Below are 57,671 nucleotides of genomic sequence, written 5' to 3'. Positions count from 1 at the left end.
GCCCGCGCCGCGAGGTGATCTCCCGCATCTACAACCTGATGCTCCGCACGACGCTCGCGGCCCGGTTCTCGGACGCGCAGTGCGGGTTCAAGGCGGGCCGGGCGGAGATCGTACGGGCGCTGCTCCCGGCGGTGGAGGACGAGGAGTGGTTCTTCGACACCGAGCTGCTGCTGCTCGCCGAGCGGAACGGACTGCGGATCCACGAGGTGCCGGTCGACTGGGTCGATGACCCGGACAGCCGCGTCGACGTCGTCCGTACCGCCCTGGACGACCTGCGGGGGATGCTGCGCATGGGACGCCGATGGCTCGCCGGAGCGCTGCGGGTGCAGGTGCCGTCGCGGCGGCTGCCCGCCGGGATGCGGGCGCAGGTGCCGAGCTTCGCCGTCATCGGGCTGGTCAGCACGATCGCCCAGCTCGTCCTGTACGGGCTTTTGCGGCTTCTCATGCCGGTCGTTCTCGCGAATGTGGTCTCCTATTTCCTCGCCGCCATCGCCAACACGGCCGCGAACCGGCGGTTCACCTTCGGCGTGGTCGGCACCCGGCGGATCGTCCGGCACCAGCTCGAAGGCGGGGTCGCGTTCCTCGTGGGACTCGGCGTGAGCACCCTCGGGCTGTTCGCGGTGCACGCCGCGTGGCCGCACGCGTCGCGGTTCGTCGAACTGGCCGCGCTGCTGGCCCTGAACCTGTTCGCCGCGGCGATCCGCTTCGCGCTGCTGCGCGCGTGGGTGTTCCACCCGCGGCGGACGCCGGACCTGGAAGAGGAGACCCGATGAGTGTCCTTTCGCCACACCGCGCCGCCCCCGCGGTGGACGCCGAACCCGCCCCCGCGCGGCGCTCCGGCGACCCGTGGTGGACCCGGGGGGCGCTCGGGGGCGTGCTGCTCCTCGCGGCCCTCCTGTACGGCTGGGGCCTGTCGGGCTACGCCAACGAGTACTACTCCGCCGCGGTGCGCAGCGGCACGGAGAGCTGGAAGGCGTTCTTCTTCGGCTCGCTGGACTCCGCGTCGTTCATCACCGTGGACAAGCCGCCGATGGCACTGTGGGTGCAGGAACTGACCGCACGGGTCATCGGGTTCGGGAGCTGGAGCCTGCTGCTGCCCGAAGTCGTCATGGGCGTCGCCGGGGTCTTCGTGCTGTATGTGACGGTGCGCCGCGTCTTCGGCCCGGTCGCCGGGCTGGTGGCCGCACTCGTGATGGCGCTGACCCCGATCACGGTCGCGATCAACCGGGACAACAACCCCGACACGCTGCTGGTGCTGTTGCTGCTGCTCGCGGCGTGGGCGTGCCAGCGCGCCGTCGAGTCGGGCCGGCTGCGCTGGCTGCTCGCGTCGGCGTTCTTCCTGGGCTGCGGCTTCAACACCAAGATGCTCCAGGCGTACCTGCTGCTGCCGGCGCTGGCCCTCGTCTACCTGCTGTTCGCGCCGGGCGGCCGGCTGCGCCGCGTGTGGCACCTCCTGGCGTCCGGGGTCGTCCTCGCGCTATCCAGTTTCTGGTGGATGGTCGTGGTAGACCTCATTCCGGCCTCCTCCCGCCCGTACATCGGCGGCAGCACGGACGGCACGGTCTGGGACCTGGTGATCGGCTACAACGGCCTCGGCCGGGTCACGGGCAACGAGGGCGGCGGCCCGGGCGGAGGCCGGGGCGGCCCGGGTGGGGGCCAGGGCGCGAGCTTCGCGGGCGCGTCCGGGCTGGGCCGGCTGTTCAACGACACGGTCGGCGGCCAGATCTCGTGGCTGCTGCCATTCGCGGCCCTCGTGCTGGTCGTGGGCGTGGTGACCTTGTGGAAGCGCCCGCGCACGGACCTCGCGCGGGCCGCCGTCGTGCTGTGGGGCGGCTGGCTGGTGGTCCACTTCGTCATCTTCAGCTTCTCCGACGGCACGATGCACCCGTACTACACGACCGCCCTCGCCCCGGCCGTGGGCGCACTGACCGGAATCGGCGGCACCCTGTCACTACGGGCGTACCGATCCTCGAGCCGCCGCCACGACGCGGCGTTCACCGGTGACGCCTCAGACGGGACGCTGGGCGGGAACGTTTCGGACGCGGCGCTGAGCCTCGGTTTCCCGGACCCGGCACCGGCCCGGCACGGCTCGGGCGGGGCACTGCGTGGCGACGCCTCAGACGCGGCACTCACCGGGAGTTCCCCGGACACGACACCGACCGGGCACGGCTCGGGCACAGCGCCGCGTGGCGACGCCTCAGACGCGGCACTCGCCGGGAGTTCCCCGGACACGGCACCGACCGGAGACGGCTCAAGCGGGGCACTGCGCGGCGACGCCTCGACCGCGGCGCTCACCGAGAATTCCCCGGACCCGGCACCGACCGGGCACGGCTCGGGCATGCCGCCGGGTGGGTACGCCTCAGAGGTGGCGCCGGCCGAAGGCGCTTCCGGCGCGGCACTGAGCGTCCACCGTCGGACCTCCGCGAGTGCACCGGACACCGATCCGGCGGTACGGGCCGGGCGCACCGAAGATGGCTGGGCCGACGACGGCCGGACGGTGGACGTCCGGGGTCGGGCCGGTCAGGGTGAGCCGGCTCGCACCGGCGGCGCATTCGGACCGGGCGTCTCTGCCCACGACGGATACGGCCGGTGGAGCTCGGTCGCGTGGAGCTGGTCGCTGCCGCTGGGCGTCGCCGTCACGGGCGGCTGGTCGTTCGCCCTGCTGCGGCGGACGCCGAGCTGGAACCCCTGGCTGTCGTGGACGGTGCTCACACTGACCGTGCTGGCGGTCGCAGGTTTGGTGGTGGCTCTCATCGGCGGCGCCTCCGGGCCGGGCCGGCGCGCTCCCCGCCACTCTCCGGCAGCTGCCCGACCGGGCACGGATCCGGCCGCCGCACGACCGGCGGCCGCCCACGGTCCAGCGGCGACGGTCGAACCCGGTCTGAACGGCCCATCCGCGTCGGCCACAACGCCCGGCTCCGCCCCGAACGGCCGGTCAACGTCGACAGCTGGATCCGCTCCAGACGGCCGGTCGACGCCGGCCACAACAGCTGGATCCGCCCCAGACGGCCCGTCAACGTCGACCACAACAGCTGGATCCGCCCCAGACGGCCGGTCGACGCCGGCCACAACAGCTGGATCCGTCGCGGACGGCTCGTTGGCGTCGGCCCCTGTCTGGCCCTCATCCAGCGAGGCTCCCGCATCCTCATCTGGCGCGGCGGGTCCGACGACCTCGTCGGCGTCGGGCGGGTCCGACCGCACCGGCGGCTCCGTGAAGGCGGGCCTGCGGTCGAGGCTGGGCCGGGTGGCCGCGGTCGCCGCGATCGTCGGCATGGTCGCGGGCCTGGCCGGCCCAGCGGCGTACGCGGTCTCCGCCGCCGCGTCCAGCTCCAACGGCACGAATCCCCTCGCGGGTCCGTCGGGCGGCTTCGGGATGTTCGGCGGCCCGGGGATGCGTGGCGGCAACGGCCGGATTCCGGCGGGCGCGCGGCGGGCGATGGAGGACCTGTTCCCCGGCGGCATGCCGCCGGGCGGAGCCGGTGGTTCTGGCAACTCAGGCGCGCCGGGCATGCCGGGCCAAGCGCCCGGCGGCGGTACGGGCCGGCCCAACGGCGGACAGGGCGGCTTCCCCGGCGGAGGCGGAGGCTTCCCGGGACGGAGCGGCGGCTCCCCCGGCGGAGGCGGCCCGGGCGGCGAGGCGAGCACTCAGCTCATCTCGTACCTGCAGAAGAACCGCGGCGGCGCCACCTGGCTCCTCGCGGTGTCCAGCGCCATGAGCGCGTCGTCGATCATCATCAAGACCGGTGAGCCGGTCATGGCCATGGGCGGCTTCACCGGTAGCGATCCGGCGATGACCGTGTCGAAGCTCCAGCAGTACGTGAAGAGCGGGAAACTGCGCTTCGTGATGGTGGGCGGAGGCGGCCCGCCCGGCGGCAGCTCGGACGTGACCTCCTGGGTCACCAAGAACTGCCAGGCCGTGAAGGCATCGGAGTACGGCGGGACGTCGACCTCGTCGTCGCAGCAGCAGAACTCCCAGGGGCTCTATCGCTGCACCTGAGGGGCTTCTCCACCCCGCCGTCCCGCTGGGCGGCGCCCGGCCGGCACCATGCCGCCTGAGCGCCGCCCAGCCGACGTATTACCGGACCCGGAATCACCTCAGCGTCCCCACGCGCGAGGCCTTCCCCCGACACCGCTCCACCCGAACGACCGCCCTGCCCGACGACCACCGCGTGTACGGCCTGAACACGCTCGATCGGCGCACCGGCTACAGGCGGCTCCAGGACGATCTCGCTGCGCTGTTCAGGCGGAACGGAATTGCGTCGACACGCGCGAACACGGTCCGCGACCGACCGTTTACTATTTTGACACACCGCCTTTGTGACCGGCACGCCGATCGCTTCGTCGCAGGTAAACACGATCGCTTCGTGGCCGCATCCGGTCAACGCCGGGGAAGGTCAAGTAAAGAGCACGTCACACGCTCATGACGACTGGTCACCTACCCCCAGGTTTCTCGTCCATGGGACTTCTCACCATCGGCGACGACCATTAGCATCGCAGCACTGAACACCGTGGGCAGAAGGGTGCCGACGATGGCGGGACTTTTGTTTGACAACCCGTTCTATGGAAAGCTCGCCCAGGCTGTAAATGGCGTCAGGAAGGACGCCATTGATCTTGAACGAATGCTCAACAGATCGTTCGAGACGGCTCAACGAGCACAGCTGAACGCGGGCTACGAGAACAACGTGGACACCCAGCGCAGACAGCTCCGGTGGGCTCTCATCAGCATTGTCCAGGCTGCTGAGGACGCCCTGCAGAACACCCCGACGAAGGTCACGGCCGAGGAAGCCGCCGTCGGAGGCAAGGGCCCGTACGGCGCACCGAGTTTCTGGTGACCGTCCGAGCTCACCCGCCGAGCCCGCCGACCAGCCGAAAGTAACGGTGGCGTCCCTCGGGGGAGCGAGCCGCCGGCGGCCCACCGTCATCCGCCAACGACACGTACGGCCGGCGAAACGCACGCTCGCCTGGACGCCGGTTTCGGCGGCAACCCGCGAAGGCCGGTGCGGAGGTCCGGCGGGGTCGACGCCGAGTCCGACGGCAACCCAAAGGCCAATGCGGGTCCGGCGGGGTCGGTGCCGGTTTCGGCGGGGACCTGCGGAGGTCGGGGCGGGGTTTCAGCGTTTCTGACCGATGGGTCGGTCATCGGCGGAAGCCGACATCCGGCCATGCCGGGGTGGAAAGGCCGAAGGCGCCCCAGTTCACCAGGGACTGGCGCGTCGGGACGATCTGCGGGCGTTGGTACAAGGTCACCGAGTGCACCTCATTCCAGATCAGCCGGTCGGCTTCGTTCGCGTATCGGCGGGCTTTCGCCGGGTTCAGTTCCTCCGTGGCCCGGTCGAGAAGGGTGTCGATCGGCGCGGAGCCGATTCGGGCGACGTTCTGCCGGACATCGTTTCCGTGTGGTCTGCCGTAGATCGGCCCCAGGTTGGAGATGGGGAACGGGCCGCCGATCCAGGAGAACGGTGCGAGGTCGTACGCGCCCGGAATGAGATAGCGGTCGAAGAAGTCGCTGTCGGGCACCGGCCGCAGTTCCACCCGTACACCCACGCGGCCCAGCATGACCTGGATCAGTTCACCGCTCTGGCGGCCGGTCGCCGCGCTCGCCGGGTAGACATAGCGCAGCGTCAGCGGGCGGCCGTTTGTCAGCCGGGTCGGGCCGCGCGTTCGCCGGCCTGCCTGGTCCAGCAGACGTCCGGCAGCCGCCGGATCGTAGGTGCCGAGGTCGCCCGCGTTGTCCTGGTAGCCCTCCTGGGTGTTGACGAAGGCGTGATCGTTCAGGAGGCGTACCGGCCAGTCCAGGCCGGCCAGCGCCGATCGGGCGAGCGCGCGGCGGTCGATGGCCATCGCCACGGCCCGGCGTACGTTCGCGTCGGCCAGGGCGGGGGCCGCGCCGTTGAACGTGAGCTGGCTGAAGTCCGGGCCGGCCGCCCGGCGGACGACCGTGCCGGGGACCTGCCGCGCGCGCCGGTACGCCGCGGCGTCCGCGCCCGCGTCGAACGCGTCGATCTCACCGCTCGCGAACGCCCCCGGCATGGCGTCGCGCGCGAGGTACCGGAAGACGACGCGGTCGAGCCGGGCCCGGGGCCCCCACCAGCGGGTGTCACGGACGATCGTGATGGCCTGGGCGGTGTGGTCGATGCCCTCGGGCCGGAACGGACCGGCGGTGACCGGAAGCCGGTCTGACCACGCACGGTCCCAGGCCGACGGGTCGCCGATCGTCTCGGCCGGGTACAGCGGGCTGAACAGGCTCCGCCACTCCCCGAACGGCCGGTCGAACGTCACCACGACCTGCCGGTCGTTCACCCCGCGGGCGACCTGCCGAATCCGGTCGTACCCGGTGGAAGTGGTGATCTGGTACGCGCCGTCGCGGCCGCGGCAGGCGCGCCACAGCGCACGGAAATCGCGGTAGCCGAGTGGTGTGCCGTCGGACCAGCGGGCCTTCGGGTTGAGATCGTAGGTGACGACCTGTCTCGGCTTCCTGCGGGTGACCTCCGCGCGCACCAGGTAGGACGGGTCGGCGGCGACCCTCCCCCGCTGGTCGGAGCGGAACAGCCAGGGCATCAGCGCGCCGAGGATCCGCGCCGTGTCGAGGTCGGCGCCGCCCAGGTGCCAGTAGTTCCACTGGGTGGGAAACTCCGTAGTCGCCAGCCGCAGCGTGCCCCCGTCCCGTACGCGTTCACGCGGCGTCGGGGCGATGTCGTACGCGCCGATCGGGGACAGCGGCCTCGCGGGCCCATGCACCGGCGCACATGCGGTGGTGAGCAGCAAGAGCAGCACGACCGACGCGGATCTCCGCCTCGGCGACCCGAAGCCACCCACGAGCCGGCCGAGGACCACCAGAAACGGCCGGCGTTCCGACGCGACTCCAAGCCGTCGCCACGGCATGCACACGGACGTGAACAGCAAGAACAGCCCGACCGACACGGACCTCAGCCCCGACGACCCGAAGCCACCCACGAGCCGGCCGAGGACCACCAGAAACGGCCGGCGTTCCGACGCGACTCCAAGCCGTCGCCACGGCATGCACACGGACGTGAACAGCAAGAACAGCCCGACCGACACGGACCTCAGCCCCGACGACCCGAAGCCACCCACGAGCCGGCCGAGGACCACCAGAAACGGCCGCCAATCCGACGAGGCTCCAAGCCGTCGCGACGACGTGCGCAGTAAGGACAGCGCGAGCGGTGGGGGTCTCATCGCGGTTCTCCTTGGCCGGGGAAGTGGCAGGCCACGGCGTGGTCGGGGGCGAGATGGCGGAGGGCGGGATCCTGCTCGGCGCATCGGCGGCGGCCCGGTGCCGCCAGTGCCGGGAACACCGGGCAGTGGGGGCGGAACGGGCAGCCGCCGCGTGGGTCGGGTGGCGGATCCCCTACCGCCCGGCCGGGCCACGGACCCTCTACCGCCCGGCCGGGCCGCGAATCCCCTACCGCCCGGCCGGGCCGCTCACGGGGTGGAGGCGAAGGCGGGACGGCGTCGAGGAGTGTCCGGGTGTACGGGTGGGCGGGTGTGCCGTACACCGCGCCGGCGTCGCCGAGCTCCACGATGCGTCCGCGGCGCATGACGGCGACGCGGTCGGCCAGCAGGCGGAGGACGGCCAGGTCGTGCGCGGCGATCACGTAGGCCAGGCCCAGGCGGGTCTTCAGGCCGCGCAGCAGTGCGACGACGCCGGCCTGGGTGGAGACGTCGAGAGCCGAGAACGGTTCGTCGAGCAGCAGGAGCCGCGGGTCGAGGGCGAGCGCACGGGCGATGCCGACGCGCTGACGCTGCCCGCCGGACAGTTCGTCCGGCCGGCGCGCGGCATGCGCGGGGTCGAGCCCGACGAGGTGCAGGAGGTCGGGGACGCGGGCGGCGATCTCCGACCGGCGGCGGCCGTGCGCGCGGAGTGGTTCGGCGAGGATGGCGCCCGCCGTCATGCGCGGATCGAGGGCGTGGTCCTGGAAGACCAGTTGCAGGTCGCGGCGGAGTTCGCGGCGTTGCGCGGCGGACAGGCTCGCGGCGTCACGGCCGAACACCACGCCGGTACGGAGGGCGGCGATCTCCTTGAGCGTGGTCGTCTTGCCGCACCCGGACTCGCCCACCAGGCCCAGCGCCTCGCCCGCCCGGACGTCGAAGCCGACGCCGTCGACGGCACGCATCCGCCGCCGCGCCACGCCTCGGGCCGGATACTCCTTGACCAAACCGTGAACCGCGAGGACGGTCGGTGCGTTCGCCCTGCCGCCCGTATGGCCGAGGCGGGGAACGGAGCGGAGCAGCGCGGGGGCCGCACGGGGCATGGAAGGGCCGGTCAAGGCCGTCGCGGCCGGGCCGATCCGGGCCGTACGGCCCGCGCGCATCACCATGATCCGGTCGGCTCGCTCGACGGCGAGCCCGAGGTCGTGGGTGATGAGGATGAGGGCCGCGCCCGTACGGCGCTGAACGGTCCGGAGGGTGTCGAGGACACGGGCCCGCACCGGCGGGTCGAGACCGGCGGTCGGCTCGTCGGCGACGATCACGTACGGGTCGGCGGCCATCGCCACGGCGATCATCGCCCGGCGGCTCTGGCCGCCTGAGAGCTGATGCGGGTATGCGCGGGCGACCGCGGCGGCGTCCTGGATGCCGGCGAGGCGCAGCAGCCCGACCGCCCGCGCGGCCGCCGCGCGCCTGGACACGCGGCGGTGGGCACGGACCGCCTCGGCGATCTGCGCGCCGATCCGGTGGACGGGAGTGAAGGCGGGGTCCTGGAAGACCAGCGCGATCTCCTTGCCGCGGACGGCGGCGAGGTCGCGTTCGGGTAGGCCGAGGAGCTCGCGCCCGCGGAGCCGTACCGAGCCCTGGACTCGCGCGGACGCGGGCAGCAGACCGGCGAGGGCCAGGGCGGTCGCGGACTTGCCGGCGCCGGACTCGCCGACGACGGCGAACACCTCTCCCGGCGCCACCCCGAACGCCACGCCCCGCACCGCGCGAACCCCGCCCGCGAACGTGACGCCCAACCCCGACACCTCCAAGACCGCGGTCATGCCGGCCTCCGAAGAACGTCACGCAACCCATCACCGACAAGCGTGACGGCGAAGACGAGAAGAACGAGCACGGTCACCGGAGGCAGGAACAGCCAGGGGAAGGCCCCGGCCGACGGTGCGCCGTCCGCGATGACCGTGCCCAGCGAGACGTCGGGCGGTCGGGCCCCGAAGCCGAGGTAGGACAGGCTGGTCTCGGCGATGACGGCCGTGCTGACGTTGAGGGTCACGTCCACGATCAGCAGCGGGGCCAGGTGGGGGACGATGTGCCGGAGGATGATCGCCACCGGCCGCACGCCGAGGAGGCGGGCGGCGAGAACGTACTCCCGGTCGCGCAGGGAGAGGGTCATTCCCCGGACGACGCGCGCGGTGACCATCCACATGAAGGCGGCCAGCAGCGGCGCGAGGACCGGCAGGCCCGCGCCGTGGAGCGCCGGGGCCAGCGTCGCGACGACGAGGAGCGGCGGCAGGACGAGGAGCAGTTCGGCGATGCCCGTCAGCCCGCGGTCGGCCCAGCCGCCGAAGTATCCGGCGACGGCACCCGTCACCGTCGCCAGCCCGGTCGCGGGGACGGCCACGAACAGGCCGGTGACCAGCGACGCGCGCAGCCCCCGCAGCGTCAGAACGTACATGTCCCGGCCGGTCTGCGTCGTCCCCAGCCAGTGACGGGCGGACGGCGGACGGCGGAACGCGGTGAGGTCCACGGCGTCCCACCTCCACGACGTGAGGTACGGCCCGGCGAACGCGAGGACCAGCAGCACACCGAGCAGACCGAGGCCCAGCCGCACCCGAACAGCGCCGACCCGTCGTCGGCCCGGCACCCTCCGATGGGCCGGGAACCGCCGGTGCCTCCCGCTCCGGCCCGAGACGGTCCGCCCTCCCGGAACCTCGGCCGCGTCGGCAGGCCCGCCGAGACTCCTCGGCCCGCCGGCGGTGGAGGGAGCGACCGCCACGCCTTCGATTTCCCCGCCGTGCCCGGTCACCAGGCGCCCTCTTCCTCGTGGCCACCGCTTCGTCGCTCGCGGCACTGTGGGGCGAGTGCCGGCGGGCCCACGACGGACCCGGCTCCATCGCCGCGCCGGCCGTGCGCACGCTTCTCACCGGAGGATCCGGCCGGGAGTGTCATGGCCGGGCCCGGGGGTCCAGGGCCGGGTGGGCCAGGTCGGCGAGGAGGCCGACGAGGGCGACCGTCATCGCCGTCGCGCAGCCGCAGGCGGCGACCGCGTTCACGTCGTCGGCCGCGATCGAGTCGATCAGCCACTCGCCCAGCCCGTGCCAGGCGAAGATCTTCTCCGTGACGGCCGTGCCGGTCAGCAGGGCGGCGAAGCCGTACGCCGCGAAGGTCGTCATCGGTGCCAGCGTCACGCGCAGGGCGTGGCGGCGTAACACCGTGCGCCGGCGCAGGCCCCGGGCCAGCGCCGCGCGGACCCAGTCCGAACTCAGCGCGTCGAGCATCAGTCCGCGCTGGTAGCGGGCGCACATCGCGGCCTGGCCGAGCGCGAGCACGGTGGCGGGCAGGAGCAGATGACGCAGCCGGTCGGCGGCCGCCCCCGCGGCGCCGGGGGTGTACTCGCCGGTCCACGCGAAGACCGGCGTGCCGGTCCAGGCGTTCACGCCCTGGGCGGCCGTCTGGAGCAGCACCGCCAGGGCGAACGCCGGGACCGCCATCGTCACCAGCGCGCCTGCGGTGATCAGGCGGTCGAGCACGCCCCGCGGACGGGACGCCCCCACGGCGCCCAGCAGCACTCCTCCGGCCCAGCCCACCCCGCCGCCCGCCGCGACGAGACGCAGGCTGGCCCCCGCCCGCCGGAGCAGCTCGCCGCGCACCGGCATGCCGTCGAGCGTCGCGCCGAAGTCGCCGCGCGCCACCCTCGACGCCCAGGCCGCATAGCGCCGGGCCGGCGGCACGCGATCGTCGAGCCCCAGCGACGACAGCCGGGCCGAGACCGCCGCGCGGGGCGGTCTCGGGCTCCGGCTCTCCAGCGAGGCGCGCGGGTCGAGGGCGAGCGTGGCGGCGAAGTAGGCGAGGCTCGCCCCGGCGACGGCGATCACCATCCGGCCCAGGCAACGGCGCAGCACGACCAGAACCTCCCGCAGCGACGGACATCGACTGCGGAAAGTTATCGCAAAGTCACGCTATGACAACAGCCGGCGACAAACCCTGTGGACGACTCAGTCGAGCAGGAACGCCGCGACCTCCGCCCGCTGGGCCCGCTCCGAACCGTCGAACGCCGCCAGCCACTGCGCGCGCTTGTAGTACCGGTGCAGCACGTGTTCCCAGGTGAAGCCGATGCCGCCGTGCCCCTGGATGGCGTTCTCGCAGGCGAACACCGCGGCGGATCCGGCCAGCGCCTTGGCGGCCAGGCACGCCTGCCGGGCCATCTCGTCGTCCTCCGAGACGCACCACGCCGCCCAGTAGGCGAGCGACCGCGCCTCCTGCAACCGCACGTAGACGTTCGAGGCCTTGTGCGACACCGCCTGGTACACGCCGATCGGCTTGCCGAACTGCTCGCGCTCCTTGGCGTAGGCGACGAGCAGGTCCAGCGCCCGCTGCGCCACACCGACGCCCTCCAGTGCCAGCGCCGCGTAGGCGCGGTCGCGGATACGGCCGAGCAGGACGCGCGCCTCCTCGCCGGAGGCCAGAGCCCGCGCCGGCGCGGAGGAGAAGCGCACGTCCGCCACCCGCCGCGTGCCGTCGATGGTCGGATGCGGCGTCACCTCTGCGTCGGCCGCCTCCACCGCGTACAGCCCGTCGGCCGCGACGACGACGAACAGGTCGGCCACCGCACCGTCGGGCACCAGCGTCTTGACGCCGGTCAGGCGCCCGTCGGCGACCGACGTCTCGACCGGGTCCAGCAGCGCCTGTGGACGCCCCGGCTCGGCCCACGCGAGCGTCGCCCTCAACGTGCCCGACGCGATCCGCTTGCCCGTGTCGGCGTCCAACGCGGGCGCGGCGAGAGCGACGGTCGAGAAGTACGGCGCGGGCAGCGGCCGGTGACCGGTCTCCTCGAACAGCACGGCCTGGTCGAGGAAGGTCAGGTCCTGGTCCAGCCAGCCCATCGAGGCGAGCTTCGGCCAGACGTCCTCGTCGACGCCGGTCGAGGAGTCGGCGATCTCGGCCAGGCGCGCGTCGTCGTACCGGGAGGCCAGGAACTCGCGGGCGAAGCCGCGGAGCTGCTCCTGTTCTTCGGAGAACGCGAAGTCCATCGGTCAACGTCCCTTCGGCAGGCCGAGGACGCGCTCGGCGATGATGTTGCGGAGGATCTCCGACGTGCCTGCCTCGATCGTGTTGCCGCGCGAGCGGAGCTGCCAGTACTGCCAGAAGCCGTTCCAGGGCGCCTCGTCGGAGACCAGGCCGGTCAGCCCGAACAGCGACTGGGCGAGCGAGGTCAGCCGCTGGTTCGCCTCGCTCCAGGCCAGCTTGACGCCCGAGCCCTCCGGCCCGGGGATGCCCGTCTCCAACAGCGTGGTCAGCGACCGGTAGTTGGTGAAGCGCAGCGACTGCATCTCGATCCACTCGCGCGCGACGGCGTCACGGATCACCGGGTCGTCGGCGGGACGGCGGCCGTCCGGACCGGGCTCCTTGACCAGCTTGATCAGCTGGTTCACCATCCGCTCCAGCTCGGCGGAGAGCGCGAAGCCGAGCGTGCCGCGCTCGTGCAGCAGCGTGGTCATCGCGACCTTCCACCCGTCACCGGGCGAACCTAGGATCGACGAGCGCGGCACTCGTACGTCGTCGAAGAAGATCTCGTTGAACTCCGGGTCGCCGGTGATCTGCACCAGCGGCCGTACGGTCACGCCCGGAGCGTGCATGTCCACGATGAGGTACGACAGACCGGCGTGCTTGGCCGCCGACGGGTCGGTACGGACGACGAGGATGCAGAAGTCGGCCTTGTGCGCGTAGGAGGACCAGACCTTCTGCCCGTTGACCACCCAGTGGTCGCCGTCGAGGACCGCGCTCGTACGGCCGGAGGCCAGGTCGGAGCCGGAGCCGGGTTCGGAGAAGCCCTGGCACCAGATCTCCGACCCGTCCAGCAGCGGTCGCAGGTACCGCTTCTTCTGTTCCGGAGTGCCCCAGGCGATGATCGTCGGCCCGGCCATGTTGAGGCCGATCACTCCCGGATGGCCGGGGGCGTTGGCCCGCGACATCTCCTCCAGGTAGATCGCCTGGTACGTCGGCGACAGCCCGCGCCCGCCGTACTCCGAGGGCCAGGTCAGCCCGACGTACCCGGCCTTGTAGAGCTCGCCGCCCCAGCGCCGCAGCGCGTCGAAGTCGCCCCGGCCCCCTTCGAGCGGCCGGCCGGCCCAGTGTTCGGAGAGCCAGGCGCGGAGCTCCGCGCGGAACGCGGCCTCCTCCGGCGTGTCGTGAAAGTCCACTCTGGGGCCTCCCTCAGATACCGATCGCCCGGCAGTACAGCCGGGTGAGCTGCTCCACATCGCCGTCGTCGTGCGGCCGCCCGAGCACGAACCAGGTGTACGCGGTGCGCCCGATCATGGTGGCGAGCGCCACCGCGGCCGTACGGGGGTCGACGTCGGCCGGCACCAGACCGGCCTCCTGCCAGCCCCGGATCGCGCGCTCCTGGCGGTCGTAGAACACACCCCAGGCCCGCAGGTACGTCTCGCGCATGGCCGGGGAGAAGGTCGCGACCTGCTCGAACACCGCCATGAGCCGGGCGTTCCTGCGGTACGCGCGCAGGTAGGCGCGGTTGGCGCGGGCGATGCGCGCCTCGGGTCCGTCGCCGTCCAGTGGCTCGGCGCGCATGACCGTGAGCAGGCCGCGCAGCATCTCGTCGATCAGCTCGGCGAAGATCGCGTCCTTGTCGGCGAAGTGGGTGTAGAAGCTGCCGTACGCGACGCCGGCCCGGTCGCAGATCTCGCTGATCCTGGCGTCGAGGAAGCCGCGCTCCTCGAACACCTCGCGGGCGCCGCGGAGGAGCGCGGCCCGGGTCCGCTCCGCTCGTGCCTGCCGCTTGACCTGGGTCACGCGGACATCATAACCGAAACCGATTCGGTAATCGCCCGAGGAAGCCCGTCACCGTTGAGGATCAGACCTCCGGTACGGAGGGCTCGCCGGGGCGTGGAGTGTTCATCAGAACGGCGAGGATCACCGCGGCGACCGCGAGGATCACGGCCGCCGTCAGGAAGCCGCGGGTGAAGCCGTGCGCCAGCCCGGCCCTGAGAAGGCGGGGGTCGTGCCCGTGCGCGCGCAGGTAGCCGGAGGTCGCGCTGGTCGCGATCGTGTTGAGCAGCGCGACGCCGATCGAACCGCCGACCTGCTGGGCGGTGTTCGCGGCGGCCGAGGCGACGCCGGAGTCGCGGGCGGCCACCTCATGGGTGGCGTAGTTCATCGCCGGGGCCATGACCAGGCCCATGCCCAGGCCCACCAGAAGCTGCGCGGGCAGTACCCCGGAGGCGTACGAGGTGGTGACGTCGAGGCGGACCAGCCAGGCGAGACCCGCCGCGGCGAGGAGCAGTCCCGGCGCCATGAGGACGCGGGGCGGCACTCGGGGCAGCAGGCGGGAGGCGACGCCGCCGGCCGAGACCAGCACGGCCGCGGTCAGCGGCAGGAAGGCCACGCCGGTGCGGACCGGCGAGTACCCCCTGACCACCTGCAGGTGGTACGTGAGCAGCAGGAGCGTGCCGAACATCGCGATCATCGCCACGGCCACGCCCAGGTACGCCCCGCCCCGCGTACGGTCCCAGACGACCCGCATCGGCAGCAGCGGGCGCGCCACCCGGCTCTCCACCGCCGCGAACACCGCGAGCAGCGCGACGCCCCCGGCCAGCAGGCCGACGACGGACGCGGAGCCCCAGCCGTCGGACTCCGCCCGGCTGCACCCGTACACGACGGAGACGAGCCCGCCCACGGCGAGGACCGCGCCGGGAACGTCGAGGCGCGCCCGGCCGGAGCCGCGGTCGGCCGGCAGGACGTACCAGCCGAACGCGGACAGCACGGCGATCGGGACGTTCACGTACAGGCACCAGCGCCAGTCCAGGTACTCGGTCAGCAGTCCGCCGAGGATCAGGCCGATCGCACCTCCGCCCGCCGCGATCGCCCCGAAGACGCCGAACGCCCTGGCCCGCTCGCCGGGCCGGGTGAAGGTCACCGCGAGCAGCGAGAGCGCCGTGGGCGCGAGCAGCGCGCCGAACGCGCCCTGACAGGCCCGCGCCGCCAGCAGCACTCCGAAGCCGGGCGCCGCGCCGCCGAGGGCCGAGGCACCGGCGAAGCCGAACAGGCCGACGAGGAAGACGCGGCGGCGCCCGGCGTAGTCGGCGATCCGGCCGCCCAGCAGGAGCAGCCCGCCGAACGCCAGCGTGTACGCGGTGATGATCCACTGCCGATCGCCGTCGGACACGCCGAGGTCGTGCTGGGCCGAGGGCAGCGCGATGTTCACGATCGTGACGTCCAGCACGATCATCAGCTGGGCCAGGCAGATGAACACCAGCGCGACCCAGCGGCGGCGCCCGAGGTCCTCGGGTCCCTTCGTCGGGCGCGTCTCGGCGACGTCCGCAGAGCGCCGTTCCATGACAGCCTCCAAAAAACCGGATGTTCGTTCTCTTTTATGGCGACCGTCGCACCACCGTGGCGACTTGTCAAGAACGGACGTTCGTTTTAAATTTGACCCCATGCCTCGAGTCAGTGACGAGCACCTCGAACGCCGGCGGCAGCAGATCCTCGACGCCGCCCGGCACTGCTTCATCCGCAAGGGCTTCCACTTGACGTCCATGCAGGACGTCTTCGCCGAGTCGGGGCTGTCGGCCGGGGCCGTCTACCGCTACTTCAAGAGCAAGAACGAGATCATCCATGCGATCGCCACCGAGCGGCAGGGCAGCGCGGTCCAGCTCCTCGAGACGATCGTCAAGGAGGATCCGCTGCCGCCGTTCGAGGAGATCATCGAGCGGTTCCTGACTTTGGTGCAGTCGATGCTCGACGACGACGGCGCCCTCCGGGTGGCGCCGCAGGTCTGGGCCGAGGCCCTGCACGATCCGACGTACCGCGAGATCGTCTCCGTGCTGTTCGCCGGCGTACGGTCCTCGTGGACGTCGCTGGCCGTCCGCATGCACGACGCCGGGCGGCTGCCCGAAGACGCCGATCCCGAGGCCATGGGCGCGACGCTGATGTGCCTGATGCCGGGATTCGTCATGCAACGCCTGCTGGTGGGCGATGTCGACGCGGCGGCCGTGACCGCGGGCATCCGGGCCCTGACGGGCGCGCGCTGAGCCTAGAGGCGCAGGTCGCCCTCGGCGACCAGGACGGCCGGACCGCGCAGGAAACTCGTCTCCCCGTCCAGCGTCACCGTGAGCACGCCGCCGAGGACCGCGACCTCCCAGGTGCCCTCCGTACGGCCCTCCGCGTGCGCGGCGGCGACCGCCGTCGCGACCGCTCCCGTGCCGCACGACCGGGTCTCCCCCGAGCCGCGCTCGTGCACGCGCATCTCCACCCGGCCCTCACCCGCCGGGCGGAACAGCTCCACGTTGACGCCCTCGGGGAAGAAGCCGGCGTCCACCCCGGGCGCGCGGGACAGGTCGAGGCCGGACACCGGCTCGGTGATCGCGCAGGCCAGGTGGGGGTTGCCCATCGAGACGCCCAGGCCCTCGTACACGCGCCCGGACACGGTCGCCCGGCTGCTCCCGAGGATCTTCGGCGCGCCCATGTCGACCGAGACGTCGCCGGACGCGCCCAGGCTCGCCGCGCGTACGCCGCCGCGCGTGGCGATCGGCAGGTCGCCCGGGGCGGCCAGGCCCGCGTCGACCAGGTAACGGGCGAACACGCGCACGCCGTTGCCGCACATCTCCGCGATGCCGCCGTCGGCGTTGCGGTAGTCCATGAACCACTCGGGATCACCGTCGCGGCCGAGCGCCTTGGAGCGGACGACCCGCAGCACCCCGTCGGCGCCGATCCCCGACCGCCGGTCGCAGATCGCGGCGACCAGTTCCGGCGTCAGGTCGAGCGCGCCGTCGGGGTCGGGCAGGATCACGAAGTCGTTCTCGGTGCCGTGCCCCTTCACGAATCGCATGCACCGATCGTATCCAGCGCGGACTCGACCGGCGTGTCGTACCCGATCCAGCGCACGCGCGGATCACGGCGGAACCAGGACTCCTGCCGGCGCGCGAACCGCCTCGTCGCGCGCACGGTCTCCTCCCGCGCCCGCTCCTCGCTCCACTCCCCCGCCAGGAACCGCAGCACCTGCGCGTAGCCGAGCGCGCGACTCGCGGTGAGCCCGTCCCGCAGCCCGTACGGCTCGAGGCGCCGGACCTCCTCCACGAACCCCGCCGACCACATCCGCTCCACTCGCACCGCGATGCGTTCGTCCAGCTCGGGGCGTGGCACGACCAGCCCGAGCTGGGTGGCGTACTCCTTGGCCTCGTCGTAGGACGGCATCGAGGCGCTGAACGGCCGCCCGGTCATCTCGATCACCTCCAGCGCCCGCACGACGCGCCGCCCGTTACTGGGCAGGATCGACGCGGCCGCCGCCGGATCACGCTCGGCGAGCCGCGCGTGCATCGCCGCCGGCCCCACCTCCGCGAGCGACGCCTCCAGCCGTGCCCGCAACTCCGGATCGGTGCCGGGAAAGTCCAGGTCGTCGATGACCGCGCGGATGTAGAGCCCCGACCCGCCGACCAGCAGCGGCACGCGGCCGCGGCCGTGGATCTCCACGATCGCCCGCCGCGCCATGCGCTGGTAGTCCGCGACGCTCGCGGTCTCGGTGACGTCCCAGACGTCGAGCAGATGGTGCGGGACGCCCCGCCGCTCCTGTTCGGTGAGCTTCGCCGTGCCGATGTCCATGCCGCGGTAGAGCTGCATCGAGTCGGCGTTGACGATCTCACCCCCGAGCCGCAGGGCGAGCTCCACCGCCAGATCGGACTTGCCCGCGGCAGTGGGCCCGACGACGGCGACGATGTTCGTCCCCGCGAGGTCGTCGTGCCTGATCGTTCGCGTCACATGCTAATTCTGGCCCCCCTCGGGTATGGCATCCGACACGACGGCATCGGCGGTCGATGCCCGGACCGGACCCCTAGGGGGATCAATGTCCATCGTGGACAAGGTGAAGGCGTTCCTGGGCCAGCACGGCGACCAGGTCGACAAGGTCGTCGACAAGGCCGGCGACATGATCGACGAGAAGACCGGCGGCAAGTACGCCGACAAGGTCGACAAGGCTCAGGAACAGGCCAAGAAGACGGCGACCCAGTGGGGCGAGGAGGGCCGGCACCAGCCACCGCCCCAGCCCTGATCACCGGTATACGGTCACCGGCAGGACGGCGCCGTCGGGGTCTCTTCGGGGCGGCCGATGGTCGGCATGCCGAGGGAGACGCCCTTCGGGGGCTCGGCCACGCGCCGTTCCCACGCGTCGCCGGCCGGAGTGTGTCTCACGTGGCGTACCGGGCCGTCGGCGACCAGGTGGTGCGGTGCGGCGTATGTGACGTCCACCGTGACCACGTCGCCCGGCCGGGCCGTCTCCTCGGCGGTGAAGTGGACGAGACGGTTGTCGGGCGCGCGGCCGGACATGCGGTGCGTGCGGTCGTCCTTGCGGCCCTCCCCCTCCGCGACCAGGACCTCCAGCGTGCGGCCGACCTGCTTCTTGTTCTCCGCCCAGGAGATCTCCTCCTGCAGCGCGACCAGCCGGTCGTACCGCTCCCGGACGACCTCCTTGGAGACCTGTCCGTCCATCGTCGCGGCCGGGGTGCCGGGCCGCTTGGAGTACTGGAAGGTGAACGCCCCGGAGAACCGCGCCTCGCGTACGACGTGGAGGGTCTGTTCGAAGTCCTCGTCGGTCTCGCCGGGGAAGCCGACGATGATGTCGGTGGTGATGGCGGCATCGGGGATCGCGGCGCGGACCCGCTCGATGATGCCGAGGTAACGCTCCTGCCGGTACGAGCGGCGCATCGCCTTGAGCACGCGGTCGGAGCCGGACTGCAGCGGCATGTGCAGCGACGGCATGACGTTGGGCGTCTCGGCCATCGCCGCGATCACGTCGTCGGTGAAGTCGCGCGGGTGCGGAGAGGTGAAGCGCACCCGCTCCAGGCCCTTCACCTCGCCGCAGGCGCGCAGCAGGCCCGCGAAGGCGCTCCGGTCACCGAACTCGGCTCCGTAGGAGTTGACGTTCTGCCCGAGCAGGGTGATCTCCAGGACGCCCTCGGCGACGAGCGCCTCGACCTCGGCGAGGATCTCGCCGGGCCGGCGGTCGGTCTCCTTGCCGCGCAGTGAGGGGACGATGCAGAAGGTGCAGGTGTTGTTGCAGCCCACCGAGATGGACACCCACGCGGCGTACGGGGACTCGCGGCGCGTCGGCAGGGTGCTGGGGAACGCCTCCAGCGACTCCTTGATCTCGACCTGCGCCTCCCGCTGCACCCGCGCGCGTTCGAGCAGGACCGGCAGCGACCCGATGTTGTGGGTGCCGAACACCACGTCGACCCAGGGCGCGCGGTCGACGATCGTGTCGCGGTCCTTCTGGGCGAGGCAGCCGCCGACGGCGATCTGCATGCCGTCGTGGCTCTCCTTGACCGGCCGCAGGTGGCCCAGGTTGCCGTAGAGCCGGTTGTCGGCGTTCTCGCGGACCGCGCAGGTGTTGAAGACGACGACGTCGGGCGTCGCGCCCTCGTCGGCGCGTGCGTATCCCGCGTCTTCGAGCAGCCCCGCGAGCCGCTCGGAATCGTGCACGTTCATCTGGCACCCGTACGTGCGGATCTCGTACGTGCGGGCGCGGTCGTCGAAAGTCGTGGGCGCGTTCATCTCAAGAAGAAAGGGTACGCGCGCCCGGCGCCCCGGCGGGACCCGCTGATCCACCGAACCGCGCCCATCAGGGGGAACGGGGAGGTACCACGGGCTAACAACGTGATCGGATCGGTATATCAACGACCTGGCGGCGTTCTTCGGATCACGTACGCTTTGCGGGCATGACCGACACCGGCAAGGCGGCCCAGGAGGCCGACGTGAGTGGCGGCGGACCGCTCGTCGTACTTGAGAACGTCAACAAGTACTTCGGTGAATTGCACGTCCTGAAGGACATCGATCTCACCATCCACCGAGGCGAGGTCGTGGTCGTGATCGGTCCGTCGGGGGGCGGCAAGTCCACTTTGTGCCGCACGATCAACCGGCTCGAGCCGATCGACGACGGGACCATTCGGATCGACGGGCATCTGCTGCCCGAAGACGGCAAGGAGCTCGCGCAGCTCAGGGCCGATGTCGGCATGGTCTTCCAGTCGTTCAATCTGTTCGCGCACAAGACGATCCTGCAGAACGTCACCCTCGGCCCGACGAAGGTGAAGAAGACGCCCGCCGCCGAGGCGGAGAAGTACGCGATGGAGCTTCTCGAGCGGGTCGGGATCGCGAGCCAGGCCGAAAAGTACCCGGCACAGCTCTCCGGCGGGCAGCAGCAGCGCGCCGCGATCGCGCGGGCGCTCGCCATGCGGCCCAAGGTGATGCTCTTCGACGAGCCCACGTCGGCGCTCGACCCGGAAATGATCAAAGAAGTCCTCGACGTCATGACCAATCTCGCCGCCGAGGGAATGACCATGGTCGTGGTGACGCACGAGATGGGCTTCGCCCGCGCGTCGGCCAACAAGGTGGTCTTCATGGCGGATGGCCAGATCGTCGAGGAGAACACTCCGGAAGAGTTCTTCACGAACGCCCAGAGCGATCGCGCGAAGGATTTCCTTTCCAAGATTCTGACGCACTGATTGTCATGAACGCGCCGGCAGCGCCCTCGCGCCGGCTCGAAAGCGAAGGAAGATCATGCGAGTACGTCATTTCGGTGTTGCCGTCGCCGCCCTGGCCGTCGCCACGATGGGCGTCACCGGCTGCGGTGCCAAGAAGGCCGGTTCGGTCGTCGACAAGGCCAAGGACCAGAAGAAGCTCACCATCGGCGTGAAGTTCGACCAGCCGAGCATCGGGCTGAAGAAGCCCGACGGCACCGTCGAGGGCTTCGACGTGGACGTGGCCAAGTACATCGCCGGCAAGCTGGGCGTCCAGGAGAAGAACATCACCTGGAAGGAAACGATCTCCGCCAACCGCGAGACGTTCCTCAAGAACGGCACCGACGACCTGGTGATCGCCAGTTACTCGATCACTCAGGCGCGCCTTCCGCTGGTCACCTTCGGCGGCCCGTACCTGGTGCCCCACCAGGACATCCTGGTCCGCGCCAACGACACCTCGATCAAGACGTTCGCCGACCTCAAGGGCAAGCGGGTCTGCCAGGTCGCCGGCTCCAACTCCTGGAAGAACCTCACCGAGGGCACCAACAAGTTCAACCAGAAGGTCGCGATCAAGCTCGTGCCGGCCAACGCGTACGAGGAGTGCATCACCAAGCTCAAGGGCGGCTCGCTCGACGCGGTCTCCACCGACAGCACCATTCTCGCCGGTTACGCCGCCCGCGAGGGTTCCTCGGTCAAGGTCGACAATGTGCCGTTCACCGACGAGAAGTACGGCGTCGGCATCAAGAAGGGCGACGTCAAGACCTGCAACGCCGTCAACAAGGCGATCACCGACATGTACTCCGACGGCACGGCCAAGAAGCTCATCGACAAATGGTTCACTCCGGAGGGCCTGCAGTTCGACACGACCAAGCCCCCGGCTTTCCAGGGCTGCAGCTGAACCGTAGCGACCCCGCGCGCCGGTGAGCCTTCGCGCTCACCGGCGCCGTTTCGATCCGGTGGAGACCCATGAATTTGCACGCGCTGCTGGACTTCGGTCCGCTGCAGCAGAATTTCGGCACCGTCCTGAAGGCGTTCTGGGGGACGATCCGGCTCGCCCTCCTGTCGGGCATCGGCTCGCTGATCCTCGGCACCGTGCTCGCCGCGATGCGGGTCTCGCCGACCCCGGTGCTGCGGGGGGCGGGCGCCCTGTACATCTACGTCTTCCGCAATACGCCGCTGACGCTCGTGCTGCTGTTCTGCAGCCTCGGCCTGAGCGACACGCTGCACCTGCAGATCTCCCACGACCCGAGCACGAACGGCTTCTGGCTGGCGACGATCGGCATGACGATCTACACGGCGTCGTTCGTCTGTGAGTCGCTGCGGGCGGGCATCAACACCGTGCCGCTCGGGCAGGCGGAGGCCGCCCGGTCGATCGGGCTCACCTTCACCCAGTCGCTGCGCCTGGTCGTGCTGCCGCAGGCCTTCCGTACGGTGATCGCCCCGCTGGGCAGCGTGTTCATCGCGATGATCAAGAACACCACGGTGGCGCTCGCGGCGGGTTACTTCGAGGCGTCGGCCGAGATGAAGCAGATGTTCGACACGTACGGCGGCACCATCCCGATCTTCCTCGGGTTCGCGATCGGGTTCATGGTGCTGACCCTCCCGACCGGCTTCTTCTTCGGCTGGCTCTCCAAGCGACTGGCGGTGGCGCGATGACCCTGTCCGTGGACACCCCGTCGGACGCTTCGGCGCGGCGGCCGACCAAGAACAAGCCCTCGGTCCTGTTCGACGCCCCCGGTCCGCGCGCGCGGCTGCGCAACAACATCGTCACGCTGGTCGCGGTCGTGGTGCTGCTCTTCATCGCGTATCTGATCATCGCGCGGCTGGATCAGCAGCACCAGTTCGACGGCAAACTCTGGAAGCCGTTCACCGAGAAGATCGTCTGGACCAAGCAGATCCTCCCCGGCCTCGGGGGCACCCTCAAGGCGGCGGGGGTCGCCGCGGTGTTCGCCCTGATCTTCGGAGTGATCTTCGGCCTCGGCCGGCTGTCGGAGCACAAGTGGATCAGTGTTCCGGCCGGGGCGGTGGTGGAGTTCTTCCGCGCCATCCCCCTGCTGATCATGATCTTCTTCGCGATGGCGGGCCCGCCCGCGATCATGGACGCGTTCGACCGGGTCCTGCCGCCGGTCTCGGCGTTCCTGGCGCTCGTGATCGGCCTGACGCTCTACAACGGGTCGGTACTCGCGGAGATCTTCCGCTCCGGCATCAACTCGATCCCCAAGGGTCAGTCCGAGGCGGGCTACTCGATCGGCATGCGCAAGGGCGGCGTCATGCTGCGGATCCTGGTGCCCCAGGCGGTCACCGCGATGATGCCGGCCGTCGTCAGCCAGCTGGTCGTGCTGCTGAAGGACACCGCGCTGGGCTACATCGTCGCCTACAACGACCTGCTCAACAATGGTCTGCGTCTCGTCTCCGGCAACTTCGGCAACACCATCCCCTCGATCATCGTGGTCGCGGTGATCTACATCATCATCAACATCGCGCTCGGCCTGCTCGCGACGTGGCTGGAGAAGCGCAGCCGGCGCAGCCGCAAGAGCTCGGCCCGCACGCTGACCACCGCCGCGGGCGCGCCACCCGCGGTCGGCATGGACTCCATCTAGCTCGGCGTTCTCCCCGGACCGGGGCCGGTGGCGCGTCCACTGGCCCCGGTTTCGGCTATCCGGGCCGTGGTTCGTCCAGTTCGGAGCCGGTCCATGCGAGGACGGTCAGGGCGTCGCCCACCGTGAGCGTTCCGGGACGCAGCACCGAGAACTCGGCGCCGAACGCCACGCCGCCGCGTGGCTCTCGTCGGTGCTCGGCGCGGCGAGCCGGCTGGTGCGGGTGCCGCCTGCCGCCTCCCCTGGTCGATGCCCTCGTAGGCCGTACCGTGCGGGCTCCGGGCGCGCGGAGAGTCTTGACCGGATGGGAGATCAGCTCGCCGATCACCGCCGGCGTCCCCAGGCCGCCAAGTCAGGGGGACGCCGGGTGTGACGCCAGAGACGGCAGAGGTTTCTGACAGCGATTGGTCAGGTTCGGCGCTCGCCGGCGGGCGCGGGACCACTCGCCTTCGGCCGTCGCTCCTCACCGGAGCCGGCGTTTCGGCCCGTCGGGTACGGGTTCGGCGTCCGTTTCAGCGCGCCGGAACCCGGTGGGGCACGACCGGCCCCGGCCGCAACTTTTAACAAGCTCAAGTGCAGGGTCGTGGCCCCATTGTCCCCCGGTTTGCGAGACGATTCCGATATGACCGCTCGCGCGACCGCCCCCTATGGATCCTGGCCCTCCCCCATCTCCGCCGCCGACGTCGCCAGGGCACGCCTGCGCCTCAGCTTTCCCACGATTCACGGCGATCGTGTGTGGTGGCAGGAGACCCGTCCGGAGAGGGGCGGGCGTACCACGATCGTGCGGTCCGGCACCGACCTGCTGCCCGCGCCGTGGGACGCCCGAACGCGTGTGCACGAGTACGGCGGGCGGTCCTACCTCCCCCTGCCCGACGGCGACCTCGTCTTCGCCAACTACGCCGACCAGCGGCTCTACCGGCTCACCGAGGGCCGCACCCCGTTGCCGCTGACGCCGGAGCCGGCCGAGCCGGCGGGGCTGCGGTTCGCCGACTTCACGCTGTCGCCCGACGGTCAGCACATCTGGTGCGTCCAGGAGCGCCACGCCTCCGGCGCCGTACGGCGGGCCATCGTCGCGGTCCCGCTCAGCGGCGCGGCGGCCCAGAACCCCGGCGCGATCCGCGAGCTCGTCAACGGCGCCGACTTCTACGCCTTCCCGACGCCCTCACCCGACGGCGGGCACCTCGCGTGGGTGCAGTGGAGCCATCCCAGGATGCCGTGGGACGGCACCGAGCTGCGCGTCGCCGCCTTCGATGCCGCGGGCGCGCTCGAACGCCCCCGTACGGTCAAGGGCGGGCTGAACGAGTCGGCGCTGGCGCCCACGTGGCTGAACGAGACCGGCCTGTACGTCGTCTCGGACTGGCCCGGCTGGTGGAACCTGTACGAGGTCGGCCTGCACGGCGAGTCCGCGCAGGCGATGTACCCGGCCGAGGAGGAGTTCGCCGGGGCGCTGTGGCACCTCGGCGGCCGCCCGTACGCCCTCCTCGACGACGGGCGGATCGCGGTGCTGCACGGACAGGGCGACCAGCGGCTGGGGCTGTACGACCCGGAGACCGCCGAACTGACCGACTTCGACCTGCCCTACACCGACTGGAAGCTCCAGCTGTCCGCCGACGGCACCACCATCGTGGGGATCGCCGGCGCCCCGGACATCCCGTGGTCCGTGGTCGCGGTGAACGCCGACAGCGGCGAGGCCAAGGTGCTGCGGGCCGAGCTGGACTCTCCGCCCGACGCCGCGTACCTGCCGCTGCCGCGCGCTCAGGAGCTCGAGGGACCGTTCGGACGATCCGTGCACGCCTACGTGTATCCCCCGTCCAATCCGGGCGCCCAGGCGCCTGAGGGCGAGTTGCCGCCGTACATCGTGTTCGTGCACGGCGGGCCGACCGACCACTCCACGAGCGTGCTGGACCTGGAGATCGCCTACTTCACCAGCCGGGGCATCGGCGTCGTCGACGTCAACTACGGCGGCTCCACCGGCTACGGGCGCTCGTACCGCGAGCGGCTGCGGCGTCAGTGGGGCGTCGTCGACGTCGAGGACACGATCGCGGCGGCCCAGGCGCTGGTGGACAGCGGCGCCGCCGACCCGAACCGGGTGGCCGTCCGCGGCGGCAGCGCCGGCGGATGGACCACGCTGTGCACGATCACGCAGAGCACGCTCTTCAAGGCCGGCACGTCCTACTTCGGCATCGCCGACCCGCAGAACTGGCTCAAGGAGACCCACGACTTCGAGTCGACCTACCTGTACGGGCTGATCGGGCCGATCCCGGGGTTCGAGCGGACGTACGAGGAGCGCTCGCCGCTCGCGCACGCCTCCGGCACGGCCTGCCCGGTGCTGCTGCTGCAGGGCCTGGACGACCCGGTCGTGTCCCCTCCGCAGTCCGAGCGCTTCGCGGACGCGGTGGCGGCCAAGGACATCCCGTACGCGTACCTGGCGTTCGAGGGCGAGTCCCACGGGTTCCGGCGGGCCGACACGGTGGTCACCGCGCTGGAGGCGGAGCTGGCGTTCTACGGCCAGACGCTCGGCTTCGACCCGAAGAACGTGCCGGCGATCGAGCTGACCGTGGGACGGCGGCCGGCGCCTGTCGCGCCCGAGCCCGCGCCGCCCGCGGTCGAGCAGTGACCGAATCCCGTCCGGCACGGCCGCGCATGGCGTGCCGGGCGGCGTCCGGCCGCGCGTCGTAACGCGGCAACGCGGGTCAGCGGGCGAACTCCGTGGCCCGCGACTCGCGTACGACGGTGATCCGGATCTGCCCCGGGTAGGTCAGTTCCTCTTCGACCTGCTTGGCGATGTCGTGCGCGATGACCTGGGCCTGGATGTCGTCGACCGAGTCCGGCCGGACCATGACGCGGATCTCCCGGCCCGCCTGCATGGCGAAGACCTTCTCCACACCGTCGCGCTCGGTGGCGATCTCCTCGAGGCGTTCGAGCCGCTTGACGTACGCCTCCAGCGACTCGCGGCGGGCACCCGGGCGGCCACCGCTGATCGCGTCGGCGGCCTGGGTGAGCACGGCCTCGACCGTACGGACCTCCACCTCGTTGTGGTGGGCCTCGATCGCGTGCACGACCTCCTCGTCCTCGCCGTACCGGCGGGCGATCTCCGCGCCGATGAGCGCGTGGCTGCCCTCGACCTCGTGGGTGAGCGCCTTGCCGATGTCGTGGAGGAGGGTGCAGCGTTTCAGCAGGGCCGTCGGAAGGCGCAGCTCGGCGGCCATGATCCCGGCGATGTGCGCCGACTCGATCAGGTGCTTCAGGACGTTCTGCCCGTACGAGGTGCGGTAGCGGAGCTGGCCGAGCAGGGCGATGAGCTCCGGGTGCATGTCGGTGATGCCGAGCTCGACCAGGGCGTCCTCACCCGCGCGTACGCACAGCTGCTCGACCTCGGCCTTGCTGTGGTCGTAGATCTCCTCGATGCGCTGCGGATGGATCCGGCCGTCGAGGACAAGCTTTTCCAGGGTGAGCCGGCCGACCTCGCGGCGTACGGGATCGAAGCAGCTCAACAGGACGGCCTCGGGCGTGTCGTCGATGATGAGGTTGACGCCGGTGGCCGTCTCGAACGCCCGGATGTTGCGGCCCTCACGGCCGATGATCCGGCCCTTCATCTCGTCGCTCGGCAGGTGCAGGACCGAGACGACGGACTCGGCGGTCTGCTCGGTGGCCACCCGTTGGATCGCCAGCGTCACGATCTTCCTCGCGCGCTTCTCACCCTGCTCGCGCGCCTCGTTCTCGATGTCCCGGACGATCAGCGCCGCCTCGCGCTTGGCCTGGTTCTCGATGGCGGCGACGAGCTCGGTCTTGGCCTGGTCGGCGGTGAGCCCGGCGGCCTGTTCGAGGACCTGCCGGCGTTCCTCCTCGACCCGCTCCAGCTCGGCCCGGCGCTCCTTCAGTGACTGTTTCAGCTCGTCCAGCTTCTGGCCGCGCTCTTCGAGGCGCCGCATCTCGTCGTCGAGCCGCTGCTCGCGCTCGGCGAGCCGGATCTCCCGCCGCTCGAGATCCTCACGGACCGGCCGGAGATCGTCCTTAAGGGTCCTGATCTCCTTCTCGGCGTCTTCACGCGCCGTCTTGGAGACCTCTTTGGCCTTCGCCTCGGCTTCGGTAACGATCTCCTGCGCCTCTGTCTTCGCGCGCGCTACGATCTCGTCCGCGTCCCGATGAGCGTTGAGCTCCTCTTCGCTCCGCGCGGTGCTCTTGGCCCCTCCCCGGCCGGGGAGCCGCTGGAGCACGACGACGACGAAGGTGACGAACGCCACGATGATGACCAGTGCCGCACCTATGACAACCCAGATCACGGCACTGACCCCTTTCCTCGACACGGAGGCCGCCCAACACCAAGGCGGCGCGCGAGGGGCTACGAACGCGCCACGGGTACGCCGGACCGCCAACGGACGCCGGGCAGGGCACAACCGTCCGGGGTCCGAGACTTTCGTCCAGAACCCTGCAATCCGAACCAACCGGCCATAGGGGGAGCCGGTCGGACCACCCTTTCAGCTCGTCAACGTCTGCGGTCGTATGGCAATCCGCACTGCGCGGAGTAACTCCTCACTGCCGTAACCGTAAGCGTCGAGGAGGTAATGGGCAAGGAAAGACTCCTCGTTCGGGACGATTCGTTGCATGTGGCAAGCAGATACCCATAACCCCCGCTAGCCGCTCGTGCCGGCTGGGCCGTCGGCGCCCAGGGGACGCGACCGCTTCGCCGCGATGGATCGAGCGCCTTGGAGTTTCGACATAGCAGCAGGTCAGTGACGTGTTGTCTCGCCAAGCCGATCCGCACTCGGACGCCACGCGTCGCACGACGGTGGCATGACGCCCCAAGCGGAGGCGGCTCCGCGGGGCCTCGACCGCCGACGGCGAACAACGGACAGCCACCGCCAGGCGACGGACGGTGGACCCGGACGACGGACAGCGGACCCGCGCCCGGGGGTGGACGGCGGAGAGCCCCACGGGCAGCGAAGGGCGCAACAGGCCGCAGGCCGCAGGCCGCAGGCCGCAGGCCGCAGGCCGCAGGCCGCAGGCCGCAGGCCGCAGGCCGCAGGCCGCAGGCCGCAGGCCGCAGGCCGCAGGCCGCAGGCCGCAGGCCGCAGGCCGCAGGCCGCAGGCCGCAGGCCGCAGGCCGCAGGCCGCAGGCCGCAGGCCGCAGGCCGCAGGCCGCAGGCCGCAGGCCGCAGGCCGCAGGCCGCAGGCCGCAGGCCGCAGGCCGCAGGCCGCAGGCCGCAGGCCGCAGGCCGCAGGCCGCAGGCCGCAGGCCGCAGGCCGCAGGCCGCAGGCCGCAGGCCGCAGGCCGCAGGCCGCAGGCCGCAGGCCGCAGGCCGCAGGCCGCAGGCCGCAGGCCGCAGGCCGCAGGCCGCAGGCCGCAGGCCGCAGGCCGCAGGCCGCAGGCCGCAGGCCGCAGGCCGCAGGCCGCAGGCCGCAGGCCGCAGGCCGCAGGATACGAGCGAAAGACGGCGGGCCGCGTCACGGATAACGGACGGCGGACAGTGCCATGGGTGGCGGGCGGCGGGCGGCGTCTTGACCAGTGGGGGCGGCACCGCATGTAGCGCCAACGGCCACGGGCCGTGCGATAGACCGCGGACAGAATCGCGGCCAGCAGGCGGCTCTCAAGCTCGGCCGGGCCGTGGCGATCTTGGTCGCCGCGAGCTCGCGATGAGCCGCGAGCGGCCGGCAGCGCTCCGTCGACGGCGTCGGCAGCCCGGATGGATGCGGGCACGCCGGCGAATGAGAGGCCGGCACAGCCCTCACCGACGACGGCGACCAGTCCGATGCGCCGGGTGCCGGGCCTATCCGCGGACAGGCGGCGGGTGTTGAGTTTCGGGAACTCTCGGGATCGGCTGCTCGGGGCCCGGCACCATGACGTTGGGCGCCGGCCGAATACCGGAGGCGGGCGGAAGGCGGGTCACCGGCGGTTCGGCGCGTTCGCGCAGGGGGTCGTCTCGTCTGTGGGCACGCGGGGGTTCGGGTTCATTCGTCTGTGGGGACGCCGGGGTCGTCGAGGCCTTCCTGTTCGAGGGCTTCGCGGACGAGGCGGTAGGCGAGTCCGCTGGGGTATCCCTTGCGGGCGAGGACGCCCAGGACGCGCCGGGTGCGCTTGACCGGGTCGAGGCCACGGGTGGCGGCCATGCGCTTGGCGACGAGTTCGCGGGCGGCGGTCTCCTCCTGGTCTGGGTCGAGTTCTTCGACGGCCTCCTTGACCGTGTCGTCGGCGACCCCGCGCTGCCGCAACTCGGCCGCGAGCGCCCGCCGGGCGAGGCCGCGGCCGGTGTGCCGGGACTGTACCCACGCCCGTGCGAAGGCGACGTCGTCGATCAGGCCGGCCTCGGTGTAGCGGCTCAGCACCCGCTCGGCCACCTCGTCGTCCACCCCCTTGCGCCGCAACGCGTCCGCGAGTTGCGCCCGCGTACGGGGTGAGAAGCTGAGCAACCGCAGGCAGATCTCGCGAGCCTCCGCCTCCGGATCGGCGGGTGGGCCGCCCTCCCCGCGGCCGGAGCGCGCTTCGCCGCTCTCGCGTCTGGACTTCCGTCCGCCTGCCCGCGCCCTTCCGCCCCTTCGCCGCCCGGAAGCCTCGGCGGATCCGCCCGATCCGGGCTCCGAACCGCCGGCGTACGGCGTCCCCTCCTCCCCGCCGGGAGAAAGGGGATCGGCCGAAGAACCCCAGGCCTTCCCGGCAGGGCCGGTGACACCCCTGGCCGCCGTCGTCCCCTCCCCGCTGGGCAAAAGGGGATCGGTCGGAGAGCTCCCGGGCTCCCCGGCAGGGCCGGTGACACCAGTGACCCAACCAGACGCCGAGCGCCGGGTCGAGGGTCGCGGCCGGTCACCGGCAGGAGGGGTGGCTCCGGTGGTCCAGCCGACCGCCGGATCGACGGAGCCCGGATCGACGGGACCCGAATCAACGGGGTCCAACCCGTCAGGCCCGGCGCCGGTTTCGTCCGCGGACATGCGATGCAACCTCCGTACTCTTCACCGGACCGTGGCACGGATGCCGCGCCCCGGCACCACCCGCGTCATAACTCCTGAGCGGGGGCGACGCCACCGGGGAAGGTGCCCGTAACGGTTATCAACCCGGTACGGGACGCGACGCCGCCGCCCGCCAGGAGGCTTTCGTGGGCCCACGTTGCCCAGCCCAAGCCGTGTCGGGCCCAGGCCGTACGGAGCCCAAGCCATGTCGAGCCCGTGCCGCGCCCAGGCCATACCCAAGTCTGAGCTCGAGCCCGGCCTAAGCCCAACCAGCGCCCAACCCAAAACCCGAGCCGGCCGGGACAGGCGTCGAGGTGCAGCACCGAATCCAAGCCTGTACCGAGCCGCATCCAGACTCGCACCCGTCGCCGCCATCGGATCGCCGGGCCGAGTCGGGGACTCGGGCTCATGGCGGCCAGGTACGACTGGGCGGAGTCCAGCGTGCCGGATCCGACGGGTCCAGACTCGCACCCGTCGGCCCGTCGGCCCGTCGGGCCGAGTCGGGGACTCGGGCTCATGGCGGCCAGGTGCGACTGGCGGAGTCCGGCGGTGCCGGGTCCGGCGGGTTGGACTCTGTAGGGGTCGGGCTGCGGCGAGTCTGGACTCGGCCGAGTCGGGTACGGCGAGTCCGGGCTCGGCCGGGTCGGGCTTGTGCTGATCGCAGCCGGCAAGCCCATCCCAGACAGGGCCAGGCGCGGCGAGCCCGCCCCGCCACATCACGACCGGACAAGCGACTCCCGCCGCCCAACCCCTCACCGGACCAGCCCCAACCCTGACCAGGCCAGCCATCTCACAGTGGCCCCGGCTCTCTCCGGACCAGCCCGCCCGGACCAGCCCCAGTCCTCACCGGATCAGCCCTCTCGGGCCAGCCCCTCGGCGGGCTGGATCTGGCCGTGCCGTGGCGTCGGTCTGGGGCAGCTCGTCGGGATCAGACGTCGCCTGGTTTCGGGGTGCTCTTGGAGCCGCGCTTGGCCGGGGCGGGCTTGCCCGCCGGCGCCGCGGCGGCCGCGCCCGCCATCGCCGGGGCCTCCGCGAGAGGCTCCGACGGGTCGGCGTCGAGCTTCGGGCCCACTCCGAGCTTCTCCTTGATCTTCTTCTCCAGCTCGTTGGCGAGGTCGGGGTTCTCCCGGAGGAAGTTGCGGGCGTTCTCCTTGCCCTGCCCGAGCTGGTCGCTCTCGTAGGTGTACCAGGCGCCGGACTTGCGGACGAAGCCGTGCTCGACGCCCATGTCGATGAGGCCGCCCTCGCGGCTGATGCCCACGCCGTACAGGATGTCGAAGTCGGCGACCTTGAACGGCGGCGCCATCTTGTTCTTCACGACCTTGACGCGAGTGCGGTTACCGACGGCGTCGGTGCCGTCCTTCATCGTCTCGATGCGCCGGATGTCGAGCCGGACCGACGCGTAGAACTTCAGCGCCTTGCCACCCGTCGTCGTCTCGGGCGAGCCGAACATGACGCCGACCTTCTCGCGCAGCTGGTTGAGGAAGATCGCTGTGGTCTTGGTCTGGTTGATGGCGCCGGTGAGCTTGCGGAGCGCCTGCGACATGAGGCGGGCCTGGAGGCCGACGTGGCTGTCGCCCATCTCGCCCTCGATCTCCGCGCGCGGCACCAGGGCGGCGACGGAGTCGATGACCACGACGTCGATCGCGCCGGAGCGGATCAGCATGTCGGTGATCTCCAGCGCCTGCTCACCCGTGTCGGGCTGGGAGACGAGGAGCGCGTCGATGTCGACGCCGATCTTCTTCGCGTACTCCGGGTCGAGCGCGTGCTCGGCGTCGACGAACGCGGCGATGCCGCCGTTCTTCTGCGCACTCGCGACCGCGTGGAGCGCGAGGGTCGTCTTACCGGAGGACTCCGGGCCGTAGATCTCGACGACGCGGCCGCGCGGAAGGCCGCCGATGCCGAGGGCCACGTCGAGGGCGATCGAGCCGGTCGGGATCACCTCGACCGGGGGGCGCCCCTCCTGGCCCAGCCGCATGACGGAACCCTTGCCGAACTGCCGCTCGATCTGGGCGAGCGCGGCCTCGAGAGCCTTCTCGCGATCGTTTGCTGCCATGTGAGGTGTCCCTGTGAAAGTCGGTGACTGATGTTGACGGGTGCGACGTTACGGGGCCGCACCGACAGTTTTCGAGAGTCCGGGCCACCGTTGTGGATTACGCCGCCCGTTGCGGTCAACTCTAGCCGAACACGTGTTCGATCATGGTCGGACACTCAGAAAGACCGGTCAACTTGGCTTACGCTGAGGCGCAGGATCATGCCGGTGACCATTCTCATGTGCGCCGACCCGCTCAACCCCCGGCGAGTCGACGAACACTTCGCGCGGGAGGCCGAGTCCGTGCGCGCGCTCGGCGGGTCCGTCGCGCTCATCGACCATGACGCCCTCCAGCAGGGCGACGCGGCCATGGCCGTACACCGTGTCCCCCGCGACCTCGGCACGGTCTGGTACCGCGGATGGATGATGACGTCCGTGCAGTACACCGCGCTGGCCTCGGTGCTCGGCGCGCGCGGGGTCACGATGGCGGTGCCGCCGGACGGCTACCAGAAGGCACATGAACTGCCGGGCTGGTACGACACGTTCGCCGGTGTCACCCCCACGAGCGTGTGGCTGCCGACGCGTCCCGGCACGCCTCCGGGCAAGGACCGCCTGGCCCAGCTCGTACGCCCGCTCTCCAAGGGTCCGGCGATCGTCAAGGACTACGTGAAGTCGCGCAAGCACGAATGGGACGAGGCGTGCTTCGTACCCGACGTCACCGACGTCGACCGGCTGCACGCGGTCGTCTCACGCCTGGTCGAGCTCCAGGGCGACTCCCTGGCCGGCGGCATCGTGGTCCGCGAGTTCGAGACGTACGAAGGCGGCGAGGCGCGGGTCTGGTGGGTCGACGGTGAGCCGGTGCTGGCCGGACCTCATCCGGACACTCCGGAGGTGCGCCCGCGTCCGCTCACGGAGACGATCGCGCCCTGCGTGCGCTCGCTGGGCTGCCGGTTCATCACCACCGACCTGGCACGACGCGCGGACGGCACCTGGCGCGTGGTGGAGACCGGCGACGGACAGGTGAGCGACCTTCCCGCGGGAGCGGAACCGGCCGACCTTTATCTGAGCTTTCCCATTCGTTGAACCGATCCTGTCGATCGATCGTCCCACCTCTACACTTACCGGGCACCAAACCCGAATTCGGAGGGTCGTCGGCAATGCCCCCCAAAGAGGCCGGTCGGCGCATGCGTTCCGGCGCCGTACAGCTGAGCGCCCTGAGCGTCCTGTCGCTGACCCTCGTCGCCTGCTCGTCGAACACGGAGGCGAGCTGTGTGGACGGCTGGAACTCCCGCGGCGGCTCCCACCGCGTCGTCCCCGACTACTACTGCGACAACGGGGGCTCGTACGGCCGCTACTACTGGTACTACGGCGGCCGCTACCACGGCGGATACATCTCGCACGGCAGCACAGTCCGCCCGCGTGGCAACAAGATCACCTCGCGCGGCGGCCGGGTGATCTCACGCGGCGGCTTCGGCGGCCACGCCGGCTCTCACGGAGGCTGAGCGTGCGACGCGAGTTCTCCGACCCGCGTGCGGACTGGGCTCGGATCATCGAGTCGCAGGGCCTCGCGTACCACCGCACCTCCCACCCGGAGCATCTGACCCGCCCGTACTGGGACGAGTCCGTGCACTACGTCTTCGCCATGGACGAGGTCCTCGCGCTGGAGTCGGTGGTCGAGGAGCTCCACCAGATGTGCCTGGCCGCGGTCGAGCACGTCGTGAGCACCGGCCGGTACGACGTGTTCGGCATCCCGCCCTGGGTGCGCCCGCTGATCGAGGAGTCGTGGCGCCGGCGCGACCCGCACCTGTACGGGCGGTTCGACCTCCGGTACGACGGCGAGGGCCCGGCGAAGCTGCTGGAGTACAACGCCGACACCCCGACCGCGCTCGTGGAGAGCTCGATCATCCAGTGGTACTGGCTGCAGGACGTCCATCCCGACGACGACCAGTGGAACTCCGTCCACGAGCGGCTCATCGACCGGTGGCGGCAGATCGCCCCGCCCTCCCCCGTGCACTTCGCCTGGACGACCGAGGACGAGACCGGCGAAGAGCTCATGACCGTGGCGTACCTGCAGGAGACGGCCGAGCAGGCCGGTGTCCGAGCGGCCGCGATCGCCATGGAGGACGTCGGCTGGCACTCCCTCAAGGAGCGTTTCGTCGACCTGGACGAGGCGGAGATCCGTACGGTCTGCAAGCTCTACCCGTGGGAGTGGATCGTCGCCGAGCCGTTCGGCCGGCATGTCCCGCGGGCGGCGTGGATCGAGCCGATCTGGAAGATGCTCCTGTCGAACAAGGCGCTTCTGGTCGTGCTCTGGGAGCTGTACCCGGGCCATCCGAACCTCCTGCCGGCCTTCCTGGGCACGCCGAGCACGCTGACGTCCTACGTCCGCAAGCCGCTGCTGGGCCGCGAGGGCGCCAGCATGAGCATCGTGACGGCGGAGGGCGTGCAGACGACGACCGCCGGAGAGTACGGCGCGGAGGGCTTCGTCTATCAGGAGCTGTGCCCGCTGCCCGACTTCGACGGCGAGCATCCCGTTCTGGGCGCCTGGGTCGTGGGCGACGAGTCGGCGGGCCTCGGCATCCGTGAGACGTCCGGTCTCATCACCGACGACACCTCATCCTTCGTACCGCACCGCATCGACGACTGAGTCCTCACAGGGAGACCGACATGTATCTGGCGTTCTCGGACGGCTTCGGCACGGCTCTGGGCAAGGGCGCCGGCGCGATCGCCGCGTACACGGCACTCGGACTGGTGCTGCTGATCATCGGGTTCCTCGCGGTCGACCTGGCGACGCCGGGCCGGCTGACCACGATCATCCGGACGAACCGGAACGCCAACGCGACGCTGCTGGCCGTCTGCGATGTGTCGGCCGTGGGCCTGGTGGTGGCCGCATCGATCTTCGCGTCCGGCGGGAAGCTGCTCGAAGGGCTGATCGCGACCCTGGTGTGGGGTCTCGTGGGCATCGCGGCGCAGCTGGTCGCGTCGGTGATCGTCCGCTACCTGCTGGGCGTGGACGTCGCGGGCCTGATGGCCGAGGAGAAGCTCGAGCCCTCCGCGATCCTGCTCGGCGCCACGCAGGCGACGGTCGGGCTGATCACCGCGATCGCCGTCATCTGAGGTCGTACGACGCGAGCCGGGGCCGTACGGCGCCGGACGTCACCGGCAGGCCGGCCGCGCGCCACTCCTGGAACCCGCCCACGACATCGGTGGCGTGGGGCAGCCCGATCGCCCGCAGCGACGCGGCGGCGAACGAGGAGGAGTAGCCCTCGTCGCAGATCACGATCCAGCGGATCCGCTCGTGCGCGGCCTCGGGGATCCGGGCGTCGCTGCGCGGATCGAGCCGCCACTCGAGGTGGTTGCGCTCGATGACGATGGCGCCGGGGATGTCGCCGTCGGCGCGCCGCTGGTATTCGGGCCGCGTGTCGACGAGGAGCGCCCCGGCGCGTACGGCCTGGGCGGCCTCGTGCGGCTTCAGCCGCGTCAGCCCGGCGCGCGCCTCGGCGAGCATCCGGTCGACGCTCACCGCAGCTTCTGGGGCACGTCGAACGTGGCGCAGACGGCCTGCCAGACCTCCTTGGCGCCGACGCCGTCGGCCAGCGCCTGCTCGATCGTGCGGCCGCCGAGCTCCGCCATGACGTAGTCCTTGGCCACGCTCTCGGCGTAAATCTCGCCGAACTGCTGGTTCATCCGGTCCCAGAACACGGTTAGACGCACCCTCCAACGCTATCGGGCGGCCGATCCTGTCAGTGCCGGGAGGCATCATGGCAGCATGACACCGCTCGACCGCTTCTCCGACGCCGCGCGCGCCTGGTTCACCGGGGCCTTCGCCGCGCCCACGGCGGCGCAGGAGGGCGCGTGGGAGGCGATCGCGCAGGGCGACAACACGCTCGTCGTGGCGCCGACCGGTTCGGGCAAGACGCTCGCGGCGTTCTTCTGGTCGCTCGACCGGCTCGCCACGACGCCGCCGCCCGAGGACCCGAAGCGCCGCTGCCGGGTGCTGTACGTCTCGCCGCTCAAGGCGCTGGCCGTCGACATCGAGCGCAACCTGCGGGCGCCGCTGACCGGGCTGCGGCAGACCTCCCAGCGGCTGGGCCTGCCCGAGCCCGACGTGCGCGTGTCCGTACGCTCCGGCGACACCCCGGCGGACGAACGCCGCCGGTTCGCCGCCAAGCCGTCCGACATCCTGATCACGACGCCCGAGTCGCTGTTCCTCATGCTGACCTCGCAGGCGCGCGAGGCGCTGCGCGGCGTCGAGACCGTGATCGTCGACGAGGTGCACGCCGTCGCGGGCACCAAGCGCGGCGCCCACCTCGCCCTCTCCCTGGAGCGGCTCGACGCCCTGCTGGAGCGGCCGGCCCAGCGCATCGGGCTCTCGGCGACCGTACGCCCGGTGGAGGAGGTCGCGACGTTCCTCGGCGGCCCGCGGCCCGCCACGGTGGTCCAGCCGCCGCACGAGAAAGAGGTCGAGCTGGAGATCGTCGTGCCGCTGGAGGACATGACGGAGCTGGGCCAGCCGGTCGACGACCTGTCCGGGGCGGCGGCCGGGGAGCCCAACCGCGCGTCGATCTGGCCGCACGTCGAGGCGCGCGTGCTCGACCTCGTCGAGTCACACCGCTCGACCATCGTCTTCGCCAACTCCCGGCGGCTGGCCGAGCGGCTGAGCGGGCGCCTCAACGAGCTGTCGCGCGAGCGCGCCGAGGAGGGGCTTCCCGAGGAGGACGTGCCCGCCGAGATGATGGCGCAGGCCGGGGCCTCGCGGGGCGCGCCCGCCGACGTCGTGCGCGCGCACCACGGGTCGGTCTCGAAGGAGGAGCGGGCCGGCATCGAGGAGGCGCTCAAGGCGGGACGGCTGCCCGGCGTGGTCGCGACCTCCAGCCTCGAGCTGGGCATCGACATGGGCGCGGTCGACCTCGTCGTGCAGGTCGAGTCGCCGCCGTCGGTCGCGGGCGGGCTGCAGCGCATCGGCCGTGCCGGGCACCAGGTCGGCGCGGTGTCGCGCGGCGTGATCTTCCCGAAGTACCGGGGCGACCTGGTGCAGACCGCGGTCGTGGCCGAGCGGATGCGCGAGGGCCGCATCGAGGAGCTGCGCTATCCCCGCAACCCCCTCGACGTGCTCGCCCAGCAGATCGTGGCGATGGCCGGCATGGACGAATGGCCGGTCGACGAGCTGGAGACGCTCGTACGCCGCGCGGCGCCGTTCGCGACGCTGCCGCGCTCGGTGCTGGAGGCGACGCTCGACATGCTCGCCGGGCGCTACCCCAGCGACGAGTTCGGTGAGCTGCGGCCACGGCTGGTGTGGGACCGCGTCTCCGGGGTCCTGCGAGGGCGTCCCGGGGCCCAGCGGCTCGCGGTGACCAGCGGCGGCACGATCCCCGACCGGGGCCTGTTCGGCGTCTTCCTGGTGGGAGAGAAATCCTCACGGGTCGGTGAGCTGGACGAGGAGATGGTGTACGAGTCGCGGGTCGGCGACGTGTTCGTGCTCGGCGCCAGCTCCTGGCGCATCGAGGACATCACGCCCGACCGGGTGCTCGTCTCCCCCGCTCCGGGGCGGCCGGGCAAGCTGCCGTTCTGGCACGGCGACGCGCCGGGACGGCCCGCCGAGCTGGGCCGCGCCCTGGGGGCGTTCAGCCGCGAGCTGTCGGCGCTGCCGCCGGAGCGGGCGCGCGAGCGCGTGCGCGCCGCGGGCCTGGACGAGTGGGCCGCCGACAACCTCCTCGCCTACCTCGCCGAGCAGCGTGAGGCGACCGGTTACCTTCCCGACGACCGCACGCTGGTGGTCGAGCGGTTCCGCGACGAGCTCGGCGACTGGCGGGTCGTGGTGCACTCCCCGTACGGGGCGCTGGTCCACGCGCCGTGGGCGCTGGCGATGGCGTCGCGGCTGCGTGAGCGGTACGGCGTGGACGCGCAGGCCGCGCACTCCGACGACGGCATCGTGCTGCGCATCCCCGACACGGGCGAGGCCGTGACCCCGCCGGCCGGTGACCTCGCGGTCTTCGACCCGGACGAGATCGAGCAGATCGTCACCGACGAGCTGGGCGGGTCGGCGCTGTTCGCGTCGCGGTTCCGCGAGTGCGCGGCGCGGGCGCTGCTGCTGCCGCGGCACCGCCCGGGCAAGCGGATGCCGCTGTGGCAGCAACGGCAGCGGGCGGCGCAGCTGTTGTCGGTGGCCAGCAAGTACGCCTCGTTCCCGATCGTGCTGGAGACCGTGCGCGAGTGCCTGCAGGACGTCTTCGACGTGCCCGGGCTGGTCACGCTGATGCGCGACCTGGCCGGGCGCAAGGCGCGCCTGGTCGAGGTGGAGACGCCGGTGCCCTCGCCGTACGCCCGGTCGCTGCTGTTCAGCTACGTCGGCGCGTTCATGTACGAGGGCGACGCGCCGCTCGCCGAGCGGCGGGCCCAGGCGCTGGCGCTCGACTCGACACTGCTCGCCGAGCTGCTCGGCCAGGCGAACCTCCGCGAGCTGCTCGATCCCGAGGTGGTCGCCGAGGTCTCGCGCGAGCTGCAGCGGCTGCCGTCGTCGCGGCACGCCCGCGACGTCGAGGGCGCCGCAGACCTGCTCCGCGAGCTGGGGCCGCTGACGACGCCGGAGCTGACCGCGCGGGGAGCCGCTCCCCAGTGGCCGGCCGAGCTGGAGGCGTCACATCGGGCGATCCGGGTGCGGATCGCCGGTGAGGAGCGGTGGGCGGCGATCGAGGACGCCGGGCGGCTGCGCGACGCCCTCGGCGTGCCGTTGCCGGTCGGCGTCCCGGAGGCGTTCCTGGAGCCGGTCGCCGATCCGCTGGCGGACCTGCTGAGCCGCCATGCCCGCACGCACGGGCCGTTCCACGCGGGTGACGTGGCCGCGCGCTTCGGGCTGGGCGTGGCGGTGGTGACCGGAGGGCTGCACCGGCTGGCCGACCGGGTGTCGGAGGGCGAGTTCACACCGGGCGCGCGGGGCACGGAATGGTGCGACACGGGGGTGCTGCGGCTGCTGCGCCGCCGGTCGCTGGCGCGCCTGCGGGCCGAGGTCGAGCCGTCGCCGCACGACGCGCTGGCACGGTTCCTGCCGGCCTGGCACGGCATACGGTCGTCGCGGCTGCGTGGTCTCGACGCGCTCGTGCAGGCCGTCGAGCAGTTGCAGGGCGCGGCGGTGCCGGCGTCGGCGCTGGAGTCACTGGTGCTGCCGACCCGGGTGCCGGACTACTCCCCCGCTCTGCTGGACGAGCTGACCGCGTCCGGCGAGGTCGTCTGGGCCGGTCAGGGCGGGCTGCCGGGCGGTGACGGGTGGGTGTCGCTGTATCTCGCCGACACCGCCCCGCTCCTCATGCCCGAGCCCGCCGACATCACGCTGACGCCGCTGCACGAAAAGGTCCTGGACTCCCTCGGTGACGGCGGCGCGGTGTTCTTCCGCACGCTGTCCGACCGGGTCGGCTCGCTGAACGACGCCGATCTCGTCACGGCCCTGTGGGACCTGGTGTGGGCGGGACACCTGACCAACGACACGCTGGCCCCGCTGCGGGCACGCCTGGGTTCGAGCCGCACGACGCACCGGCCGCGCACCCGCCGGCGCCGTCCCGCCATGCCGTCCCGCACGGGCCCGCCGACGGTCGCGGGCCGCTGGTGGCTGCTGCCGGAGCGCTCCGCCGACACCACGCGCCGCGGCCACGCGCTGGCCGAGACCCTGCTCGACCGCTACGGCATCGTCATCCGCGGCGCCGTGATGGCCGAACGCACGCCGGGCGGCTTCGCCGCGGTGTACCCCGTGCTGCGCGCGTTCGAGGAGACGGGCCGGTGCCGCCGGGGCTACTTCGTCGAGGGCCTGGGCGCGGCCCAGTTCGCCCTGCCCGGCGCGGTCGACCGGCTGCGCGCCACCCAGCGCCCGGACGACGCCCAGGCCCGCGCTCTCGTCCTCGCCGCCACCGACCCGGCGAACCCGTACGGCGCCGCCCTGCCCTGGCCCGAACGCCCGGGCGAAGCCGCCAGTGGCCACAAACCGGGCCGCAAGGCGGGCGCCCTGGTGGTCATGGTGGAGGGCAGCCTGGTGCTGTACGTCGAACGCGGCGGCAAGACCCTGCTGTCCTGGGAGGAGACCGACCTGCAACCGGCCGTCGACGCCCTGGCCCTGGCGGTCCGTGAGGGCGCCCTGGGACGCCTGACCGTCGAACGCGCGGACGGCGAGTCGATCAACGACTCCCCGCTGGCGACGGCGCTGGAGGCGGCCGGCTTCCACCCGACTCCCCGGGGCCTCCGCCTGCGCGCCTGACCCGACGCCGTTGCCCCGCATGGCGTTATCCACAGGCGGCCATTCACATCTCGAAACGGCGTTGCCGTCGCGATATTTTTCCTTCATCGAGGAAAGGGGAAATGCGATGGCGGTCTCCGCGAATTCGATACATGAATGTCCAGGACGCGGTCCAGTCGACTTAGGCGCCGGCCTTCGGTCACGGAAGGTCCACCGGCATGCACCCGTTCTCCCTCGGGCGGCCGGGTGATCACCGCGAACAGGGCCAGGAAGGCCCGCCGGGGCGGGCGGTGCCCGCTGTGCCGCGGTCCGGTGCTCATCGGTCAGCGCATCGCCCGCCTGGGGCTCACCTGGGTTCACACCGGCTGCGCGATAGCACGCATGTGACGAACAGGACCACAAATGAAACGAAATGCGCGACGCGCCATTACGTTGGGGCGGGTGCCGAATCACGGTCGACCATCGGATGGTCCGGCGAAGTAAGTGACGGTGCAGTCGATCAGCTCGGCGGCGAGCCCTAGGCGCGATGGAGGAAGGAATTCCGTTCCCTGAGTCGATGGTCGCGGTTCGGCGCGTGATTAGCGTCAGGCCGTATGAACATCGACGGCACGCTCGACGAGGCGTACGAACGGTTGCACCGGACCGGCCCGGAGTTCGAAGGCCGGCTCTCCAACCACGGTCCGATGGCGGTGGAGTCGATGGTCAGACGTGGACACGCACGCCAGGTCCACCGCCGGCTGGACCGGTACGTGCGCCGGCTGGACGAGTTGCCGCGCGGTGCCTCGCCCGTCACCGCCGACGGCTGGCGTGCGGCGCTGGGAGATCCTCATCGTCTCGGTGACTGGCTGGCGTTCTTCGAACGTGAGGTGACCGAGCGGCCCCGGCGCACGGTGCTGGAAACGTGGTGGCCGCGGCTGTTGCCCGGCATCGCGGCCGGTGCCACCCACGGAGTGATCCGCACCGGTCACGCGGTCCACGCCCTGCTGGACCACGAGGACGGGCCGCGGCTGGCCGAGCTCGGCCAGGCCCTCGGTTACTGGGCGGCGCGCTGGCAGCAGGTTCCGTCGGCCGTCCCGTCCGGCACCGCCGGTCCGGCGTCCGCCCTCGCCGCCGTTCCGCGGGTGCCCGACCAGAAGGCGGGCATCAACCATCGGCTCGGCCAGCTCGCCGACCTGACCGGAGCGGCGAGCCGACGAGCGAGCGGAGCGGCCGGTGAGGGACGAGCCGTCCGTGGAGTGAGTGAGGAGGCGAGCGCGACCGGCAAACCCGACTGGCTGTGCCCGGCAGCGCAAGCAGTCGGCAACCTTCACCCGCTCGGCGTTCCGCTGGCGAGAAGGCCGCCTGTATCTGGCCAAGATGATGGACACACCGCTGGAGGTCGTGTGGTCCTGGCCGGAGGTCGATCCTGCCTCGGTCGAGCCGACGTCGGTGACGGTCTCGCGTGAGCCGTGCGGACGCTGGTACGTCTCCCTCGCCATCGAAGCCCCAGACCCTGGACAGGCACCGGCCACCGGTGCGGTGGTCGGCGTGGACCTCGGTATCAAGGACTTCGCGGTCACCTCCGACGGCGAGAAGATCGCCAATGCTCGGCGCCCAGCCAAACGAGAACGTAACCTGACCCGCTACCAGCGGCGCATGGCACGCAAGCGATACGGGTCGAACAACCGCGCGAAGGCGAGGGCGAAGGTGGCCCGCGCTCACCGCAAGGTCGCCGCGTCCCGCGCGGACTTCCTGCACAAAACCAGCGCCCGCCTGGTCCGCGACCACGACGTGATCGTGATCGAAGACCTGAACGTCAAGGGCATGGTCCGTAACCGGGGGCTCGCCAAAGCCATCTCCGACTGTGCGTGGGGCGAGTTCCGCCGCCAGCTCGGATACAAAGCCGCCCGCTACGGTCGCCATCTGATCGTGATCGACCGTTGGTACCCCAGCTCCAAAACCTGCTCGACGTGCGGACATCTGCTCACCGAGCTGAGCCTCTCCACGCGGGCTTGGTGTTGCCCGTCGTGTCGCACCCTGCATGACAGGGACATCAACGCGGCGAAGAACATCCTGGCGGCAGGTCTTGCCGTGTCGGCCTGTGGAGGTGACGTCAGACACCCGAGGTCCCCTCGGGCGCAGTCGCCGCTGAAGCAGGAACCCCAGCCCGCGAGGACTGGAATCCCCGTTTTACAGGGCGGGGAGTAGTCAATTACCGCAGTGGCTCCAGCCGCTGGTCCACTTGGCGGTCTTCGACGCGCCGCCCCATATCACGCACTTGCCTCGTGCCGGCAGGCGGATCGGGCCCGCGTAGAACGGGAAGGAGCCCGATCTGCTCGCGCGGTCTCCGCCCTTCACCGCGAGGGAGGCGGTCAAGAACACCTTTCCCGACGACCGCGGCACCATGGTGACCACGCAGTTGGCCCCGGCCTTCGCGTTGTAGAGCAAATAGGCGCGGGCCGTGGCGAGCCCGTGGGTCTCGATGACGCGATAGCCGTTGCCGCACAGGCGTTGAGGCGTGTACGGGTTGGCGCGGACCGGCTTCTTGGTCGCCGGGTGCCGAGACGGCGTACGGGAAGGCCGGCGGGACGGGGACGGCGTGTGCTTTTTCACCGGAGCGCGCGGGGTCTGAGAGACCGTTGGCGGGGCGGCGTTCTTCTGGTCGTCGCCTGAACCGTTCATGGCCAGCGCGCCGATCCCGCAGACCAGGACGAGCCCTGCCGCCACCGAACCGATGATCAGGCCGGTACGGCCCTTGCGCGAGGGCGGCCGGTCCGGCAAGCCGGAGGATCCGGGGGGGCCAGGTGGTCCGCCGGACACCGCGGGACCACCGGGCCGCCCCGGCCCGCCGAACGGTCCGGGACCGCCGGACGCGGGACCGCCGAACGAGGTGGGGCCGTCGAACGACGTGGGGCCCGAGGCGGGGAGCCGCATGGTGCTGCCGGGCTGTGGAGGGCCGGACCTGTCGTTCCCGCCGGACGCGGGACCGCCCAACGACGCGGGACCACCGAACGACGCAGGCCCACCGGACGCCGAGCCGCCCAGCGACGTGGGGCCACCGGACGCGGAACCACCGAACGACGCGGGACCACCGGGCCGCCCAGGCCCACCGGACGCCGAGCCGCCCAGCGACGCGGAACCACCGAACGACGCGGGACCACCGGGCCGCCCAGGCCCACCGGACGCCGAGCCGCCCAGCGACGTGGGGCCACCGGACGCGGGACCACCCGACGACGCGGGGCCGCCGAACGACGCGGGGCCCTCGGCGGGGAGCCCCATGGCGCTGCCGGGCCGCGGAGGGCCGGACCTGTCGTTCCAGGACGGTGAGCCGGCCGCGGGCAGCCGTTCGGCCCCCGCGATCGCCGCCGCCTGCGAAGCGCCCGGTCGGGGCGCCCCCGGGGCACCAGGTGCGGGGTCGCCGGGCGCCTGGGCCGGAAGGACGTTGTGGCCCATCAACTCGTCCATCAGCTGACGGGCCGTGGGGCGGCGGGACGGCTCCTTGGACAGGCACGCCGCCACGACGGGGCGGAGGCGGCCGTCCAGCGCACCGAGATCCGGCTCCGAGTGCAGGATCCGGTTGATCACCTGCGGAATGGAGCGATGGCCGAAGGCGGGGGCTCCGGTCGCCGCGTACACCATCGTGACGGCCCACGCGAACATGTCCGTGGGCGCGCCGATCGTGCCATCGGCGAGCTGTTCCGGCGCCATGAAGGCCGGGGTTCCGACGACCTGGCTGACCGCGCCCGCCATGCTGCCGCCGGCGTCCAGGGCCCGGGCGATGCCGAAGTCGATCACGACCGGGCCGTCCGGGCCCATGAGCACGTTGCCCGGCTTGAAGTCGCGGTGGACGACACCCGCCTGGTGGATCGCGGCCAGGGCGGTGGCGGTGTTGACCGCCAGCCGGTCCAGCGCCGACCCCCGGCGCGGGCCCTCGTCGCGAACCAGGCGTTGCAACGACGGACCGGGCACGTACTCACTGACGATGTACGGGCGGTCCTCGGCCATCCCGGCGGACAGAACCTGTGCGGTGCAGAAGCGGGCGACCCGCTTGGTCACCTCCACCTCGCGTACGAAGCGGGCACGGGCCTGCTCGTCCTCGATCAGCTGGCCGTGGAGCAGCTTGATGGCGACCTGACCGGCCGCGTCACGGCCCAGATAGACGACGCCCTGCCCGCCTTCGCCCAGCCGACCGGTCACGTCGTAGTCCCCCAGCCGACGGGGATCCCCGTCGCTGAGCGGCTGGACGTTCACCACGGGCGGCCTCCCAAACGCGACATTCGGACGCCCGGAGAACCTATCAACGCCCTCCGTCACAAGAGGCGACCTACCGCCGACCGTGCCGCAGGTCACCCTCTCCCGAGGCGAGAATCACTCGCTGCTGGAGAACACTTCGTCGCGGGCCCGGTCCAGCGCGGCCAGGATGGCGCCCTTCAGGACCGGGTTGCCCTCGACCTGGCTCAGGGCCACCCGCGGGTTGGTCGGGCAGATGCGGCCGACCGCGTCCTGGATCCGGCCGACCAGGCGTTCTCCGCCGGCGCGGCCCAGTTCGCCCGAGATCAGGATCAGCTCCGGGTCCAGCACGATCGTCACCGACGCCACCCCGTACGCCAGCCGCGTCGCCAGAGCGTCCAGGAAGGGGCCGCCCGACGCGCCGGCCGAGGCCGCGGCGCGTACGCACTCGGTGGCGGTCGGTTCGTCGAAGCCGTGTTCCCTCGCCAGCTCCCGTACGGCGTCCGCGCCGGCGAGCGCGCCCAGGCCGCCGGCGAGGGCCGGCATCCCCCAGGTGACCGACTCGGTGTCCTTCTCCGGCAGGGCCGCGCCCGGGACCGGCAGGTAGCCGATCTCGCCGGCGCCGCCGGAGAAGCCCCGGTGCAGGCGTCCGCCGAGGACGACCGCGAGGCCCAGGCCGCGGTCGGCCCACAGGACGGCGAAGTCGTCCACGTCTCGCGCGGCGCCGCTCTCCTTCTCCGCGAGGGCGCCCAGGTTGACGTCGTTCTCGATCATGACGGGCAGGCGCAGGTCGCGGCGGAGGGCCTCCAGGACGCCCGCGTGCCAGTGCGGCAGGTCGTAGATGAACTCCACGTCGCCGGTGCGCGGGTCGACGACGCCCGGTGTGCCGATGACGAGGGCGTGCAGTTTGGCGAGCGGCACCTTCGCGGTGCGGCACGCCTTGACGACGGCGTTGTGCACCAGCGAGACGGCGTCATCACCCGGTTCGACGGTGATCTCGGCGGCGATGTGTCCGGTGATGTCGGCGATGCCCGCAGTGACGCCACGCGGGCCGACGTCGAGGCCGGCCACGTACGCACTGGAGGGGACGACCGCGTACAGCGCGGCGTTGGGGCCACGGCCCCCGGCCTGCTCGCCCACGACGGAGACCAGGCCGCGTTCTTCGAGCCGGGACAGCAGCTGGGACGCGGTCACCTTCGACAGCCCCGTACGCTCCCCGATCTGGGTACGCGTGAGGGGCCCCGAGCTCACCAGGAGATCCAGCGCGGATCGGTCATTCAGTTCGCGCAGGAGTCTTGGCGTCCCCGGGCGACTCGCCATCTCCGGCCACCTTCCATCTCGATCCGCTAACGGCTCTTCTTGATTAGGAAACTTTCCTGTTAGTTTAGGCCACAGTAGTCCACGCAGTCCCCTTCCCCATAATCCGGCAGACCCGCAGCCCCGACTGTAGGCAGGCGCCCCCGCGACCGTGCGTACGACATGACGCATGAATACCACGGTCGGGCGGTACCGAAGGGAGTTCCATTGTGAGGTACACCAGAGCCGCCGCGGCGGCCGTCGCGCTCGCCGTGGCCGTGACCGGCTGCGGCGGCAAGAAGAAGGCCGACGACAACGCCAAGGGTGCGGACCCTGCCAAGATCGTCGTCTGGCAGATGGGCGACGGCAGTCCCGAGCAGACCAAGTTCCTGGACGGCGTCGCGGCGGAGTTCCACCAGAAGCACCCGAAGACCGCGGTGCAGGTGCAGTACATCCCCTGGCCGCAGGCCACGCAGAAGTTCCAGACCGCGATCGCCGGCGGTTCGGGCCCGGACGTGACCGAGGTCGGCAACACCGACGTTCAGTCCTGGGCCGAGCAGGGCGCCTTCGCCGACATCACCGGCAAGATGAACTCCTGGGCCGAGGGCAAGACCCTCAGCAAGGGCGCCCTCGCCAACGACCAGCTCGACGGCAAGATCTACGCCGCGCCGTGGTACGGCGGCGTGCGCGCCGTCTGGTACCACAAGGACTGGTTCACCAAGCTGGGCATCCAGCCGCCGAAGACCTGGGCGGACCTCGTCACCGCGGCAAAGACGATCCAGGACAAGAAGCATGTGCCCGGCATCGCCGCGCCGAGCGACTTCACCAACGGCATCCTCAGCTTCGTGTGGGCCAACGGCGGTGACGTCGCCACCAAGCAGGGCGACAAGTGGGTCGGCACCCTGGAGCAGCCGCAGGCCAAGGAGGCCGTCGAGTTCTACGCCGGCCTCGTCACCAAGGACAAGGTGGCGCCGGACAAGTACGTCGGCAAGAACGAGCTGCAGGGCCCGCAGCAGGACTTCGCCCTCGGCAAGGTCGGCATGTACATGGACGGCAGCTGGGCGCTCCCCCAGCTGGAGAAGATCAAGAAGGACCAGAAGAACTGGGGGGTCTTCCCGATCCCCGGCAAGACCGGCGGCCTCGCCCCGGTGTTCTCCGGCGGCTCGGACCTGGCCGTCTGGAAGGACAGCAAGTACAAGGACGTCGCGTTCGACTACCTGACCACGCTGGACAGCAAGAAGAACTCCAAGGCGTTCGCCGACACCCTGAAGTTCCTGCCGCAGTTCACCGACATCCTGCAGAGCGGCGCGTACCAGAGCGACCCGATCATGGGCCCGTTCGCGCAGGCCGCGGCCTCCGGCGTGAAGTTCACCCCCACGAGCAAGGGCTGGGCCGACTACGAGGGCGCCAAGAAGGTGCTGCCGAACGCGGTCAAGGCCATCATGCAGGGCAAGTCGGCCGACGATGAGCTGAAGAAGGCCGACGAGCAGGCCGGGACCCTGCTCAACCAGTAAGGGGTCCGCATGCTCGACACCGTCCAGGCGGTGCGGCGCCCGCCGGGCCGGACCTCGTCCGGCCCGGCACGGCCCGCACGCCGCCGCCCGCGCCTCGGGCCGTACCTGCTCATCCTGCCCGCGCTCGTCACGATCGCCGTGCTGCTGATCTGGCCGGTGGTGCAGATCGCCCGGATGTCGTTCCAGAAGGTCGGGCTGCGCCAGCTGCGCGGCGAACCCGCGGAGAACGTCGGCCTCGACAACTACCGCCAGATCCTCGGCGACGACGAGTTCTGGACGGCGCTCCGGCACACGCTCCTGTTCGCGGTCGTCGCCGTCGCCGCCACGCTGGTCGTCGGCACGCTCGTGGGCCTGCTGCTGAACCGCCTCGGCCGGCGGATGTCCGCGTTCGTCGCCGGCGGCGTGCTCGTCGCCTGGGCGACGCCCCCGGTCACCGCGGCGGTCATCTTCGCCTGGCTGTTCGGCACCACCGGAGGCCTGGTCGGATGGTTCCTCGACCTGCTGCCGGACTGGCTCGTCGGCGGCGGCTGGCAGAACTACAACTGGTTCTCCTCCCCGCTGCCGGACTACACCGTGCTGACCATCTGCGTGGTGTGGATGTCCTTCCCGTTCGTCGCCGTCTCGGTGCTGGCCGGGCTGCGGACGGTGCCCGGCGAGCTGTACGAGGCGGCCAGAGTGGACGGGTCGAGTGCCTGGAACACCTTCTGGAAGATCACCTTCCCGCTGCTGCGGCCGGTCTTCGGCGTGCTGCTGACCATGTCGGTGATCTGGGACTTCCGGGTGTTCACCCAGCTGTTCGTCCTGTCCGGGCTCGCCAACAGCGACTCGTTCAACCTCTCGCTGTACGGCTACTCGGAGGCGTTCGGCTCGCTGAACGCCAAGTACGGCCTGGGCTCGGCGATCGCCATGGTCCTCACGGTGCTCGTGCTGATCGTCACCGCCTTCTACACCCGGATGATCGTGCGTCAGGAGGGGGTCCGATGAGGCCGCGCAGGCTCCGGCGGATCGCGCTGAACACCGCCGGTGTCGCGGTGTTCGTCGTCTCGGCCTTCCCGGTGTTCTGGATGGTCTCCACGGCGTTCAAGCCGAACCAGGAGATCTTCAGCTCCACCCCGCACCCGGTGCCGTTCCATCCGACGCTGCGCCATTTCGACTTCGTCCTCAACGGCGGTATCGCCGGCGTGTCGTTCTGGCACTACTTCGTCAACAGCCTGGTGGTGGCGGTCGGGACGGTGCTGGTGTCCGGGCTGCTCGCGCTGCTGGCCGCGACGGCGGTCGCCCGGTTCCGCTTCCGGTTCCGGACGACGTTCCTGATCCTGCTGCTCGTGGTCCAGATGGTGCCGTGCGAGGCGCTGGTCATCCCGCTGTTCATCAACCTCAAGCAGCTGGACCTGCTCAACAGCCTGATCGGTCTGACCGCGGTGTACATCGGCTTCGCGCTGCCGTTCGGCACATGGATGCTGCGCGGGTTCGTCGCGGCGGTGCCCAAGGAACTGGAGGACGCCGCCGCCATCGACGGCGCCGGCCCGGTGCGTACCTTCTTCCGGATCCTGCTGCCGCTCGTCGCGCCCGGCCTCGTCGCGACCAGCATCTTCTCCTTCATCACGGCGTGGAACGAACTGATCTTCGCGTACACGTTCATGAAGGACCAGGACAAGGCCACCTTGCCGATCATGTTGCAGTTCTTCTTCGGCCGGTCCGGCAACGACTGGGGCCCGATCATGGCCGCGTCCACGCTGCTCACCCTGCCGGTCATCGCGTTCTTCCTCATCGTCCAGCGCCGCATGGTGTCCGGCCTGGTCGCCGGGGCGGTGAAGGGATGACCGCGCCACGACGGCGAGGGCACGTATCGAGAGAGAGCGATCAATGATCGTACGAAGCCGCCCAATGGAAAGAGGAACGGTGAGCGACCGATGAGCGACCTGTCTCTGGAGAGGCTCGTCAACGCCACTCTGCTCGTGCCGTTCCCCGGCGCCGCCGCGCCCCGCTGGGTCTTGGAGGGACTTGAGCGGGGCGTGAGCGGCGTCACCCTGTTCGCCATCAACGGCAACGTGCCGGGAGCGGGCGACCTGGCCGCGCTCACCGCGCGGATGCGGCAGGTGGCCGACCCGCTGGTGACGATCGACGAGGAGGGCGGCGACGTGACCCGCCTCGCGCACGAGACGGGCAGCCCGTACCCGGGCAGTGCCGCGCTCGGCGCCCTCGACGACCCCGCCGTCACGCGGCGGGTGCACCGTTCACTCGGGGCGGAGCTGCGCGGCGCGGGCGTGAACTTCGACTTCGCCCCGTCCGCGGACGTCAACACCGCCGACGACAACCCCGTCATCGGCACCCGCGCGTTCGGGTCGGATCCGGAGCTGGTCGCGCGGCACATCACCGCGGCCGTCTCGGGTCTGCAGGAGGCCGGGATCGCGGCGTGCGCCAAGCACTTCCCCGGCCACGGCGCGACCTCGCAGGACTCCCACCTGGAGATCCCGACGGTGGACGCGGACCTGCCGCTGCTCGAACGCCGCGAGATGGTGCCGTTCCGCGCGGCGATCGAGGCCGGCGTCCAGTCGGTCATGACGGCGCACATCCGGGTGCCGGCGCTCACCGGGGCGGCGCCGGCCACGTTCTCCTTCGCCGCGATCGACGGGCTGCTGCGCGGCACGCTCGGGTACCAGGGCGTCGTCGTGACCGACGCCCTGGACATGCGGGCGGCCAGCGGCGCGATGGGCATCCCGGAGGCGGCGGTGCGCGCCATCGAGGCGGGGGCGGACCTGCTCTGCCTCGGCTCCAAGGAGTTCGAGGACAGCGTGCAGGCGATCCGCGAGCGGATCATGGAGGCGGTACGCGAGGGGCGGCTGTCCGGCGAGCGCCTCGAACGGTCAGTGGAGCGCGTCGCGGCCCTGCGGGCCTGGCTCGCCGTGCCGCGCACGGCCGAGGTGGACCGTTCCGTCGGGCTGGAGGCGGCGCGCCGGGCGGTACGGGTCACCGGCTCTCCCTCGGTGTCGGCGAGCCCGCTGGTGCTGGAGCTGCAGGCGCCGTCCAACATCGCGGTCGGCCCGGTGCCGTGGGGGTTCTCGCCCTGGGTGCCGGACACCGTGCCGGTCGACGCCGAGTCCGCCGACCCGGGCGAGCTGCTGGCCCGCGCCACGGGGCGCCCGCTCGTCATCGTCGTACGGGACGCGCACCGCTACGCCGGGCACCGCACGCTGGTGTCCGCGCTGACGGCGGCCCGCGCCGACGCCGTGGTGGTGGAGATGGGCCTGCCGGTGTGGCGCCCGGAGTCGTCCGCGTACGTCGCGACCTACGGTGCGACCCGCGCGAACGCGCGCGCGGCGGCCGAGGTGATCGGACTGGTCGGCGAAGAAACGGAGGCGGGTGGCCCGATCACCTCATCCGAGGCGGGATAATCGGATTATGAGACTGTCCGCCCGGGTCGATTATGCGCTTCGCGCAACAGCCGAGCTGGCCGTCGGCGGCGATCGTCCCGTCACGGCGGTCCAGCTCGCCGAGGCTCAGCAGATACCACCGAAGTTCCTCGAGAACATCCTCAGCCAGCTGCGCCGGGCCGGCCTGGTCCGCAGCCAGCGCGGTCCCGAGGGGGGGTTACTGGCTGGCGCGCCCGGCGAGCGAGATCTTCCTGGCCGATGTCATCCGGGCCATCGACGGGCCGCTCGTCGGCGTACGCGGTGAGCGGCCCGAGCATCTCGGCTACGAGGGGCCCGCCAAGGCGTTGCAGCTCGTGTGGATCGCGCTGCGCGCGAGTGAGCGCTTCATCCTCGAACAGGTGAGCCTGGCCGACGTCGCTTCGGGCGAGCTGCCGCCGAGCGTGCACGCCCTGACCGAGGACCCGGCCGCGTGGGACTCTCCCGCGTTCCGCTCCTGAGGAAACCGCCCGCGAACGCCGTGGTGTGAGCGATGCCCGAGGGTGACGTCGTCTGGGCCGCCGCCCGTCGCCTGCACGAGGCGCTGGCCGGGCGCGTGCTCACGCGCAGCGACTTCCGCGTTCCGCGAGCGGCCACCGCCGACCTCACCGGGCGTTCCGTGCTGGAGGTGGTCCCTCGCGGGAAACACCTGCTCACCCGGGTCGAGGGCGGCCTGACGGTGCACACGCATCTGCGCATGGAGGGCAGCTGGCGCATCCGGCCGGCGAGTGCGCCGGTCCCCCGCGACCATCGGGTGCGTCTCGTCCTCGCCAACGCCGAGTGGCAGGCCGTCGGGTACTCCCTGGGCATCGTGGAACTCATCCGCACCGGTCAAGAGTCACGGGTGGTCGGCCATCTGGGCCCCGACCTGCTCGGCCCCGACTGGGACCCGGCCGAGGCCGTACGCCGGCTGCGCGAGGATCCCGCCCGCCCGATCGGTGAGGCGCTGCTCGACCAGACCCGGCTCGCCGGCATCGGCAACCTCTACAAGGCCGAGACGCTGTTCCTGCGCGGCGTCGACCCATGGCGTCCGGTCGGCGAGGTCGACGACCTCGAAGGCATGGTCGAACTGGCCCGCCGGCTCCTGGACGCGAACAAGGAGCGCGTCGACCAGAGCACGACGGGCACGAAACGCCCCGGCGAGACCACGTGGGTGTACGGACGGCGCACCTGCCGGCGCTGCGGTGGCCGGATCAGGCGCGCCGACCAGGGCGGCCCCGCACAGGAGCGTGTCACCTTCTGGTGCCCCACCTGCCAGCCCGGCGGGGCCTGAGACCCCACCGGAGCTCAGCGCTGGACCGCGAACATCCAGTGCTGCTTGTCCAGTTCCTGGGCCGTCGCGATCAGGATGTCCTGCGTCACCAGGTCCGTCTCGTCGAGCTTCTCGATGCGCTCGCGGAAGCGCTTGCCCATCTCCCCCAGCATGTCGGTGATGGCGGCGATCACCTTGTCATCGGGCAGCCACCCGGTCTCGAACTGGTGCAGCTTGGTCTGATCGGCCACCGTACGCGCCCGGCCGTCCGGGTTGACGCCGATCGCGGACGCTCGTTCGGCGACCGTGTCCGCGGCCTCACGCGCCAGGTCGACGACCTCGTCGAGCTGGAGATGAACCGAGCGGAAGCTGCGTCCGGTGAGGTTCCAGTGCGCCTGCTTGGCGGACAGGTGCAGGTCGATCAGGTCGACCAGGGTCTCCTGCAAGATCGTTCCGGTCGTCCTGCGCGCCTCATCCGAGAGCGAGCTCTTGACCGTCGTCATCGCCAGGTCTCCTTTCACCAGAGTGACAACCTCACTACTGGCGGAACTTCCCCCCGATCCAGCGGATAACCGTGATGTGGGTTACGTAAAGGTTGGCTGGTCAGACGACGAATGCCCCACTCCGCGCGGGCGCGGAGTGGGGCATCGGATGCCGTGGGCGGGACCTTGACTCAGGCCGCCACCATGTCGGCGCGGAGTGCGCTCTCGATCGTCTCCGGAGTCGCCGGGATGCTGTCCGCCGTAATGGGCTCGCCGTCGAGACGCTCGTGCTCCGGCGCACCCGACATCACCGGCTCCTGCTGGAGCTCGGCCAGCGCGAGCTGGTCCGAGACGTCACGCAGGACGTGTGAGAGGGGCACCCCGAGGGCCTTGCAGATCGAGGCGAGCAGCTCGGAAGAGGCTTCTTTCTGTCCGCGTTCGACCTCGGACAGATAACCCAGCGACACTCTCGCCGCCGCCGAAACCTCCCGGAGGGTACGGCCTTGGCGCAGCCGCAGCTGCCGGAGAACGTCACCGAGCAGCTGACGAAGCAGGACCATGTCTCGCTCCCTCCGATGAGTCCTGACCCTTCTTGTGGTTCCACCGTACCTGTCTTGACGAGGCAGGTGGCAGACCGAAGCTTTCGTGTTCGCTTCCGACGTAACGCTGTAATCAGCCTGGTTCTTCCCGATCTTCCGCCCAGCCCGGCCACGGATCACTTCCCGCCAGCCCGAGCATGACACGCCGTAGCAGGTCAAGGGCGTGTACGACCGTCATCTCGCGGACCATCGCCCGCGCGCGCTCGCCGTCGGCGGGCACCGGAAGGGCCGGCGAACATGTGGCGACGGCGCCGCCGGAATCGGCCACGGCGACGTGCACGGTGCCCACCGGATGCCCGTCCTGGGGCTCCGGACCCGCCACACCGGTCACCGCGAGGCCGTAGGAGGCGCCCAGACGCTCCCGTACGCCCCAGGCCATCGCCACCGCCACATCGGGATGTACGGCCCCGTGAGCCGCCAGAAGCTCCTCCGGCACGCCGAGGAGCGCGTGTTTGAGCGGCGTGGCGTAGGCGATCACTCCGCCCGCGAACGTCGCGGACGAGCCCGGCATGGCGGTCAGCCGCCCGCCGAGCAGGCCGCCGGTGAGCGACTCGGCCACGGCCACGGTCGCGTCGCGCTCGGCCAGCAGGCCGTGCACGACCCGGTCGAGGGTCACCTCGCCCGCGCCGTACAGCGACGAGCCGAGCAGCTCGCGCGCCGCCTCCTGCGCGGCCGCCAGCCGGTCGGCGCCGCGCGCCTCGATCCGTACCCGTACCTCGCCGGGCGAGGCGTAGTAGGCGAGCTTGACGCCGGGCATCGCCTCGACCGGGGCCAGCCGGTCGGCGACCACCGACTCCCAGATCGTCGCCGTGCGCAGCACGCAGGCGGACACGACCGCACCGGCCAGCTCCGGCAGCACGGACTGCTCGGCGATCGCCCGCATCTCCGACGGCACACCGGGCAGCGCGTACACCACGCCGCCCGGCAGGCTCAGCCGCAGGCCGGGCGCGCTTCCGGCCGGGTTGGGCAGCAGGGTGGCGCCGTCGGGCACGTCCGCCATGCGCAGGGCGTCCGGGCGCAGCGGCACGTGGCGCTCGGCGGCGCGCTCGCGCAGGCGGCGTTCGACGCCGGGATCGCGGTGGAGCGACACGCCGGCGGCGCCGGCCAGGGCCTCACGCGTCATGTCGTCGGAGGTCGGCCCGAGACCGCCCGTCATGATGACCGCGTCGGCGCGCCGGAGTGCCTCCCCCAGCGCCCCGGCGATGACGTCGAGATCGTCGGGGACCACCGTGCTGCGCGTGACCTCGGCGCCCGCCTCGGTCAGCCGCCACCCGAGCCAGGTGGCGTTCCCGTTGGCGGTGTCGCCGCGCAGCAGCTCGTCACCGACCGTCAGCAGTTCGACCCGCGCGGCCATCGACCCACAGCCTCCATGCCTTGACGACATAATCCAGTCCGGTCACGACCGTGACGAGCACGGCCGCGCCCATCGTCACCCACCGGAGCACGTCGATGGGCCCCGGCATCACATAGAACCCGATGGCGAACACCTGCAGCATCGTTTTGAGCTTGCCGCCCCGGCTCGCCGCCATGACGCCGTACCGGATGACGACGAACCGCAGCAGGGTGATGCCGATCTCCCGTACGAGGATCACGACGGTGACCCACCACCACAGGTCGCCCAGCAGCGACAGGCCGACCAGCGCCGACCCGGTCAGGGCCTTGTCCGCGATCGGATCGGCGATCTTGCCGAAGTCGGTGACGAGGCCCCGGCTGCGGGCGAGCTGCCCGTCGACGCGGTCGGTGAAGGAGGCCGCCGCGAAGACCACCAGCGCCCCGATCCGCCACCAGGTGCCGTCGGTGAACAGCAGCCAGAGGAACACCGGCACGAGCAGGAGACGCACGACCGTCAGCAGGTTGGCGATGTTGAGCAGCCCCGCCTGCGCCGCGACCGGAGCGGCGATCGGATCGCCTCCCGCCCCGATCGGTTTCTGACCGGCCGTCAACGCTCGTCCACGACGGCGAGAAGATCGACGCCCATCGCCTCGACGACGCGAGCCCGGACGATCTCGCCGACCGGCGCGTCGCCCTTGAGCGTCACCACGCCGTCGATCTCGGGGGCCTGGTGTGCCGCGCGGCCCTCGCCGGGCTCCTCCACGAGGACCTCAACGGTCTGCCCCAGGCGTTCTTCGGCGCGCTGGGCGGTCAGCTCCTCGGCGAGCACAGACAGGTCGGCGACCCGGGCGGCCACCTCCTCATCGTCGACCTTGCCGGTGAACCCGGCCGCCTCGGTGCCCTCCTCGTCGGAGTAGCCGAACACGCCGATCACGTCGAGCCGCGCCGCGGTGAGGAACCGGGCCAGCTCGTCGACGTCCTCCTCGGTCTCGCCGGGGAAGCCGACGATGAAGTTGGACCGTACGCCGGCCTCCGGCGCGAGCTCACGGACGCGCTCCAGCAGGCCGAGGAAGCGCTCGGTGTCGCCGAACCGGCGCATCCGCCGCAGCAGGGGGCCGCTGGCGTGCTGGAACGACAGGTCGAAGTAGGGCGCCACACCGGGTGTCGTGGCGATCGTCTCCAGCAGGCCGGGGCGCAGCTCCGCCGGCTGGAGGTAGCTCACGCGGACCCGCTCGATGCCCTCCACCGCCGCGAGCTCGGGCAGCAGGGTCTCCAGCAGCCGCAGGTCGCCCAGGTCCTTGCCGTACGAGGTGGAGTTCTCGCTGACGAGAATGATCTCGCGGACGCCCTGGCCGGCCAGCCAGCGCGCCTCCTCCAGCACCTCGGTCGGCCGCCGAGAGACGTACGCGCCGCGGAACGCCGGAATCGCGCAGAAGGTGCATCGTCGGTCGCAGCCGGAGGCGAGCTTGAGCGGCGCGGCCGGGCCGCCGCCGAGCCGGCGGCGCAGCACCCGTGGCCCGGACGCCGGCGCGACGCCCTCCGGCAGGTCGGGCGCCGAACCGTGCCCGGGGACGTGCACGTGGGTGCCGGACCGCTCCGTCGGAGTGAGCGGCAGCAGCTTCCGGCGGTCCTGGGGCTTGTGGGAGCGGTGCCCGCGGCCGGTCAGGACGTCGTCGAGCCGCTCGCCGATCGCGGCGTAGTCGTCGAAGCTCAGCACCGCGTCGGCCTCGGGCAGCGACTCGGCCAGCTCCGCGCCGTACCGCTCGGCGAGGCAGCCCGCCGCGACGACCTTCGCGCCGGAGTCCGACGCGGCCAGGAGGGTGTCGATGGAGTCCTTCTTCGCGGCGTCGATGAAGCCGCAGGTGTTGACGAGGACGACCGAGGCGTCACCGGAGTCGTCCAGCGTCCAGCCGGCGCTCTCCAGCCGCGCCGCGAGCTCCTCGGAGTCGACCTCGTTGCGCGCGCACCCGAGAGTGACGAGCGAGACGGAGCGGCGGTCCGCCGATGTCGCGGACTGGTCGGCGGTGCTCACGCGGAGCGCTCCCCTCTCGCCGGGCGCGCGGCGAGGGCGAGCACGGGCTCAGTTCGACGGGTGGACATGCCCCATACGGTACTGGTCCCGCAAGGACGACAGGAGGTCAGCGTCTCTGATCAGTTTTGGGATCCGTGGTCATCTGGGGTGTTGTGACTGGGGGATCTGTCCACCGGGGTGGGGTGGGGTGGCGTGGGCGTGTAGGTGGAAGCCTGCGCCCAGTGCCGCTCCTTTGGGTCGGTGCCGTGGACGGTTCCGACTGGTGGGGGTGCTTGAGCTGATCGTGTGCACGGGTGTGCGCGCGCCCTGGTGCCGGCAGGCCGCCCGGGGCGGTCTGGGGTCCGTGTGAGCGTGTCCCTCCGGACGCTGACCCGCCGGCCCGCGGGGGCCGGGGGTGGAGGGTGCCCCGCGTCGCCTGGGCACGGGGCGTGGGGATCGGTGCGGGGTGGGTCCGGTCTTGGACCGATCACCCCCGCTGGCCTGGTGTTGCCGGGTCGTGGTCGAGGTGAGGACCGCGCCCGTTTCGAGGGTGTCGATGACGCGGGGGATGGCCATGTGGCCGGTGCCGCGATCAACGGTGGTGGTGTGCTGGTGGGTCAGGCCACGGGCGGCGATGCGCCGCCAGGCGCCGTGGTCGCGGTCGCCTTGCCAGCCGCACTGCGGGTCGGGGCAGATCACCCATTTCCATCCGGGTGTGGCAGGCCGGTCGGGTGCCTTGCAGTGCCGCAAAGGGACCAGGCACTGCGGGCAGTGCTTGGAGGTGTGGCGGGCGGGGACGGTGACCACGGCGATGCCGGTCTCGGCGGCCAGGTGCCGCATGTTTTCGGCGATCTGCCCGCGCACGGTCTGGGACAGGCGGGTGTTGAGGGTGCGGCCCATGCCTTTGGCCTCCATCGACCGCAGGTCTTCTAGGTAGATCACGCTCGCGCCGACGGCGATCGCCTGATCCACCGCCCAGCGTGCGGCCGACCAGGCCAGCGCGTCGTTCAAACCGGACCGCCGGTCGGCCACGTGTCGGCGTTCGGCCGCCAACACGGCGTGCTTGGCGGCCAGGTGGTGACCCTCCCGA

Annotated in this window: 47 protein-coding genes and 1 pseudogene (2 of these 48 running past the window's edge); 23 read left to right on the top strand and 25 right to left on the bottom strand. The window is 71.5% G+C overall.

Translation table 11 applies throughout. The features are described from left to right. From ACQEV1_RS17150 to ACQEV1_RS17140, 3 genes are all read left to right on the top strand, one after another. Positions 1–773, top strand: partial view of a glycosyltransferase gene (locus ACQEV1_RS17150; protein ID WP_285617453.1) — the 3' portion only. It extends 457 nt beyond the left edge of the window; 773 of the gene's 1,230 nt are visible here — the last part of the coding sequence; its start codon lies off the left edge, out of view; its stop codon occupies positions 771–773. After that, positions 770–3,997 carry a glycosyltransferase family 39 protein gene (locus ACQEV1_RS17145; RefSeq protein ID WP_433394684.1) on the top strand — a complete coding sequence of 1,076 codons (3,228 nt, stop codon included), beginning with the start codon at positions 770–772 and terminating at the stop codon, positions 3,995–3,997. Before ACQEV1_RS17150 ends, ACQEV1_RS17145 begins: the two co-directional genes overlap by 4 nt. 532 nt (positions 3,998–4,529) lie before the next feature. Beyond that, complete coding sequence (locus tag ACQEV1_RS17140; protein WP_433394683.1) at positions 4,530–4,832, top strand: hypothetical protein; 303 nt, start codon at positions 4,530–4,532, stop codon at positions 4,830–4,832. Between the two features lie 304 nt (positions 4,833–5,136). On the opposite strand, the gene ACQEV1_RS17135 is transcribed toward ACQEV1_RS17140, so the two are convergent. The 8 genes from ACQEV1_RS17135 to ACQEV1_RS17100 form a co-directional block, all read right to left on the bottom strand. Further along, positions 5,137–7,194: an ABC transporter family substrate-binding protein gene (locus ACQEV1_RS17135; protein WP_433394682.1), complete on the bottom strand. Its 2,058-nt coding sequence runs from the start codon at positions 7,192–7,194 to the stop codon at positions 5,137–5,139. Next, positions 7,191–8,993: an oligopeptide/dipeptide ABC transporter ATP-binding protein gene (locus tag ACQEV1_RS17130; RefSeq protein ID WP_433394681.1), complete on the bottom strand. Its 1,803-nt coding sequence runs from the start codon at positions 8,991–8,993 to the stop codon at positions 7,191–7,193. The genes ACQEV1_RS17135 and ACQEV1_RS17130 overlap by 4 nt, the downstream gene beginning before the upstream one ends. Next, entirely contained in the window at positions 8,990–9,778 is a 789-nt protein-coding gene (locus ACQEV1_RS17125) for an ABC transporter permease (protein ID WP_433394680.1), read from the bottom strand. The genes ACQEV1_RS17130 and ACQEV1_RS17125 overlap by 4 nt, the downstream gene beginning before the upstream one ends. A 334-nt stretch (positions 9,779–10,112) precedes the next feature. After that, complete coding sequence (locus ACQEV1_RS17120) at positions 10,113–11,069, bottom strand: ABC transporter permease (RefSeq protein WP_433394679.1); 957 nt, start codon at positions 11,067–11,069, stop codon at positions 10,113–10,115. 93 nt (positions 11,070–11,162) lie between these two features. Then, a complete protein-coding gene (locus ACQEV1_RS17115) occupies positions 11,163–12,197 on the bottom strand; it encodes an acyl-CoA dehydrogenase family protein (RefSeq protein ID WP_285617466.1) in 1,035 nt (344 codons plus the stop codon). 3 nt (positions 12,198–12,200) lie between these two features. Further along, positions 12,201–13,367, bottom strand: coding sequence for an acyl-CoA dehydrogenase family protein (locus ACQEV1_RS17110; RefSeq protein ID WP_433394678.1), 1,167 nt, complete (start codon positions 13,365–13,367; stop codon positions 12,201–12,203). 13 nt (positions 13,368–13,380) lie between these two features. Further along, on the bottom strand, positions 13,381–13,974 hold the full coding sequence (locus ACQEV1_RS17105; RefSeq protein WP_285580727.1) for a TetR/AcrR family transcriptional regulator: 594 nt from the start codon (positions 13,972–13,974) through the stop codon (positions 13,381–13,383). Positions 13,975–14,035: 61 nt separating this feature from the next. Further along, positions 14,036–15,517, bottom strand: a complete 1,482-nt coding sequence (locus ACQEV1_RS17100) for a DHA2 family efflux MFS transporter permease subunit (protein WP_433394677.1) — start codon at positions 15,515–15,517, stop codon at positions 14,036–14,038. A 100-nt stretch (positions 15,518–15,617) separates the two neighbouring features. Between ACQEV1_RS17100 and ACQEV1_RS17095 the strand changes: the two genes are divergently transcribed. Continuing rightward, a complete protein-coding gene (locus ACQEV1_RS17095) occupies positions 15,618–16,211 on the top strand; it encodes a TetR/AcrR family transcriptional regulator (RefSeq protein WP_433394676.1) in 594 nt (197 codons plus the stop codon). 2 nt (positions 16,212–16,213) lie between these two features. On the opposite strand, the gene dapF is transcribed toward ACQEV1_RS17095, so the two are convergent. Further along, on the bottom strand, positions 16,214–17,008 hold the full coding sequence (dapF, locus tag ACQEV1_RS17090) for a diaminopimelate epimerase (RefSeq protein WP_433394675.1): 795 nt from the start codon (positions 17,006–17,008) through the stop codon (positions 16,214–16,216). Then, the gene (miaA, locus tag ACQEV1_RS17085) at positions 16,996–17,892 is read right to left on the bottom strand and encodes a tRNA (adenosine(37)-N6)-dimethylallyltransferase MiaA (RefSeq protein WP_285618868.1); all 897 of its coding nucleotides are present in this window, start codon (positions 17,890–17,892) and stop codon (positions 16,996–16,998) included. The genes dapF and miaA overlap by 13 nt, the downstream gene beginning before the upstream one ends. Before the next feature lie 127 nt (positions 17,893–18,019). Between miaA and ACQEV1_RS17080 the strand changes: the two genes are divergently transcribed. Continuing rightward, positions 18,020–18,223: an antitoxin gene (locus ACQEV1_RS17080; RefSeq protein WP_285580733.1), complete on the top strand. Its 204-nt coding sequence runs from the start codon at positions 18,020–18,022 to the stop codon at positions 18,221–18,223. Positions 18,224–18,237: 14 nt separating this feature from the next. Here ACQEV1_RS17080 and miaB read toward each other — a convergent pair whose 3' ends face one another. Next, positions 18,238–19,722, bottom strand: coding sequence for a tRNA (N6-isopentenyl adenosine(37)-C2)-methylthiotransferase MiaB (miaB, locus tag ACQEV1_RS17075; protein ID WP_433394674.1), 1,485 nt, complete (start codon positions 19,720–19,722; stop codon positions 18,238–18,240). Between the two features lie 164 nt (positions 19,723–19,886). On the opposite strand from miaB, the gene ACQEV1_RS17070 reads away from it, so the two are divergent. The 4 genes from ACQEV1_RS17070 to ACQEV1_RS17055 all read left to right on the top strand — a co-directional run bounded on the left by ACQEV1_RS17070 (position 19,887) and on the right by ACQEV1_RS17055 (position 23,284). Next, a complete protein-coding gene (locus ACQEV1_RS17070) occupies positions 19,887–20,669 on the top strand; it encodes an amino acid ABC transporter ATP-binding protein (protein WP_285580735.1) in 783 nt (260 codons plus the stop codon). A gap of 55 nt (positions 20,670–20,724) precedes the next feature. Continuing rightward, entirely contained in the window at positions 20,725–21,582 is an 858-nt protein-coding gene (locus ACQEV1_RS17065; protein WP_285580736.1) for a glutamate ABC transporter substrate-binding protein, read from the top strand. Between the two features lie 68 nt (positions 21,583–21,650). Beyond that, positions 21,651–22,340, top strand: a complete 690-nt coding sequence (locus ACQEV1_RS17060; protein WP_285617478.1) for an amino acid ABC transporter permease — start codon at positions 21,651–21,653, stop codon at positions 22,338–22,340. Continuing rightward, positions 22,337–23,284 (top strand): amino acid ABC transporter permease, encoded by a 948-nt coding sequence (locus tag ACQEV1_RS17055; protein WP_285617479.1) that lies wholly within the window; start codon positions 22,337–22,339, stop codon positions 23,282–23,284. Before ACQEV1_RS17060 ends, ACQEV1_RS17055 begins: the two co-directional genes overlap by 4 nt. A 55-nt stretch (positions 23,285–23,339) precedes the next feature. Here the strand turns inward: ACQEV1_RS17055 and ACQEV1_RS17050 are convergent, their stop codons facing one another. Further along, positions 23,340–23,609, bottom strand: a complete 270-nt coding sequence (locus tag ACQEV1_RS17050; RefSeq protein ID WP_433394673.1) for a hypothetical protein — start codon at positions 23,607–23,609, stop codon at positions 23,340–23,342. A 294-nt stretch (positions 23,610–23,903) separates the two neighbouring features. On the opposite strand from ACQEV1_RS17050, the gene ACQEV1_RS17045 reads away from it, so the two are divergent. Beyond that, positions 23,904–25,898, top strand: a complete 1,995-nt coding sequence (locus ACQEV1_RS17045) for a S9 family peptidase (protein ID WP_285617481.1) — start codon at positions 23,904–23,906, stop codon at positions 25,896–25,898. A gap of 76 nt (positions 25,899–25,974) precedes the next feature. On the opposite strand, the gene rny is transcribed toward ACQEV1_RS17045, so the two are convergent. The 3 genes from rny to recA form a co-directional block, all read right to left on the bottom strand. After that, positions 25,975–27,564 carry a ribonuclease Y gene (rny, locus tag ACQEV1_RS17040; RefSeq protein ID WP_349497939.1) on the bottom strand — a complete coding sequence of 530 codons (1,590 nt, stop codon included), beginning with the start codon at positions 27,562–27,564 and terminating at the stop codon, positions 25,975–25,977. A 1,666-nt stretch (positions 27,565–29,230) separates the two neighbouring features. Then, positions 29,231–29,689, bottom strand: coding sequence for a regulatory protein RecX (locus ACQEV1_RS17035; protein WP_433394672.1), 459 nt, complete (start codon positions 29,687–29,689; stop codon positions 29,231–29,233). A gap of 1,462 nt (positions 29,690–31,151) precedes the next feature. Beyond that, on the bottom strand, positions 31,152–32,279 hold the full coding sequence (gene recA, locus ACQEV1_RS17030) for a recombinase RecA (RefSeq protein ID WP_285580742.1): 1,128 nt from the start codon (positions 32,277–32,279) through the stop codon (positions 31,152–31,154). Positions 32,280–32,477: 198 nt separating this feature from the next. Between recA and ACQEV1_RS17025 the strand changes: the two genes are divergently transcribed. The 4 genes from ACQEV1_RS17025 (at position 32,478) to ACQEV1_RS17010 (ending at position 35,372) form a co-directional block, all read left to right on the top strand. Then, complete coding sequence (locus tag ACQEV1_RS17025; protein WP_433394671.1) at positions 32,478–33,338, top strand: ATP-grasp domain-containing protein; 861 nt, start codon at positions 32,478–32,480, stop codon at positions 33,336–33,338. A 74-nt stretch (positions 33,339–33,412) separates the two neighbouring features. Then, the gene (locus ACQEV1_RS17020; protein ID WP_285617486.1) at positions 33,413–33,757 is read left to right on the top strand and encodes a hypothetical protein; all 345 of its coding nucleotides are present in this window, start codon (positions 33,413–33,415) and stop codon (positions 33,755–33,757) included. Between the two features lie 2 nt (positions 33,758–33,759). After that, on the top strand, positions 33,760–34,902 hold the full coding sequence (locus ACQEV1_RS17015) for a glutathionylspermidine synthase family protein (protein ID WP_285617487.1): 1,143 nt from the start codon (positions 33,760–33,762) through the stop codon (positions 34,900–34,902). A 20-nt stretch (positions 34,903–34,922) separates the two neighbouring features. Then, a complete protein-coding gene (locus ACQEV1_RS17010) occupies positions 34,923–35,372 on the top strand; it encodes a DUF350 domain-containing protein (RefSeq protein ID WP_433394670.1) in 450 nt (149 codons plus the stop codon). Here the strand turns inward: ACQEV1_RS17010 and ACQEV1_RS17005 are convergent. Continuing rightward, on the bottom strand, positions 35,365–35,778 hold the full coding sequence (locus ACQEV1_RS17005) for a rhodanese-like domain-containing protein (RefSeq protein ID WP_433394669.1): 414 nt from the start codon (positions 35,776–35,778) through the stop codon (positions 35,365–35,367). The genes ACQEV1_RS17010 and ACQEV1_RS17005 overlap by 8 nt on opposite strands. Continuing rightward, positions 35,775–35,969 carry a DUF3046 domain-containing protein gene (locus ACQEV1_RS17000; RefSeq protein WP_285580751.1) on the bottom strand — a complete coding sequence of 65 codons (195 nt, stop codon included), beginning with the start codon at positions 35,967–35,969 and terminating at the stop codon, positions 35,775–35,777. Before ACQEV1_RS17000 ends, ACQEV1_RS17005 begins: the two co-directional genes overlap by 4 nt. A 55-nt stretch (positions 35,970–36,024) precedes the next feature. Between ACQEV1_RS17000 and ACQEV1_RS16995 the strand changes: the two genes are divergently transcribed. From ACQEV1_RS16995 to ACQEV1_RS16985, 3 genes are all read left to right on the top strand, one after another. Then, on the top strand, positions 36,025–40,497 hold the full coding sequence (locus ACQEV1_RS16995; RefSeq protein ID WP_433394668.1) for an ATP-dependent helicase: 4,473 nt from the start codon (positions 36,025–36,027) through the stop codon (positions 40,495–40,497). A gap of 572 nt (positions 40,498–41,069) precedes the next feature. After that, positions 41,070–41,921, top strand: a complete 852-nt coding sequence (locus tag ACQEV1_RS16990) for a questin oxidase family protein (RefSeq protein WP_433394667.1) — start codon at positions 41,070–41,072, stop codon at positions 41,919–41,921. Continuing rightward, positions 41,836–42,663 carry an RNA-guided endonuclease InsQ/TnpB family protein gene (locus ACQEV1_RS16985; RefSeq protein WP_433394666.1) on the top strand — a complete coding sequence of 276 codons (828 nt, stop codon included), beginning with the start codon at positions 41,836–41,838 and terminating at the stop codon, positions 42,661–42,663. The genes ACQEV1_RS16990 and ACQEV1_RS16985 overlap by 86 nt, the downstream gene beginning before the upstream one ends. Here the strand turns inward: ACQEV1_RS16985 and ACQEV1_RS16980 are convergent, their stop codons facing one another. Continuing rightward, on the bottom strand, positions 42,664–44,709 hold the full coding sequence (locus tag ACQEV1_RS16980; protein ID WP_433394665.1) for a serine/threonine protein kinase: 2,046 nt from the start codon (positions 44,707–44,709) through the stop codon (positions 42,664–42,666). Between the two features lie 114 nt (positions 44,710–44,823). Further along, complete coding sequence (locus tag ACQEV1_RS16975) at positions 44,824–46,005, bottom strand: ROK family transcriptional regulator (RefSeq protein WP_285617499.1); 1,182 nt, start codon at positions 46,003–46,005, stop codon at positions 44,824–44,826. Between the two features lie 206 nt (positions 46,006–46,211). On the opposite strand from ACQEV1_RS16975, the gene ACQEV1_RS16970 reads away from it, so the two are divergent. The 6 genes and pseudogenes from ACQEV1_RS16970 to ACQEV1_RS16945 all read left to right on the top strand — a co-directional run bounded on the left by ACQEV1_RS16970 (position 46,212) and on the right by ACQEV1_RS16945 (position 52,178). Then, entirely contained in the window at positions 46,212–47,495 is a 1,284-nt protein-coding gene (locus tag ACQEV1_RS16970) for an extracellular solute-binding protein (RefSeq protein ID WP_285617500.1), read from the top strand. 9 nt (positions 47,496–47,504) lie between these two features. Further along, entirely contained in the window at positions 47,505–48,479 is a 975-nt protein-coding gene (locus ACQEV1_RS16965) for a carbohydrate ABC transporter permease (RefSeq protein ID WP_285617501.1), read from the top strand. Continuing rightward, positions 48,476–49,318, top strand: a complete 843-nt coding sequence (locus ACQEV1_RS16960; RefSeq protein ID WP_285617504.1) for a carbohydrate ABC transporter permease — start codon at positions 48,476–48,478, stop codon at positions 49,316–49,318. Before ACQEV1_RS16965 ends, ACQEV1_RS16960 begins: the two co-directional genes overlap by 4 nt. A 90-nt stretch (positions 49,319–49,408) precedes the next feature. After that, complete coding sequence (locus ACQEV1_RS16955) at positions 49,409–50,890, top strand: glycoside hydrolase family 3 protein (protein ID WP_433394664.1); 1,482 nt, start codon at positions 49,409–49,411, stop codon at positions 50,888–50,890. Between the two features lie 7 nt (positions 50,891–50,897). Continuing rightward, positions 50,898–51,366: pseudogene (locus ACQEV1_RS16950) on the top strand (RrF2 family transcriptional regulator). 32 nt (positions 51,367–51,398) lie between these two features. Next, positions 51,399–52,178, top strand: coding sequence for a DNA-formamidopyrimidine glycosylase family protein (locus ACQEV1_RS16945; protein ID WP_433394663.1), 780 nt, complete (start codon positions 51,399–51,401; stop codon positions 52,176–52,178). Between the two features lie 14 nt (positions 52,179–52,192). Here the strand turns inward: ACQEV1_RS16945 and ACQEV1_RS16940 are convergent, their stop codons facing one another. The 6 genes from ACQEV1_RS16940 to ACQEV1_RS16915 form a co-directional block, all read right to left on the bottom strand. Continuing rightward, on the bottom strand, positions 52,193–52,660 hold the full coding sequence (locus ACQEV1_RS16940; RefSeq protein WP_285617507.1) for a Dps family protein: 468 nt from the start codon (positions 52,658–52,660) through the stop codon (positions 52,193–52,195). A gap of 170 nt (positions 52,661–52,830) precedes the next feature. Beyond that, positions 52,831–53,199, bottom strand: a complete 369-nt coding sequence (locus ACQEV1_RS16935; RefSeq protein WP_285580770.1) for a helix-turn-helix domain-containing protein — start codon at positions 53,197–53,199, stop codon at positions 52,831–52,833. A 112-nt stretch (positions 53,200–53,311) separates the two neighbouring features. Next, complete coding sequence (locus ACQEV1_RS16930) at positions 53,312–54,592, bottom strand: CinA family nicotinamide mononucleotide deamidase-related protein (protein WP_285617508.1); 1,281 nt, start codon at positions 54,590–54,592, stop codon at positions 53,312–53,314. Next, the gene (locus tag ACQEV1_RS16925; RefSeq protein ID WP_432705519.1) at positions 54,558–55,181 is read right to left on the bottom strand and encodes a CDP-alcohol phosphatidyltransferase family protein; all 624 of its coding nucleotides are present in this window, start codon (positions 55,179–55,181) and stop codon (positions 54,558–54,560) included. The genes ACQEV1_RS16930 and ACQEV1_RS16925 overlap by 35 nt, the downstream gene beginning before the upstream one ends. Continuing rightward, the gene (gene rimO / locus ACQEV1_RS16920; protein WP_433394662.1) at positions 55,178–56,602 is read right to left on the bottom strand and encodes a 30S ribosomal protein S12 methylthiotransferase RimO; all 1,425 of its coding nucleotides are present in this window, start codon (positions 56,600–56,602) and stop codon (positions 55,178–55,180) included. Before rimO ends, ACQEV1_RS16925 begins: the two co-directional genes overlap by 4 nt. Positions 56,603–56,740: 138 nt before the next feature. After that, positions 56,741–57,671, bottom strand: the 3' portion of a protein-coding gene (locus ACQEV1_RS16915; RefSeq protein WP_433394661.1) for a zinc ribbon domain-containing protein. It continues 788 nt past the right edge of the window; only the last 931 of its 1,719 coding nucleotides appear in the window; the start codon falls outside the window, past its right edge; its stop codon occupies positions 56,741–56,743.

Origin of the sequence: Actinoallomurus sp. CA-142502, assembly GCF_050936355.1 — a bacterium.
Classification (GTDB): domain Bacteria; phylum Actinomycetota; class Actinomycetes; order Streptosporangiales; family Streptosporangiaceae; genus Actinoallomurus; species Actinoallomurus iriomotensis.
Note: the sequence above shows the minus strand (reverse complement) of the source record. Positions and strands in the feature narration are given on the sequence as shown.

Excerpts from the sequence above, each read along its gene's own strand:
- ACQEV1_RS17145 (WP_433394684.1), top strand. The coding sequence starts at position 770 with ATGAGTGTCCTTTCGCCACACCGCGCCGCCCCCGCGGTGGACGCCGAA.
- ACQEV1_RS17140 (WP_433394683.1), top strand. The coding sequence starts at position 4,530 with ATGGCGGGACTTTTGTTTGACAACCCGTTCTATGGAAAGCTCGCCCAG.
- ACQEV1_RS17135 (WP_433394682.1), bottom strand. The coding sequence starts at position 7,194 with ATGAGACCCCCACCGCTCGCGCTGTCCTTACTGCGCACGTCGTCGCGA.
- ACQEV1_RS17130 (WP_433394681.1), bottom strand. The coding sequence starts at position 8,993 with ATGACCGCGGTCTTGGAGGTGTCGGGGTTGGGCGTCACGTTCGCGGGC.
- ACQEV1_RS17115 (WP_285617466.1), bottom strand. The coding sequence starts at position 12,197 with ATGGACTTCGCGTTCTCCGAAGAACAGGAGCAGCTCCGCGGCTTCGCC.
- ACQEV1_RS17100 (WP_433394677.1), bottom strand. The coding sequence starts at position 15,517 with ATGGAACGGCGCTCTGCGGACGTCGCCGAGACGCGCCCGACGAAGGGA.
- ACQEV1_RS17095 (WP_433394676.1), top strand. The coding sequence starts at position 15,618 with ATGCCTCGAGTCAGTGACGAGCACCTCGAACGCCGGCGGCAGCAGATC.
- dapF (WP_433394675.1), bottom strand. The coding sequence starts at position 17,008 with ATGCGATTCGTGAAGGGGCACGGCACCGAGAACGACTTCGTGATCCTG.
- ACQEV1_RS17080 (WP_285580733.1), top strand. The coding sequence starts at position 18,020 with ATGTCCATCGTGGACAAGGTGAAGGCGTTCCTGGGCCAGCACGGCGAC.
- miaB (WP_433394674.1), bottom strand. The coding sequence starts at position 19,722 with ATGAACGCGCCCACGACTTTCGACGACCGCGCCCGCACGTACGAGATC.
- ACQEV1_RS17070 (WP_285580735.1), top strand. The coding sequence starts at position 19,887 with ATGACCGACACCGGCAAGGCGGCCCAGGAGGCCGACGTGAGTGGCGGC.
- ACQEV1_RS17065 (WP_285580736.1), top strand. The coding sequence starts at position 20,725 with ATGCGAGTACGTCATTTCGGTGTTGCCGTCGCCGCCCTGGCCGTCGCC.
- ACQEV1_RS17060 (WP_285617478.1), top strand. The coding sequence starts at position 21,651 with ATGAATTTGCACGCGCTGCTGGACTTCGGTCCGCTGCAGCAGAATTTC.
- ACQEV1_RS17055 (WP_285617479.1), top strand. The coding sequence starts at position 22,337 with ATGACCCTGTCCGTGGACACCCCGTCGGACGCTTCGGCGCGGCGGCCG.
- ACQEV1_RS17045 (WP_285617481.1), top strand. The coding sequence starts at position 23,904 with ATGACCGCTCGCGCGACCGCCCCCTATGGATCCTGGCCCTCCCCCATC.
- recA (WP_285580742.1), bottom strand. The coding sequence starts at position 32,279 with ATGGCAGCAAACGATCGCGAGAAGGCTCTCGAGGCCGCGCTCGCCCAG.
- ACQEV1_RS17025 (WP_433394671.1), top strand. The coding sequence starts at position 32,478 with ATGCCGGTGACCATTCTCATGTGCGCCGACCCGCTCAACCCCCGGCGA.
- ACQEV1_RS17020 (WP_285617486.1), top strand. The coding sequence starts at position 33,413 with ATGCCCCCCAAAGAGGCCGGTCGGCGCATGCGTTCCGGCGCCGTACAG.
- ACQEV1_RS17010 (WP_433394670.1), top strand. The coding sequence starts at position 34,923 with ATGTATCTGGCGTTCTCGGACGGCTTCGGCACGGCTCTGGGCAAGGGC.
- ACQEV1_RS16995 (WP_433394668.1), top strand. The coding sequence starts at position 36,025 with ATGACACCGCTCGACCGCTTCTCCGACGCCGCGCGCGCCTGGTTCACC.
- ACQEV1_RS16990 (WP_433394667.1), top strand. The coding sequence starts at position 41,070 with ATGAACATCGACGGCACGCTCGACGAGGCGTACGAACGGTTGCACCGG.
- ACQEV1_RS16985 (WP_433394666.1), top strand. The coding sequence starts at position 41,836 with ATGGACACACCGCTGGAGGTCGTGTGGTCCTGGCCGGAGGTCGATCCT.
- ACQEV1_RS16975 (WP_285617499.1), bottom strand. The coding sequence starts at position 46,005 with ATGGCGAGTCGCCCGGGGACGCCAAGACTCCTGCGCGAACTGAATGAC.
- ACQEV1_RS16965 (WP_285617501.1), top strand. The coding sequence starts at position 47,505 with ATGCTCGACACCGTCCAGGCGGTGCGGCGCCCGCCGGGCCGGACCTCG.
- ACQEV1_RS16960 (WP_285617504.1), top strand. The coding sequence starts at position 48,476 with ATGAGGCCGCGCAGGCTCCGGCGGATCGCGCTGAACACCGCCGGTGTC.
- ACQEV1_RS16955 (WP_433394664.1), top strand. The coding sequence starts at position 49,409 with ATGAGCGACCTGTCTCTGGAGAGGCTCGTCAACGCCACTCTGCTCGTG.
- ACQEV1_RS16945 (WP_433394663.1), top strand. The coding sequence starts at position 51,399 with ATGCCCGAGGGTGACGTCGTCTGGGCCGCCGCCCGTCGCCTGCACGAG.
- ACQEV1_RS16940 (WP_285617507.1), bottom strand. The coding sequence starts at position 52,660 with ATGACGACGGTCAAGAGCTCGCTCTCGGATGAGGCGCGCAGGACGACC.
- ACQEV1_RS16935 (WP_285580770.1), bottom strand. The coding sequence starts at position 53,199 with ATGGTCCTGCTTCGTCAGCTGCTCGGTGACGTTCTCCGGCAGCTGCGG.
- ACQEV1_RS16930 (WP_285617508.1), bottom strand. The coding sequence starts at position 54,592 with ATGGCCGCGCGGGTCGAACTGCTGACGGTCGGTGACGAGCTGCTGCGC.